The sequence below is a fragment of the Tolypothrix tenuis PCC 7101 genome, assembly GCF_963874875.1.
Classification (GTDB): Bacteria; Cyanobacteriota; Cyanobacteriia; order Cyanobacteriales; family Nostocaceae; genus Aulosira; species Aulosira tenue.
Window position 1 is genome coordinate 3,778,438 of record NZ_CAWNJS010000001.1, and the last position, 57,671, is coordinate 3,836,108.

Annotated in this window: 37 protein-coding genes and 1 pseudogene (1 of these 38 running past the window's edge); 26 read left to right on the forward strand and 12 right to left on the reverse strand. The window is 40.1% G+C overall.

Going from position 1 to position 57,671, the window contains the following annotated elements; all coding sequences use genetic code 11:
• Positions 1-92 precede the first annotated feature (92 nt).
• Positions 93-914 carry a prepilin peptidase gene (locus AACU25_RS15475; protein WP_096577025.1) on the forward strand — a complete coding sequence of 274 codons (822 nt, stop codon included), beginning with the start codon at positions 93-95 and terminating at the stop codon, positions 912-914.
• Between the two features lie 594 nt (positions 915-1,508).
• On the forward strand, positions 1,509-2,459 hold the full coding sequence (gene accD / locus AACU25_RS15480; protein ID WP_096577027.1) for an acetyl-CoA carboxylase, carboxyltransferase subunit beta: 951 nt from the start codon (positions 1,509-1,511) through the stop codon (positions 2,457-2,459).
• A 114-nt stretch (positions 2,460-2,573) separates the two neighbouring features.
• Here the strand turns inward: accD and AACU25_RS15485 are convergent, their stop codons facing one another.
• Positions 2,574-3,986 carry an MFS transporter gene (locus AACU25_RS15485; RefSeq protein WP_096577029.1) on the reverse strand — a complete coding sequence of 471 codons (1,413 nt, stop codon included), beginning with the start codon at positions 3,984-3,986 and terminating at the stop codon, positions 2,574-2,576.
• A gap of 315 nt (positions 3,987-4,301) precedes the next feature.
• Between AACU25_RS15485 and AACU25_RS15490 the strand changes: the two genes are divergently transcribed.
• Positions 4,302-5,549, forward strand: a complete 1,248-nt coding sequence (locus AACU25_RS15490; protein WP_096577031.1) for an ABC transporter substrate-binding protein — start codon at positions 4,302-4,304, stop codon at positions 5,547-5,549.
• 108 nt (positions 5,550-5,657) lie between these two features.
• On the opposite strand, the gene AACU25_RS15495 is transcribed toward AACU25_RS15490, so the two are convergent.
• On the reverse strand, positions 5,658-6,230 hold the full coding sequence (locus AACU25_RS15495) for a Uma2 family endonuclease (protein ID WP_096577033.1): 573 nt from the start codon (positions 6,228-6,230) through the stop codon (positions 5,658-5,660).
• A gap of 493 nt (positions 6,231-6,723) precedes the next feature.
• On the opposite strand from AACU25_RS15495, the gene AACU25_RS15500 reads away from it, so the two are divergent.
• The 14 genes and pseudogenes from AACU25_RS15500 to AACU25_RS15565 all read left to right on the forward strand — a co-directional run bounded on the left by AACU25_RS15500 (position 6,724) and on the right by AACU25_RS15565 (position 27,930).
• Entirely contained in the window at positions 6,724-11,025 is a 4,302-nt protein-coding gene (locus AACU25_RS15500; RefSeq protein ID WP_096577035.1) for a malectin domain-containing carbohydrate-binding protein, read from the forward strand.
• A gap of 1,036 nt (positions 11,026-12,061) precedes the next feature.
• Positions 12,062-15,550, forward strand: a complete 3,489-nt coding sequence (locus AACU25_RS15505; RefSeq protein WP_190445691.1) for a malectin domain-containing carbohydrate-binding protein — start codon at positions 12,062-12,064, stop codon at positions 15,548-15,550.
• A gap of 984 nt (positions 15,551-16,534) precedes the next feature.
• Positions 16,535-16,591, forward strand: a pseudogene (locus AACU25_RS36950) (hypothetical protein); the annotation flags it as partial.
• A gap of 587 nt (positions 16,592-17,178) precedes the next feature.
• A complete protein-coding gene (locus tag AACU25_RS15515) occupies positions 17,179-17,901 on the forward strand; it encodes a TIGR04283 family arsenosugar biosynthesis glycosyltransferase (protein ID WP_199347229.1) in 723 nt (240 codons plus the stop codon).
• Positions 17,902-17,984: 83 nt separating this feature from the next.
• Positions 17,985-18,731, forward strand: coding sequence for a TVP38/TMEM64 family protein (locus AACU25_RS15520; protein ID WP_096577040.1), 747 nt, complete (start codon positions 17,985-17,987; stop codon positions 18,729-18,731).
• A 61-nt stretch (positions 18,732-18,792) separates the two neighbouring features.
• On the forward strand, positions 18,793-20,016 hold the full coding sequence (locus tag AACU25_RS15525) for an ABC transporter substrate-binding protein (protein ID WP_096577042.1): 1,224 nt from the start codon (positions 18,793-18,795) through the stop codon (positions 20,014-20,016).
• Between the two features lie 298 nt (positions 20,017-20,314).
• Complete coding sequence (locus tag AACU25_RS15530; RefSeq protein WP_096577044.1) at positions 20,315-21,046, forward strand: TVP38/TMEM64 family protein; 732 nt, start codon at positions 20,315-20,317, stop codon at positions 21,044-21,046.
• Positions 21,047-21,067: 21 nt separating this feature from the next.
• On the forward strand, positions 21,068-22,615 hold the full coding sequence (locus AACU25_RS15535; RefSeq protein WP_096577046.1) for a mercuric reductase: 1,548 nt from the start codon (positions 21,068-21,070) through the stop codon (positions 22,613-22,615).
• A 255-nt stretch (positions 22,616-22,870) separates the two neighbouring features.
• Positions 22,871-23,158, forward strand: a complete 288-nt coding sequence (locus tag AACU25_RS15540; RefSeq protein ID WP_096577048.1) for a Mo-dependent nitrogenase C-terminal domain-containing protein — start codon at positions 22,871-22,873, stop codon at positions 23,156-23,158.
• A gap of 1,118 nt (positions 23,159-24,276) precedes the next feature.
• Positions 24,277-24,585 carry an ArsR/SmtB family transcription factor gene (locus tag AACU25_RS15545; protein WP_096577050.1) on the forward strand — a complete coding sequence of 103 codons (309 nt, stop codon included), beginning with the start codon at positions 24,277-24,279 and terminating at the stop codon, positions 24,583-24,585.
• Positions 24,586-24,605: 20 nt separating this feature from the next.
• Positions 24,606-25,460: a phosphate ABC transporter substrate-binding protein gene (locus tag AACU25_RS15550; protein WP_096577052.1), complete on the forward strand. Its 855-nt coding sequence runs from the start codon at positions 24,606-24,608 to the stop codon at positions 25,458-25,460.
• Positions 25,417-26,295 (forward strand): phosphate ABC transporter permease subunit PstC, encoded by an 879-nt coding sequence (gene pstC / locus AACU25_RS15555; protein WP_096577054.1) that lies wholly within the window; start codon positions 25,417-25,419, stop codon positions 26,293-26,295. Before AACU25_RS15550 ends, pstC begins: the two co-directional genes overlap by 44 nt.
• Positions 26,288-27,127 (forward strand): phosphate ABC transporter permease PstA, encoded by an 840-nt coding sequence (pstA, locus tag AACU25_RS15560; protein WP_096577056.1) that lies wholly within the window; start codon positions 26,288-26,290, stop codon positions 27,125-27,127. The genes pstC and pstA overlap by 8 nt, the downstream gene beginning before the upstream one ends.
• A 47-nt stretch (positions 27,128-27,174) precedes the next feature.
• The gene (locus tag AACU25_RS15565; protein ID WP_096583798.1) at positions 27,175-27,930 is read left to right on the forward strand and encodes an ATP-binding cassette domain-containing protein; all 756 of its coding nucleotides are present in this window, start codon (positions 27,175-27,177) and stop codon (positions 27,928-27,930) included.
• An 80-nt stretch (positions 27,931-28,010) separates the two neighbouring features.
• Here the strand turns inward: AACU25_RS15565 and AACU25_RS15570 are convergent, their stop codons facing one another.
• A complete protein-coding gene (locus tag AACU25_RS15570; protein WP_096577058.1) occupies positions 28,011-28,538 on the reverse strand; it encodes a hypothetical protein in 528 nt (175 codons plus the stop codon).
• Between the two features lie 325 nt (positions 28,539-28,863).
• On the opposite strand from AACU25_RS15570, the gene AACU25_RS15575 reads away from it, so the two are divergent.
• The 3 genes from AACU25_RS15575 to AACU25_RS15585 all read left to right on the forward strand — a co-directional run bounded on the left by AACU25_RS15575 (position 28,864) and on the right by AACU25_RS15585 (position 33,183).
• A complete protein-coding gene (locus AACU25_RS15575) occupies positions 28,864-31,008 on the forward strand; it encodes a peptidase domain-containing ABC transporter (protein ID WP_096577060.1) in 2,145 nt (714 codons plus the stop codon).
• A 628-nt stretch (positions 31,009-31,636) separates the two neighbouring features.
• A complete protein-coding gene (locus tag AACU25_RS15580; protein WP_096577062.1) occupies positions 31,637-32,719 on the forward strand; it encodes a M4 family metallopeptidase in 1,083 nt (360 codons plus the stop codon).
• Between the two features lie 164 nt (positions 32,720-32,883).
• Positions 32,884-33,183, forward strand: coding sequence for a protealysin inhibitor emfourin (locus AACU25_RS15585; protein WP_096577064.1), 300 nt, complete (start codon positions 32,884-32,886; stop codon positions 33,181-33,183).
• 181 nt (positions 33,184-33,364) lie between these two features.
• Here the strand turns inward: AACU25_RS15585 and AACU25_RS15590 are convergent, their stop codons facing one another.
• Entirely contained in the window at positions 33,365-34,324 is a 960-nt protein-coding gene (locus tag AACU25_RS15590; protein WP_096577066.1) for a cobalamin-binding protein, read from the reverse strand.
• 1,227 nt (positions 34,325-35,551) lie between these two features.
• On the opposite strand from AACU25_RS15590, the gene AACU25_RS15595 reads away from it, so the two are divergent.
• Positions 35,552-37,282, forward strand: a complete 1,731-nt coding sequence (locus AACU25_RS15595) for a GAF domain-containing protein (RefSeq protein ID WP_096577067.1) — start codon at positions 35,552-35,554, stop codon at positions 37,280-37,282.
• A 251-nt stretch (positions 37,283-37,533) separates the two neighbouring features.
• Here AACU25_RS15595 and glnA read toward each other — a convergent pair whose 3' ends face one another.
• Complete coding sequence (gene glnA / locus AACU25_RS15600) at positions 37,534-38,949, reverse strand: type I glutamate--ammonia ligase (protein WP_096577069.1); 1,416 nt, start codon at positions 38,947-38,949, stop codon at positions 37,534-37,536.
• 358 nt (positions 38,950-39,307) lie between these two features.
• On the opposite strand from glnA, the gene apcB reads away from it, so the two are divergent.
• Positions 39,308-39,817 carry an allophycocyanin subunit beta gene (apcB, locus tag AACU25_RS15605; protein ID WP_045874112.1) on the forward strand — a complete coding sequence of 170 codons (510 nt, stop codon included), beginning with the start codon at positions 39,308-39,310 and terminating at the stop codon, positions 39,815-39,817.
• Between the two features lie 491 nt (positions 39,818-40,308).
• Here the strand turns inward: apcB and AACU25_RS15610 are convergent, their stop codons facing one another.
• Positions 40,309-40,788, reverse strand: coding sequence for a hypothetical protein (locus AACU25_RS15610; protein WP_096577071.1), 480 nt, complete (start codon positions 40,786-40,788; stop codon positions 40,309-40,311).
• Positions 40,789-41,085: 297 nt separating this feature from the next.
• Here AACU25_RS15610 and AACU25_RS15615 point away from each other — a divergent pair, with 297 nt between their 5' ends.
• A complete protein-coding gene (locus AACU25_RS15615) occupies positions 41,086-41,901 on the forward strand; it encodes a TlyA family rRNA (cytidine-2'-O)-methyltransferase (protein WP_096583800.1) in 816 nt (271 codons plus the stop codon).
• 91 nt (positions 41,902-41,992) lie between these two features.
• Here AACU25_RS15615 and AACU25_RS15620 read toward each other — a convergent pair whose 3' ends face one another.
• A complete protein-coding gene (locus tag AACU25_RS15620) occupies positions 41,993-42,271 on the reverse strand; it encodes a Calvin cycle protein CP12 (protein WP_096577073.1) in 279 nt (92 codons plus the stop codon).
• Between the two features lie 477 nt (positions 42,272-42,748).
• Between AACU25_RS15620 and AACU25_RS15625 the strand changes: the two genes are divergently transcribed.
• Positions 42,749-43,537, forward strand: coding sequence for a hypothetical protein (locus AACU25_RS15625; RefSeq protein ID WP_096577075.1), 789 nt, complete (start codon positions 42,749-42,751; stop codon positions 43,535-43,537).
• Between the two features lie 156 nt (positions 43,538-43,693).
• Here the strand turns inward: AACU25_RS15625 and AACU25_RS15630 are convergent, their stop codons facing one another.
• The 3 genes from AACU25_RS15630 to AACU25_RS15640 form a co-directional block, all read right to left on the reverse strand.
• Positions 43,694-43,957, reverse strand: coding sequence for a nitroreductase family protein (locus AACU25_RS15630; RefSeq protein ID WP_190445692.1), 264 nt, complete (start codon positions 43,955-43,957; stop codon positions 43,694-43,696).
• 100 nt (positions 43,958-44,057) lie between these two features.
• Positions 44,058-49,466: a trifunctional serine/threonine-protein kinase/ATP-binding protein/sensor histidine kinase gene (locus tag AACU25_RS15635; RefSeq protein ID WP_096577079.1), complete on the reverse strand. Its 5,409-nt coding sequence runs from the start codon at positions 49,464-49,466 to the stop codon at positions 44,058-44,060.
• 463 nt (positions 49,467-49,929) lie between these two features.
• Positions 49,930-53,100, reverse strand: coding sequence for a non-ribosomal peptide synthetase family protein (locus tag AACU25_RS15640; RefSeq protein WP_096577081.1), 3,171 nt, complete (start codon positions 53,098-53,100; stop codon positions 49,930-49,932).
• A gap of 1,184 nt (positions 53,101-54,284) precedes the next feature.
• Here AACU25_RS15640 and AACU25_RS15645 point away from each other — a divergent pair.
• On the forward strand, positions 54,285-54,539 hold the full coding sequence (locus tag AACU25_RS15645) for a hypothetical protein (RefSeq protein WP_096577083.1): 255 nt from the start codon (positions 54,285-54,287) through the stop codon (positions 54,537-54,539).
• Positions 54,540-55,799: a murein transglycosylase A gene (gene mltA, locus AACU25_RS15650; protein ID WP_096577085.1), complete on the forward strand. Its 1,260-nt coding sequence runs from the start codon at positions 54,540-54,542 to the stop codon at positions 55,797-55,799.
• Between the two features lie 115 nt (positions 55,800-55,914).
• On the opposite strand, the gene AACU25_RS15655 is transcribed toward mltA, so the two are convergent.
• Positions 55,915-56,784, reverse strand: coding sequence for a DUF5895 domain-containing protein (locus AACU25_RS15655; RefSeq protein ID WP_096577087.1), 870 nt, complete (start codon positions 56,782-56,784; stop codon positions 55,915-55,917).
• 415 nt (positions 56,785-57,199) lie between these two features.
• Positions 57,200-57,671: the end of a DMT family transporter gene (locus tag AACU25_RS15660; RefSeq protein ID WP_096577089.1), read on the reverse strand. The gene runs 596 nt beyond the window's last position; 472 of the gene's 1,068 nt are visible here — the last part of the coding sequence; its start codon lies off the right edge, out of view; it ends in the stop codon at positions 57,200-57,202.

Here is a 57,671-nt window from a genome sequence, read left to right on the forward strand (position 1 = left end):
CGATTAATCGCGTCTGTACTCAAAAGTCAACAGTCATGACAAATGACCAATGACAAAGTACAAATGACACATGACTAATGACAAAGGACTATATGGACATTTTGATGATTGTCCCGGCGAGTTTGCTCGTCTTCATTTTGGGTGCTTCTATTGGTAGCTTTATTAATGTTGTGGTTTATCGGCTGCCGGCGGGGTTGTCGGTTCTTTGGCCTCCCTCCCGTTGTCCCCATTGCCTCAACCAGCTCAAAGCTTACGATAATGTACCCGTTTTGGGGTGGCTGTGGCTCAGAGGTCGGTGTCGTTATTGTAAAAATAAAATTGCTGCCCGTTATCCTGTGGTAGAAGCGGTAACGGGCATAATTTTTGTACTAGTTTTTTTACTATTTAAAGTTTCTATTTTGACAATTGGCTATTGGGCTTTTTGTAGCTGGTTATTAGCCCTATCACTCATAGATTTAGATACGATGACTCTACCCAATCAACTGACTCAGTCGGGTTTGGTTTTGGGGCTGATATTTCAAATAGTGATTGGTTTTTTCCCAGAAGGTAGCTCTGTGGGCGCAATCAAACACCTAATGATGGGGATTGTGGGGGCTGTACTGGGCTTATGGTTATTTGATGCGATCGCACTTTTGGGTTCAATAGCTCTGGGTAAAACTGCAATGGGAGCTGGAGATGCCAAATTAGCGGCGATGATGGGAGCCTGGCTAGGTTGGAAATATTTACTCTTAGCTGGTTTTATGGCTTGTGCTGTGGGAGCTTTAGTAGGTGGTGTGGCTATAGCCCTGTCACAGCGCCGCTTTGGACAGAAAATACCCTTTGGCCCGTTTCTGGCTTTAGGAGCTGCGATCGCTTTATTTGGCGGGGAAGCAATTTTATCTGTTTACCAGGGGTTATTTTTTCCAGTAACGTGAATAGAGGAGTCAAAAACCAATTTAGCATCCAAAGTTATCAAATTTCATTTTCTCCAGCTTCCCTTAACAACCCATTAAACCATCATAAGAAATTTCTACCCCCTATGACTGTAACCGCAATTACGCCACCGCCCCTTGAGATTTTGGTAATATCATCCTGTGACCTGTATTACCCTCTTAAAAAGCTGATTGCTCATCACCTTATAACACTAATTCTTGATTTGGGAGCAAGTATACCCTGGCGGGGTTGGGAAAGAGCATCCGGTTTAGGGGTAAATATGCAAACGCTTGTGCGGATACCTTCACAAGAACGAACCAACAACACACTTGTGTTGGCATAAGCATTTTCGTTAAGCTGGCAACCAAAGATGCTAAATAAGGTCTGAATTGCTTACAAGCGTAATTTGACGATGTAGTCAATAGTCAAGAGCCAAACGGGATGAACAAGTGTTTCTTTCCCCTAGCGGAGCCACCAAATCCTCCGCATCCCCTCTCTAGTCCCAAATCATAACTTTGAAATGAGGACTTTTACCCTGTAATCCCCATCGCTTCTTGGCCCGTTTTCGACCTCATTACCCACTTGATAAGATAAAAATGGCAAACAACGAAGAATCACGCGGTTTAAAGTCTCTATTGGATTGGTTTGCGAATCGACGGAAATCCGGAACCACCAGCATGGAACGTCAAGAACGCGAAATCGCTGATGGATTATGGCATAAATGCGCTAAGTGTGGTGTATTGGCATATACAAAAGACCTGAGAGCAAATCAAATGGTTTGTGCTGAGTGCGGTCATCATCATCGCGTGGATAGCGATGAACGCATTCGCCAATTGATTGACCAAAACACCTGGAGACCGATGGACGAGCATTTGCGTCCTACCGATCCTCTGGGATTCCGCGATCGCAAACCCTATAGCGATCGCCTGCGGGAAATGCAGGACAAAATTGGTTTAATTGATGCAGTCAAAACAGGTTTAGGCGAAATCAACGGTTTACCTGTGGCTTTGGGAGTCATGGACTTCCGTTTCATGGGCGGTAGTATGGGTTCCGTTGTCGGCGAAAAACTCACCCGCTTAATTGAGCAAGCCACCCAACGCCGCTATCCTGTAGTAATTGTCTGCACTTCTGGTGGTGCCAGAATGCAAGAAGGAATGCTCTCTTTGATGCAGATGGCGAAAATCTCCGCAGCGCTACAACGCCATCGCGATGCCAAACTTTTATATATTCCCGTTTTAACTCATCCCACCACTGGGGGTGTCACAGCAAGTTTCGCCATGTTGGGCGATATTATCCTCGCAGAACCAAAAGCCACAATTGGGTTTGCTGGTCGGCGAGTGATTGAGCAAACCATCCGAGAAAAACTCCCCGAAGATTTCCAAAGCGCTGAAGATTTGCTCAAGCATGGCTTTGTCGATGAAATCGTTCCCCGGACTCAGTTAAAGAATACTCTATCTCAGTTGATTGGCTTACATCAGCCCGTACCCACCGCCCCCCACATGGTTTTGTGGGAAACCATGAGTTTGAGTTCTAGCGCGGCTGAATAGGAGAAATGGGGTAAGGGGTAAGGGGAAAAGGGGTAAGGGGGAAAGGGGAGAAAATGCAGCGTTGCCATTCTTGTGCCTCCTCTGCCCCTCTGCTCCCTCTGCTCCCCCACCTCTTCACTGATGGGGTTCTTTGACAAACATGAGAGGTAAAATCGCTAGGAGGCGACAGGCGCTAGAGAGAGCGAATAAGCCTAGTAAGCCTCCTTGTTCGGCAAATTGGGCGATGAAGCCACCAATGGTTGTACCTAAAGCACCACTGACACCAGCAACAGCAGATGCGATCGCAAAATAGATAGACTGGTTTTTTACTGGTACTATCCCCAGTTGCATATTGTTATTGCACAGATCAATTGCTGCACATGTGCCACCTGTAAAAATATGCAATAGCGGTAACCATAGCCAAATATTCCAACTATTAGCACTGACACCCATCCACAACACAGGTGTAAGTGCAACCAAAATTCCAATTACAATCAAAATCCGGCGATTACCGATTTTATCTGCCAATTTACCCCACAGGATAATCAAAAGCATACTCGCTCCCGCTTGCAAGCTACCGTAGAGCGTCACGCAACTTACATCTAAATGCAGCCGATCTAGCATATAGAAGTTGAAAAAAGGTGCGCTGATATTCACAGCCAGCATCCAGAAGCCAAAATAAAGCAGAAACCTTAAAAAGTTAGTGTTACTCCAAATGCTAGCAACTTCGTTGTTTGGGGTTGCTAGCGCACAACTTACTTCTAGTTCTGGTGTAGTAGATTCACTGATATGCTGATACTTTACAAGACTAGTATTTTGCACAGCAGGATTCATATCTATTTGAAAGTACTGACAGCCCAAGCTGATAATCCCGAACACAATACCTACAAACAGAACTACCCCGTAACCTTGTAAAGTTCCACCATACCAATGAGATACAGCTAGCCCCGCCAACGGTACGCAGAGCAAATTAGTCAAGCTAGCTGCACTATTGCGAATGCCAAAATACCTACCGCGCAACCGCCGAGGCACAATCATCGCTAGCCAACTCAGCCATGATGCACTTCCTAGTCCGCCTAAAAGACTGCTGAACAAGACCACTAACAGCGTTAATCCTACTAACTGGGAAGCAGTCAAACCTATCCAGCTTGAGCCAATAATACCGATGCCGAGAATTAGCCACAGTAACCGAGCAATTCCATGAGTTCTCAAAGAATAGTAGAAACGGCTGCTGCTGCGTTCTGACAAGTACGCACCCAATGGCTGAACTAAGTTCACCAGCATAGGAATCGATGACAGCATTCCAAAAACTACTGGACTAGCACCCAATTCCAACAGGAAATTGCTCAGTAAAATACCACCTGTAGCCACACCAAAAACTGTGGCAAAAACAGCATCCAGCGTTGAAGCTTTCAAGCTAGTGCGAATCGCATCCTTATAAAGCTGCGAATTGCTTTTGGTGGTAGAAGTTAGTGTTAATTGCGGCGTAGTAATCTGGCTAATTTCCAGAGTTACAGGCGCAGCTGTTTCAATCGGAACAGAAGTCATAAATTAAAGTTTTACGGATGACATACCGTAGATGAGTTTTGTTGCCGATAATTTCTCGTCATTCTAGCTTGCATTTCTCAATAAAAATTCAGATTTAGAAATATTAGGCATCAATTAGAGACGATATAAGTAGAAATAGAGAGATTAGCAACTCAAGGCTGAAATATGAAGTATGAATTCAATTCAATAATCAACTTAAGCCATTCATAATAGGATACAGATTAAGCAATTTTTATCAACTGCTAAATCCGAGAGATAATCACGAATTTATTGTTTTTTTCATCCTTTATCCTTTATCATTCATCCTTTTTAGTGATGAGAAATAGTTGGTTCAAGTTTTGGGGACTAATAATTGCGATCGCGATCGCAATTATTAGTTGCCACAGTCTAACACTACCGAGCGCATCCACAAGAGTGACGGTCAAACTTAGTGGTTGGGGCGGTAATCCTGTGGAACAAAAACTTCTACAGCAGGTACTAAAAGACTTTGAAGCACAGCACCCCAAAATTAAAGTCAAATATGAGGTCATTTCAGACCAGTACATGGACGTAATCAAGACTCGCTTGGTGGGAGAAGCTGCACCCGATGTTTTCTATCTGGATGCGCTAGAGGCTCCTTTCTTTATGAGTCAAAATGTCCTCGAACCGTTAAATACTTATATCACTCCGGAATTTGATTTAGCAGACTTTGAACCTAACCTACTCAATAGCTTCAAGTACCAAAACCAAATTTACGGTTTCCCCAAAGATTATTCCACTTTATCGCTGTTTTACAACAAAAAAGCTTTTGCTGAGGCTGGTTTGAGTAATCCTCCCAGCACTTGGGAGGAATTACGCAACTATTCTGAGAAATTAACAGGCAAAATCAACAAATATGGCTTTGGAGAAATTCCTGAATTAGCGCGTCAAGCTTATAAAATTAAAGCCTTTGGTGGACAAATTATTAATCAAAATGATTATGCCACCTTTGCTAGTGAACCAGGCTTGCAAGGATTGCAGTTAGTTATAGATCAGTATCAAAAAGACCGTTCCTCTGCTCAAAAATCTGATGTGGGCACAAACTCAGGTAGTGAAATGTTTGGTCAGAGTAAGGTAGCAATGGTAATTGAAGGAAATTGGGCAATTCCTTATTTGCAAGAAACCTTTCCTAAACTAGAGTTCGCTACCGCAGAGATACCGACGATTAATGGTAAAAATAACACTATGGTGTTTACAGTTGCCTATGTAATGAATAAACAAGCCAAACATAAAGCAGAAGCTTGGGAATTAATTTCTTATCTCACAGGTAAACAAGGGATGCAAAAGTGGACAGGGAAAGGGTTTGCACTCCCTACGCGGAAATCTGTAGCTGAGAAATTAGGCTATGACAAAGACCCGTTGCGATCGCCTTTTGTTAGTGGTGTCTCCTACGCTACACCTTGGCAAGCTGGCAAATATCCCGCAGCAATTGTCAATAATTTTGATAACCAATTTATTAGCGCTTTATTAGGTCAGCAACCATTAAAGCAAGCAATGGTAAGAGCGCAAACAGCAGCGAATAAGCAGATTCAGGCGATGGAGTAGGAAATTAATAAAGATTAAACGCAGAGGAACGCGGAGGTTGGCGCAAAGTATCGCAGAGTATTTTCCCAGCTAATTTAGCCTGCTTCAACCAAATCAGGAAGGCGAACCTTAACCTTTTTCAAATACTACATCTTCGTAAAGGTCAGCCATTGTACCTTCAAATTTAATACTCTGTAATTCAAATGATTTATCTGCGGCTGTGTAAGATTGTAAAACCCATAAACCTTGCTCATTACGGCGGAAACACTCAACTCGCTGACGTTTGGTGTTAATTAAAACGTACTCTTGCAGACTTTCTAAAGTTTGGTAATCAGCGAATTTATCTCCTCGGTCAAAGGCTTCGGTAGAGTTAGATAAAACTTCGACAATTAAACAGGGAAATTTTTTATAAGCAGGAGTTTCGCGATCGCGTTCGTCGCCAGTCACCATTACATCAGGATAGTAATATCTATTCAGAGATTCGATGCGTGCTTTCATATCGGCGATGTAAATACGACAGCCTGAACCGCGTACATGATTACGGACAAGCGCAAACAGGTTTCCCGCAATCGTAACATGGGAGTCCAGCGCTCCAGCCCTTGCGTAAATATAGCCGTCGATGTATTCATGCTTGATGTCGCTGTTTTCCTCCATTTGCAGGTATTGTTCAGAGGTGAGGTAGATTTCAGGTGAAGCAACCATAGTTAAGACCTCAGAATTTAGCAAAGGAATTTCTTGATTTTATTTCTATATAGAACTGATATTTGATTGTGGCAAAGCTTAGGTATACCTTTCTCCTTCTTTACCCTGAGGGAAGGGTGAATTGTTCCTTGGCTAATAGTACCTTGAGCCAAAAAAGAGCGATCACTCTCAATGTTGGTTGCAAATAGTCATTTTTTAGAAATTTTATACTATTTACCTTAGTATTATTACTGTGGTTGCTTATTAACATTATTAATCCGCTCAACCAGAGATAGTCATCATAAAATCAACAAATTTTCATCAGAAATTCATAATTAAATCATCAAAAATTTATCTATTTTTAGATAATCCTCATGAAGATATACTTTCGATGAAGTTAGCAATTATTATTTTTAAGATTTCAAGAACGATCAACGAATCTTAACCTGATATATACGTAGAAAGCTTATATTTTACGCAAAGCAATTTAGCAATTATTTGTAGATAAAAAATTATGGCTGCCATCAGGATTAATGTAGGGGGACAAGCATATACAGATGGACAAGGTAATCAGTGGCTTGCAGATCAATATTTTTCAGGTGGTAACACCTATGGGACAACAGCTGCGATCGCCAATACAGTTGAAGACCCTCTTTATCAAAACGAACGGTGGCTGAATGACTTTTCCTATGCAATTCCAGTAGCTAACGGAGACTATACAGTTAAGCTGAAGTTTGCGGAATTGTTCTTTAATGCTGCTGGTCAACGCGTCTTTGATGTGAAAGCAGAAAATAATTCAGTAATTACTAACTTGGATATTTTCAAAGAAGCTGGTGCTAACACAGCTTTAGATAAGTCTTTCACAGTTAAAGTTGCTGATGGCACATTAAATTTAAATTTCCTCTCCAGTATCAACAATGCCAAAGTTGATGCGATTGAAATCATTCCCGTTACGACAACTCCAACTGCACAGGTAATTGTGCAACAGAGTGGTGGAAATACTGCAGTGACCGAAGGTGGCGCTACTGATAGTTACTCATTAGTCCTCAGCAGCAAACCTACCGCTAATGTCACTATTAACCTGGGGACAACTGGTAATCAAATTACTCTCGATAAAACTAGTCTGACTTTTACTCCGAGTAACTGGAATACAGCACAAACAGTTACCGTTAAAGCCGTTGATGATACTGCTGTGGAAGGAACTCACACAGCTAATATTACCCACACCGTCAGCAGTACAGATAGCAAATACAATAATCTCGCTGTAGGTAATGTTGTAGTCAATATTACTGATAACGATACTGCTCCCACCCCACAAGTAATTGTGCAACAAAGTGGCGGAAATACTGCGGTGACCGAAGGTGGCGCTACTGATAGTTACTCATTAGTCCTCAGCAGCAAACCCACCGCCAATGTCACTATCAACCTAGGGACAACTGGTAATCAAATTACTCTCGATAAAACTAGTCTGACTTTCACTCCAAGTAACTGGAATACAGCACAAACAGTTACCGTTAAAGCCATTGATGATACTGCTGTGGAAGGAAATCACACAGCTAATATTACCCACACCGTCAGCAGTACAGATAGCAAATACAATAATCTCGCTGTAGGTAATGTTGTAGTCAATATTACTGATAACGATACTGCTCCCACAGGTAAAGCCATACGTATTAATGCAGGTGGCGCTGCTTTTACAGATGGACAAGGTAATCAGTGGCTTGCAGATCAATATTTTTCAGGTGGGAATACCTATGGGACAACAGCTGCGATCGCCAATACAGTTGAAGACCCTCTTTATCAAAACGAACGGTGGCTGAATGACTTTTCTTATGCAATTCCAGTAACTAACGGAGACTATACAGTTAAGCTGAAGTTTGCAGAACTGTTTTTTAATGCTGCTGGTCAACGCGTCTTTGATGTGAAAGCAGAAAATAATTCAGTAATTACTAACTTGGATATTTTCAAAGAAGCTGGTGCTAACACAGCTTTAGATAAGTCTTTCACAGTTAAAGTTGCTGATGGCACATTAAATTTAAATTTCCTCTCGAGTGTCAACAATGCCAAAGTTGACGCGATTGAAATCATTCCCGTTACGACAACTCCAACTGCACAGGTAATTGTGCAACAGAGTGGTGGAAATACTGCGGTGACTGAAGGCGGTGCTACTGATAGTTATTCATTAGTTCTTAGCAGCCAACCCACCGCCAATGTCACTATTAACCTGGGGACAACTGGTAATCAAATCACTTTAGATAAAACTAGTCTGACTTTTACTCCGAGTAACTGGAATACAGCACAAACAGTTACCGTTAAAGCTGTTGATGATACTGCTGTGGAAGGAACTCACACAGCTAATATTACCCACACCGTCAGCAGTACAGATAGTAAATATAATAATTTTGCTGTGGGTAATGTTACAGTCACTATTACCGATAACGATACTAATACTAATCCCACTCCTACGCCTGGAGCGATTCGGATTGATGTAGGTGCAACTCAAAGTTTTACTGATACTCAGGGTCAAATATGGCAAGCCGACCAGTATTTTGTTGGAACTAGTAATATCTATACTGTCACAGCACCTATCGGCAAAACAGAAGATGACCTTTTATATCAAACAGACCGTTATGCCCAAAACTTGGCTTACGAAATTCCCGTAGCAAACGGTAACTATACAGTCAATCTTCACTTCGCAGAAAATTACTGGACTGACTTCGATCAACGGGTATTTGATATTTCTTTAGAAGGTCAGAAAGTTTTCTCCAATGTAGACATTTTTAAACAATCTAAAAATGCTTTCTTCCCAGGAAATAACTCTGCTTTAGTGTTATCTGTTCCTACCCAAAATGTTAGTGATGGCAAACTTAACCTGAATTTAGATGCGACTGTTGACAACGCCACAATCTCAGCGATTGAAATCATTCCCGTAACTGGGTCACAAGTTATTTTGCAACAAACGGGGGGTAGTACTGCAGTTGCGGAAGGTGGTGCTGGTGATAATTACTCATTAGTTTTAAATAGCAAACCCACCGCCAATGTCACAATTAACTTGGCAACAGACAAAGCTAACCAAATCACCCTCAACAAGAGTAGTTTCACATTTACTCCTGATAACTGGAATATTGCACAAACTGTTACTGTCAATGCCGTTGACGATAAGTTAGTAGAAGGTAATCACACAGTCAATATTAGTCATACCGTTACTAGTGCCGATAGCACATATAACAATCTCAGCATTCCCAAGGTTGCTGTTAGTATCGCAGATAACGAAACAGTTGCCATCAGCTTTACGCAAAAAGTAGTAGCGACAATTAATGAGTCCACACCTGCTGGCCCTACTACAGGCGCTTGGGGCCCAGATGGCAGACTTTACGTAGGCGATTACGATGGCACTATTAGAGCATACACTTTCGATCAGAATTACAACGTTACCAATACCCAAGAGATTACTACTCTTAAGGGCTTATATAACAGTGACATTTTAGGTATTGCCTTTAACCCGTATGATACCTCTGATGCACCTAGTATTTACGTAGCTCATAGTAAGCTCTATGCCAATCGTGGCGGAGCTTTTCCTCAGACAGAACTTTCGCCTTATAGCGGTCAAGTCTCGATTCTGCAAGGAACTAATTTTTCTCAGTTGATACCTTTAGTAACAGGTCTACCAACTTCCAACCATGACCACGGCATTAATGGTTTAACTTTTGATAATAAAGGTGATTTATACATCAATGTTGGTGGTAACACTAATGCCGGGGTTACCAATGACAATATAGGTGGTATTCCAGAATCTCCTTTCTCTGCTGCTATCCTCAAGGCAGAAATTTCCAAATCTACCTTTAATGGTAAGGTTCAGTATTCTTTACCATCGAATTTCCAACCGCCAGCCGGATTGACTTTTGACCCAGCTATTAGTCAGGTGTTTGGAGATAAAGCCACTGTGAAACCGGGTGTTGACGTGTCGGTTTACGCTAGTGGACTGCGGAATCCTTATGATGCAGTGTTTACCACCAAAGGATTACTTTATTCCACAGACAACGGTCATAACCCAGGCTTTGGAGATATTTCTACCTCAGCTACAACTCAGAAACCTGCAACTGGTGCTCCCGATGAGCTAAACCTGATTGAACAGGGCAATTATTATGGTAGCCCTAACCGCAATCGCGGCATTTCAGATCCTCGTCAGAATGTTTATTACGATCCATCGCAAGCGAGTATTCCAGGAGTATATACTGCTCCCATCGCTACCAATATGGCTTCCACTAATGGTATAGATGAATATCGAGCTACAGCATTCAATAATCAATTACGGGGGAATTTAATTACCCAGCGCTGGAATGCGGAAGTTTCTACTTACCAACTATCAGCAGATGGTAAGACGGTACAAAAAATCGATACTATCAATAATGTTGGTGGTGGGTTAGATATCTTAACAGGCCCAGGTGGTGCGCTTGTGGGCATAAACTATAGTGATAAAAAAATCACAGTTGCGACTCCTAATGATGCTGCGGCAATAGGTGTCACCGCTTACGATATCTTTCCTTGGCGCGCACCTGCTAATAATGATGCGGGTAAAAATACATTTGTTATTGGTGGCAAAAACTTTGGTACTTTGGCGAATACTCAAGTAATTATTGGTGGTAAGACGGCAACGATTACAGAAGTTAACAGCGAAAGAATTAAGGGTATATTGCCATCATTTACTAATACCAATCCCATTGATTTGTTAGATGTAACTGTAAGCAGTAATGGTCAATTTTCAACGATTGCAGATGCATATTTACCACTATATGGCTCTGCTACATTTGTGTAATGAACCTAGAGGTTGTTTGAAAAACGATTGGCTGTATCTGTATACTTATTGATCCCCCGTAATCCAATACAGTTGAATTAAGCTTTTTAGCGATTGATTTGTCACTTATTAAACGAAGCCAGAAGAATTGGGGGATTCTCCCCCAAACCCCCGATTGGGTGACGGTTGCGTCCCCCAAACCCCCTCCAAAATGATTGTTCTGTTTTGTGTTGAGTAACTAGTTTTTTGGTTTTGTGATCAATTAACTTTCTTAACAGAATTGTATTTCCCCCTGCTCTTTGCGCTTGTCAGGTCAATAGGGGGATTTATTTTAGCATTTTAGTGAAAGGTTAGAAAACTGCAATAAAAATCATATAGGACTCATATTTGATTTATGAAATACACGTAGGGTGCGTTATCACGAAGTGTAACCACCCTACACATACTTAGATTTTTTCAATAATCAAATCGGATTCCTATATCAATGTCGGCTAATTACTTACGATATGGTTGGTCTTGTTGGTAATTGTTAAACTGTATTTTTATTTGCCATGACCCATGACCCATTACCCATGACCCATTACCCATTACCCATTACCCATTACCCATTACCGACTTTCACAGATATGATATCAGACATACTATATGGAAAATGGCGATTAAATTTATTTATGCAAACAGTCTTTTTATTTGTTTATACATATAGTGCAAGAAAGGTGTGACTTTATATATTTTCTAATAGAGTTTTGCCAGTTGTCTGTTCCCTCTTTAGATTAATCATTGCTGCACTACAAGCTTTTACTTTGTGGGAAAAATTAATAACTCTCTCTATTAGGTGACAGTTACACCTATCAGTAAAATATATATCTTTATTGAAAATTTATAAATTCCTACTCATGTATTTAGAGAAAATTTATAAATTTTGGAAAGTTATAAGCATTCAATTTAAGACTTGTTTTAATCTTTAAAAAAACCTCATAAAAAGTTTACATATCACCTTGTTTTAGGTTTAGCTTTTCCGAGAGATTAAGTAAGAAATTGTTTGGAAATGACAACAATGGTTACCAAGATCCTCCGGATCAATACAGGTGGTGCAGCCTACACTGATACTCAGGGTAATCTCTGGGAAGCTGATAATTATTTTTCTGACGGTAACACTTATACTACAAATGCGGCGATCGCCAATACTGTTGAAGACCCCCTTTATCAAGACGAACGCTGGCTAGATAAATTCTCTTATGCCATTGCTGTTGATAACGGCGACTACACAGTTAACCTCAAGTTTTCCGAACTGTTCTGGACTGAAGCTGGACAACGTGTCTTTGATGTAAATGCCGAAAATCAGTTAGTCTTTGATGACTTGGATATTTTTAAAGAAGCGGGTGGTAATAACATCGCTTTGGACAAGTCTTTTAAGGTTAAAGTCACTGATGGGATTTTAAATTTAGATTTCTTGGCGAGTGTCAACAATGCCAAAATCGACGCGATTGAAATCATTCCTGTAGATACAACACCCGCGCCAACACCGACACCAACGCCCACACCCACACCAACGCCAACGCCCACACCCACACCAACGCCCACACCAACGCCAACACCCACACCAACGCCAACACCAACGCCAACGCCGACACCCACAGCCACAGGCAAAACAATTCGTATTAATGCAGGTGGTGCAGATTACAAAGATAGCCTGGGTAATCTTTGGGAAGCAGATAATGATAAGTATTTTGATGGTGGTAACGTCTATAGTAAAACTGCTGCGATCGCCAATACTGTTGATGACGGCCTTTATCAAGACGAACATTGGTTAGATAAATTCTCTTATGCCATTCCTGTTGATAACGGCAAATATACAGTTAAGCTCAAGTTTTCCGAACTCTTCTGGACTGGAGCTGCACAACGTGTCTTTAGCGTAAGTGCTGAAGGTAATCCAGTAATTACTAACTTAGATATTTTCAAAGAAGCGGGTGGTAATAACATCGCTTTGGATAAGTCTTTTGATGTTACAGTTGCTGATGGCACACTGAATTTACAGTTTTTGGCGAGTGTCAACAACGCCAAAATTGATGCGATTGAAATTACTCCTGTAGATGCAACGCCAACACCCACACCAACACCCACGCCAACACCAACACCCACGCCAACACCCACACCCACACCAACACCTACACCCACACCAACACCTACACCAGAGGCTATTCGCATTAATGTAGGTGGTAAAGCTTATACTGATACCAAAGGTAATAAATGGGATGCAGATCAACCGCAATATGTGGTTGGTGACAGCAACGTCTATACCACCGCTGCGGAAATTGGCAAGACAGAAGATGATCCTATATATCAAGACGATCGATATGCCGCAAAGCTAGCTTACGAGATTCCCGTAGCAGCTGGTAACTATAGAGTAAATCTGCACTTTGCTGAGAATTTCTTCACTGACTTCAATGACCGCATCTTTGATGTTTCCATAGAAGGTCAGAAGGTGTTCTCTGATGTAGACATTTTCAAACAATCCAAAAATGCTTTCTTCACAGGTAATAACTCAGCGCTAGTACTATCTGTGCCTACTGTGACTGTTACCGATGGCAAGCTGAATCTTAATTTGGATGCCAGCGTTAACAATGCTCTGCTCTCAGGTCTAGAGATTATATCACTCACTGGCCCTCAGGTGATTTTGCAACAAACACAAGGCAGAACTGAGGTTACAGAAGGAAGTGCTGGTGATAGTTACTCGTTAGTTTTGAATACACAACCGACAGCAGATGTCACAATTAATGTAGTTAAAGGCGATCGCTTAGTTACAGACAAGACTAGCCTGACCTTTACTCCTGCTAACTGGAATGTTCCGCAAACGGTAACTGTCAATGTAGTTGATGACAAAATCGCCCAAGGTGCCGACAATCTCACCATTTCTCATACTATCTCTACTACAGATAGTAACTATCAAAATCTCACGATTCCAGAACTTCCTGTCAGCGTCAACGATAATGATATCGTTGCCATCAGCTTCACTAAGAAAACCGTAGCTTCAATAGCTGCACCCTCAACTGCAGCTTGGGGGCCAGATGGCAGATTATATGTAGGTACTTACAGTGGTGAAATCAGAGCTTATACCTTTGATGAAAAATACAATGTTATCGATACCCAAATCATCACCACAATTCAAGATAAAGCTGGCAACAAACCAAACATCTTGGGTATTGCTTTTAACCCTTACGATCAATCTGGTTCTCCTAGTATTTACGTTGCCCATACAAGGCTTTATGGTAACGGTGGTAGTGCGTTTCCTAAAACAGAACAGTCATTTTATAGCGGTCAAGTTTCCATACTAGATGGGGCAAATTTCTCCAACTTGACAGCTTTAGTCACAGGACTACCAACTTCCAATCAAGACCACGGGATCAATGCTTTAACATTCGATCAAAAAGGCGATTTATACATCAATGTTGGTAGTAATACTAATGCTGGTGTAATTAACAGCAACATTGGTGGTTTACCAGAATCGCCTTTGTCTGCGGCTATTTTAAAAGCGGAGATTTCCAAACCTGGCTTTAAGGGTGATATCAAGTATGTTCTGCAAAATCCCCTACCTCCTGGTTATGAAATCCCAGCAGGATTAACTTTTGATCCGGCTGATAGTCAAGCATTTGGTGATGTTGCCAATGTTGTACCGGGTACTGACGTTTCAGTCTATGCAAGTGGTCTGCGAAATCCCTTTGGGGCAGTTTTTACTACCAAAGGATTGCTTTATGCTACTGATAATGGTCATAACCAAGGCTTTGGAGAACTTTCTATCTCAGCTACAACTTCTATCCCTGCACCCGGTGCGCCAGATGAACTAAACCTGATCAAACAAGGTGAATACTACGGTTCTCCTAACCGCAATCGTGGACGCACTGATGATCGCCAAAATGTTTTTTATGGGCCAGATAAACCAAGCACTGATAAATATACAGCGCCACTCACAACTTTTGCTTCTTCAACTAATGGCATTGATGAATATCGGGCAACAACTTTCCAAAGCCAATTGCGCGGTAATTTAATTGCCCAGCAATGGAACCAAAAACTTTACAGCGTGGCTTTATCAGCCGATGGCACAAAAGTTATCAAAAATACAGTCCTCAATGCTGATTCTCCCGTTGCAGATGGTTTGAGTTTAGTAACTGGGCCTGGAGGTGCAATTCTCGGTATTGACTATGCTGACAATTCAATTACCGTTGCGACGGCAGATGATCTTTACATAGTAGATACTACTGCTTATGATATCTTCCCTTGGAGAGCACCAGCAGCAGGTGGTAATACATTTGTGATTGGCGGTAAAAACTTTGGTGGAGAAACTGAAGTTTCAATTGGCGGACAAGCTGCAACTATCACTTCAGTTTCATCCCAAAGAATTAAAGGAATTCTCCCCAACTTTACCACTAACCAATTCCTTGATCCCAATAAGGATGGATTGTTAGATGTAGTTGTGAAGAGTAATAATCAAACATCTGTAATTACAGATGCATTTGCACCATTAAATGACAGTGCAATCTTTGTTTAATGAAACATCTAATTATACTGGGCGCTGCTAGCAATCCTATCTGATTTGTGAAATATAAGGTATGAACATTTCATTAATGATTTAGGAGTACTATTTAGTGGTTCTAAATCGGTTTTCAGATATTACAGGGACACAAATAATTTGTGTCCCTATTTTCATTTATAAATTAGAACAATTAGCTGTTATTATCATGTCTGAACCCAAGAATACCATTTTGAATACATAACATGGCAGATAGGTAGGGCACGGCATCTACCATCTTTTGACATATCCAGGACTTACGCAACTGGTACACCAATCTTCTGGTTTAAGAGTCAAGAGTCAAGAGTCAAGGGTCAAAATTCAGGTTTTTTGGACTTTTGACGGTTGACCCTGGACAGCCTAAACGAAAAATAATGTGACACTTGCGTAAGTCCTAATATCAAATATCTTACTGGTGCCCAGTGGTGTCAACTTAACGTGAAATCCACTTGGTTGCAAGGTTTTGCCCTCACCCCCAGCCCCTCTCCCACCAGGAGAGGGGAGCAATAGATTCAATTCCCCTTCTCCCTGAGGGAGAAGGGGTTAGGGGATGAGGGCGCGAGGTATTTGTACAACGCCCGCCCTATATAGCTTTTAGCTTAAGTTGACACCAATGACTGGTGCCGTGCCCCTACAATCTGTCGCATTCTTTTTTCAAACTGGTGTAATTAATTTTATGTAACTACTTATTCATTTGCGTAGGCGTTCGCGTAGCGTCTCGTAGAGAAGCCCGCTGTAGGCATCGCAAACTCGCCCACCAACAACAGAAGCCACTATCGTTAAGTCAATAGTGGCTATTCTCAACTCAATAGTGGCTATTCTCAACTCAGTAGCGGCTTTGCTCAACTCAGTAGTGGCTATTCTCAACTCAATAGTGGCTTTGCTCAACTCAGTAGCGGCTATTCTTAACTCAATAGTGGCTATTCTTAACTCAGTAGCGGCTATTCTCAACTCAATAGTGGCTTTCCTCAACTCAATAGCGGCTATTCTCAACTCAATAGCGGCTATTCTCAACTCAATAGTGGCTTTCCTCAACTCAATAGTGGCTTTCCTAATATTTCCATACCTCTTGTTTTTGCCTCTTGCCTTCTTAGCTCGACTTTATCCATTTTTGATTCAATCAAGCAGCGTAAACAGCAATATCCCGCAAACGTTCAAATAAAGCTACAAAGAATTTATCTGCCGCAAACATTATTTGAATTGGTATAAGACTCATATTTGATTTCTGAAATACACGTAGGGGAGCCAGTCGCTTGGGCGGGTTTCCCGACTTGAGCGAACTGGCGTTGTGTTGTCGCGCAGCGCAACGCACCAAAGCCCAGAATAAGGTGCGTTACACTTCGTGATAACGCACCCTACTGGCGTGTCTAGACTAAAATAGTGTATTATTCAAACTCTTGTGGGATGGGCATCTTGCCCGTCCTGGGCGGACAAGATGTCCACCCCACGAGAAAATTATATTGCCACATTTTAGCCTTGTCGCGCCACTACACATACTTAGATTTTTTCAATAATCAAATCGGATTCCTATATAAATTTTATATTTTAGTGAAACGTGGTATTACTCTAAGAAAAAAGAAAGCGCTCAGGAAGGAGCAAGACTAAAATTGTCAAATCATGAAACTGTCTCTATAAACATTCCCAAGCTTTCGATTATTATTCCTACGTTAAATGAAGCAGCAAATATTGCAGAGGCAATTATCACAACTCAGGGCAGTATAAATACAGAAGTAATTGTGGTTGATGGTGGCTCTCAGGATGACACTGTAGCTATAGCCAAGTCATTGGGTGTGAAAGTTATCTTCTCATCTCCTGGGCGGGGAGTGCAAATGAATGCTGGTGCTGTAGCTGCTGGTGGTGAGATTCTGCTGTTTCTCCACGCAGATACTCGCTTACCTGCTGGCTTTGATGGTATGGTGCGGACTGCACTCCCACAACCAAAAACAGTGGCGGGTGCGTTTAAGTTGGGGATTGATGCATCGCCTTGGGGTATCAGGTTGGTGGAATGGGGAGTAAATTTGCGATCGCATTTTCTCCAAATGCCCTATGGCGATCAAGCTATTTTTATCACTAAATCAATGTTTCAGCAAATAGGCGGTTTCCCTGAATTGCCGATTATGGAAGACTTTGAACTCATTCGCCGTTTAAAACGCATTGGTAAAATTATCATTATTCCCGTACCAGTTCTCACATCTGCGCGGCGATGGTTAAAAAAGGGAATTTTTCAAACTACCCTGATAAATCAAATTGTAATTATCGCTTATTTACTGGGGGTATCACCTGAGCAAATTCGTAGCTGGTATCGCCAGGGAAAATTTAGAAAGATTTAAGCTGATTCTCAGGGAAGTAGAATATTTTGGTTGTAGATAGCAAGACGCTCAACAGTAAACAGGCTCATAACTGATAACTGAAAATGCCAAAGCGCCAATTGTATCCTAAACCGAAATTTTTACTATTAGGTTGTCTAGTTGCCACAGTCATCATTGCTAGCCAACGTCTCAACATCCAAGAAATATTACATACATTAATCGCGTCAGTTAACAATCTAGGCTATTTTGGCCCAATTGCTTTTATCGCCATTTACAACTTAGCCACTTTACTATTTATACCAGGTTCTATTTTAACTTTAAAAGGTGGTTGTTTATTTGGTGTTTTTTGGGGTTCTATTTATGTCCTAATTGCTGCCACCATTGGAGCTACTTTAGCTTTTTTAATTGGTCGCTATCTTTCACGAGATTGGGTAGTACAACAACTAGAAAAACATCCTAAATTTAAAGCGATTGATTTAGCTGTGGCTCAAGCAGGATGGAAAATTGTGCTACTAACTCGCCTTTCTCCTATCTTTCCTTTTAATTTATTAAATTATGCATTTGGAGTCACGCAAGTTTCCCTCAAAGATTATATATTAGGTTCTCTTGGGATTATTCCGGGAACTGTGATGTATGTTTACATCGGCTCTTTAGCGACAAATCTGACGATGCTGAATACAAACAATCATCCTCAAAATTCCCAAGCTCAAATTGGGGAATGGGTGATACAAATCCTGGGATTAATTGCTACAGTGGCGGTGACTGTATATATAACCAAAGTTGCTCAAAAAGCTCTCAAACAAACTGTAGCAACAGTTGAAATTACTGATGAGAGAAGTAACGAAAATTAACAAATAGTTCGATTTTTTTACGGTATTAATTTTATTTAAATTCTTATAATTATATATCACGATGAAAAATGCGATTGCACGTCAAACTGTCTTATTATTTACCTGCTCTGTATTGTTGATAGGCTGTGGTAAAAGTAGCAGTACGCATAAAACTTCCACAACTAATTCTACATCAGAAGCTACTAATGCAATACCAATAGGAATTGCATTTGCTCAAACAAGTAATGTAGCATTACTCGGTCAAGAAGGCACTGATGGCGTAAAAATTGCTGAGAAATATTTTAATGCTAAAGGAGGTATCAATGGTAAACCAATTAAATTAATCTTTCAAGATACTGGCGGCGATGAAGTGGGAACTGTTAATGCTTTTCAAACTTTAATTAATCAAAATAAAGTTGTAGGAATTATTGGCCCTACTTTATCACAGCAAGCTTTTAGTGCTAATCCCATTGCCGAACGCAATCAAGTTCCAGTTATTGGTGCATCAAATACAGCTAAAGGGATTCCCGAAATTGGTGATTATGTGGCGCGGGTTTCTTCCTCGGTGGCTGTTGTCGCACCTTATGCAGTGAAAGCAGCGCTTAAACAAAATCCGAATATCAAAAGAGTGGCGGTATTCTACGCTCAAAATGATGCTTTCAATAAATCAGAAACAGAAATATTTCAGAAAACAGTTAAAGATTTAGGATTAGATTTAGTTACAGTTCAAAAATTCCAAACTACAGATACCGACTTTCAAACACAAGCCAGTAGTGCCATTAATTTAAAACCAGATTTAGCAATTATCTCTGGTTTAGCTGTTGATGGCGGTAATTTAGTTAAACAATTACGAGAACTGGGATATAAAGGAATTATTATTGGTGGTAATGGGTTTAATACATCTCATATATTTTCAGTCTGCAAAGCTCTTTGTGATGGCGTGATTATTGCCCAAGCTTATAGTCCAGAATATCAGAGTGAAATTAACACAGCATTTCGCAAAGCTTATTTTGAGCAATATCGTAGAGAACCACCCCAAGTCAGCGCCCAAGCCTTTACTGCGTTACAGGTATATGTAGAAGCGCTGCAATCTTTAGATAAAAAAGGTAACATTACTCAACTTTCATTACCACAACTGCGTAAAGCATTAAATCAAGAACTACTCAAAGGAACTTATCAAACTCCTTTGGGTGAAATTGCTTTTACATCAGTCGGTGATGTCATTCAGAAAGACTTTTACGTTGCTCAATTGAAGATGGAAGCTAACGGGGTGAAAGGAAAATTTGCGTTTTTAAACATTAAATAAAACAAGTATCTCACTCAAATGAAATACACTGTTTGATAAATTTATTTGCTAAGAGGTTATTTATAAAGTAAAAATAAAATTATTGTAGGATGCGTTAGGCGCTGGTTTCCAATATGATTTGTCATGAAAGAACTATCCTAGCGCCTAACGCATCATCCACGCGGTGGTGCGTTACGGCTAAATTCCATTGTCTCTGTGTCCCAAATCCTTTCATAGCCGTAACACACCCTACTTAAGATTTACTGTTTGACAAATTTATTTGCTCAGGCATCTACCTATACAATCAGGCTATTTAAAAATGATATATTCTCATTACTTTAAAAAAATCCTTTTATTCACATTTATAGCAATCAATATTGCCTTTATTTTCAACAATGATACAGCATTAGCACAAGAAGCAAATACCTTTAATCCCCAAGTAATTTTACGCGATGCTTTGCAATGGATTGATAGCCTTGGTTCTGTAGGAGCGATCGCTTTTATTGGACTATATATTATTGCTACCGTTGCTTTTTTACCAGGTTCGATTCTTACCTTAGGTGCTGGTGTTGTCTTTGGTGTAGTTTGGGGTTCGCTTTACGTATTTATTGGTGCAACTTTAGGAGCAACTGCAGCTTTTCTTGTAGGACGTTATTTAGCGAGAGGGTGGGTTGCAAATAAAATTGCAGGTAATCAAAAATTTGTCGCTATTGATCATGCTGTTGGCAAAGCAGGATTAAAAATAGTCCTGTTAACGCGACTTTCTCCGATATTTCCGTTTAATTTATTAAATTACGCCTTTGGGATTACAGGAGTTTCTCTTCAGGACTACTGTATTGGTTCTGTAGGGATGATTCCTGGAACCATTATGTACGTTTATATTGGTTCTTTAGCTGGTAATCTTGCCAGAATTGGCAGTGAAACTCAACCTACCAATTTAACAATACAATGGGCAATTCGCATAATTGGTTTTATTGCTACAGTTGCAGTCACAATTTATGTAACGAAGATAGCAAGGAAAGCTTTAGAAGAAGAAGTCAACAATAATTAAAAACTTAGCAACAATCAACAAATGTCTAATTTAGAATTTGAAAGAGTGACAGTCCGCCCAATGGATGAATATAACCAAACTTTGGTATCCCACGTTCATCCACCGGATTGGGTAAATCCCAAGCCTGCTGATATTTATGACTTAGTAGTAATCGGTGCGGGAACAGCAGGATTAGTTGTGGCTGCGGGTGCTGCGGGTTTAGATTTGGGTTTAAAAGTAGCATTAATTGAAAAGCATCTCATGGGTGGAGATTGCTTAAATGTAGGTTGCGTTCCTTCAAAAACTATTATTCGCTCGGCTCGTGTGGTGGGGGAATTGTGGGATGGGAAGGAATTAGGAATTAATATTCCTCAAAATATTGATATTGATTTTCCCGCAGTTATGGAGAGAATGCGCCGCATTCGTGCTGGTATTAGTCCCCATGATTCTGCTGCACGCTTTCAAAAGTTAGGCGTTGATGTATTTTTAGGTAGCGGTCGATTTGCGAGTAAAAATACTGTGGAAGTTGAAGGACAAACTCTGCGGTTTAAAAAAGCAGTAATTGCGACGGGAGCAAGAGCCGCACAACCAGGAATTACAGGAATTGAAAAAGCTGGTTATTTAACTAATGAATCGGTTTTTTCCTTGATTCAAAAACCAGAACGGTTAGCAGTAATTGGGGGTGGGCCGATTGGTTGCGAATTAGCGCAAGCTTTCCGACGCTTGGGTTCTGAGGTGGTGCTTTTACATCGCAGTTCTCATGTTCTTAATAAAGAAGATGCGGAAGCTGCGGAAATTCTGCAAAAGGTTTTAATTAAAGAAGGAATTCGCCTAGTACTGAATTGCAAATTAGAAGAAGTCGTCACTGTCACCGAAGGTAAGCGCCTGTATTTTTCTACCAACGGACATCGGGATTCTGTAACTGTAGATGAAATTTTAGTGGGTGCGGGACGCGCTCCCAATGTCGAAGGGTTAAATTTAGAAGCCGTTGGGGTAGAGTACGACAAGCAGCATGGTGTAAAGGTCAATGATTACCTGCAAACGACTAATCCCAAAATTTATGCAGCCGGGGATATCTGCATGAATTGGAAATTTACCCATGCAGCCGATGCAGCCGCACGCATTGTCATTAAAAATACCTTATTTTCGCCCTTTGGTTTAAGTCGTAGCAAACTCAGCAGTTTAGTTATGCCTTGGGTAACCTATACTGACCCAGAAATTGCCCATGTAGGATTGTCAGAACAAGAAGCCAAAGATAAAGGCTGGAATATCGAGACAATCAAAATTCCTTTTAGTAGTGTAGACCGTGCGATCGCAGATGGTGAAGAGTCAGGATTCCTGAAAATTCTCCACAAAAAAGGCTCCGATGAAATTCTCGGTGCAACTATTGTCGCTCGTCATGCAGGGGAAATGATTTCGGAAGTAACTACAGCAATTGTCGGTAAGTTAGGTTTGAACAAGTTAAGCGGTGTCATTCATCCCTATCCCACCCAAGCAGAAGCGATTAAGAAAGCTGCTGATGCTTATCGGCGCACATTGTTAACAGAAAATACCAAACGCCTTTTAGGTTTTCTCACCAAATTGTCTTAATCTGCGTACTCTTTGAGATTAGGCCTGGATTTCAGAGTTTGAATTTGTTGCCGAAACATTAGGATGCGTTAATAACGCATCCTACTGGACTAACACACTGATAATTTACCGTTGCTGCTGTTCTTCCAGTAAAATTACTGAAACAAAAATTGATTTTCAAAAAATTAAAAAATAGTTTAGTAATTATACGATGTTTTTCTCTGAAGATAGTTGTACTTTTAGAAGGGCAACAAATTAATCAGAGGAATTGCAGCAATGGAAGTACTAAATAAATCTCAATTGCATCACAGTTTATTTAATCAAATACGATATCAAATTGATGGTATCGAAATCCATAATTCTCATCTGGCTAAACTATTATGTACAATTATTCCCTCTAATTGCCCTTTTGAAAAAACTGTCAAAGTTTTAGGTCATACGATTTTTCAAATCCCACCTTTGTGTAAACTCAACCCTTTCTATGAAGAAGTAGTTGGTCTGCGTTTTAAGTGTTTGTCATACTTAGTAGATGAATGTGGAGAAGATGTCACAAAATACTGCTAAGTAGGTTTGCGAAATTAAAGATAATGGTCATTTACCTAATTACCGAGTTTTCTAATTATTATAGGCAGTAATAGTATTTGAACATTCCGCTAATCTCCTTTCCTTGTATCCAAATGTAAAATAAGGATGAAAAACATATTAGTATATGAATATATTGAAAGCAATCGCCTAATATTTTTATTGATAAATAGACCTAGACATAAAACCTTTCGGCTTTGAGAATGTAGCTGAGATTTAATCTATTGGTGAATTATGGCTAATTGGTATTAGCGGAAAAATTATAGCCCTTTGCAACAAGAATACGACAGATTGTAGGGGCACGGCATTGCCCATACGTGTCAACTTAAGCTAAAAGCTATATATGGCGAGCATTGTGCAAAAACTTTCGCCCTCATCCCCTAACCCCTTCTCCCTCAGGGAGAAGGGGAATTAAATCTCTTGCTCCCCTCTCCTAGTGGGAGAGGGGCACAGGGTGAGGGCAAAAACCTTGCTACAAAGCGGGTTTCACGTTAAGTTGACACCAATGGGCATTGCCCATACGTGTCAACTTAAGCTAAAAGCTATATACGGCGCGTGTTGTACAAAAACCCTCGCCCTCATCCCCTCACCCCTTCTCCCTGAGGGAGAAGGGGAATTAAATCTCTTGCTCCCCTCTCCCTGAGGGAGAGGGGTTGGGGGTGAGGGCAAAACTTTTGCACAAAGCGGGTTTCAAGTTAAGTTGACACCAATGGGCATTGCCTTACCCTCTAGAATATATTGATGTGTCGCAAACATTATTTGAATTGGTATTGCTATAGAAAGCCGATTTGATTTCTGAAAAAATATCAGCTTTGGGGCTGATGCCGTACTCTCGCTGCTAACGCATCCTACTGGACTGACACAGCTAAAATGTTGCATTAGAACTAACGGATTCCTCCTCCTCAAAAACTGGATAAAGATGTTGCAGTTTCACCCTGGCATCAAGAGTAGAAAACTGCCATATTTTGGAAAATCAAATCGTCTTTCTCTAGCCCCCGCTCCACAATTTATTTGATTTTGGTGTGAATAAGTATGATAAACTTTGAATTAATTGAAAAATTTTTCATATCAATAATTATTCAAACTATATCTCAGGGTGAATGACAGACTCTAAAAATTTATCATCTCCAGACTTTTGTGCGCGTCAACTAAAAGTTTTAGCAGATGCTACACGTCTATCTGTGCTGAAAATTCTCATGGAAGGCCCCAAACACGTAGGGGAGCTAAATTCTGTCTTGAAGTTAGAGCAGAGTTTACTATCTCACCATTTAAAAATATTGCGGGATGCAGGTTTTGTGGAGGCACAACGAGATGGGAAGGCGGTACTTTACCATTTTGTTTCTACTCATCGTCAAGACAACACTGGTAAGGCAATTGATTTAGGTTGTTGTCTCCTTTCTTTTGAATAAAATTTAGCAGCAATTTGGCGATGACAAAATTTAAACCCCTAGCGTTAATTACTGTCGGTTTAACAATTGGTTTAGGACTACAATCTTGTACGCAATCTGCTAAAACAACAACTCAAGCAACCAATAAATTACAAGGAAAGTTAGTTTTAACCGGTTCGAGTACGGTAGCACCTTTGGCAGCCGAAATTGGGAAGAAATTTGAATCAGAACATCCGGATGTGCGAGTCGATGTGCAAACAGGTGGTTCTTCTCGCGGGATTGCTGATGCACGCACAGGTGTTGCCAATATTGGTATGGCATCTCGGAGTTTGAAAACAGAGGAAAAAGACTTAAAAGCTTTTGCGATCGCACAAGATGGTATTGGTATTATTTTGCACAAAGAAAATCCGATAAAATCCCTGTCAAACCAACAAGTTATCGATATTTATACGGGTAAGGTTAACAACTGGCAACAATTTAGTGGTAAGAATGCACCCATCACAGTTGTAAATAAAGCCGAGGGACGTTCTACCCTGGAATTGTTTCTCAGCTATTTCAAACTCAAGAATAGCGATATCAAATCATCGGTTGTGATTGGGGACAATCAGCAGGGGATTAAAACAGTCGCAGGTAATCCCAACGCTATTGGCTATGTATCTATTGGTACTGCTGAATTTAGTATCAACAACGGCGTACCAATTAAGTTATTACCCCTGAATGGAGTCGCGGCTAGCACAGAGAATATCAAAAATGGCACATTTCCCCTGGCGCGCCCGCTGAATTTGGTTACCAAAACCCAGCCGCAAGGGTTAGAAAAAGCATTTATCGATTTTGCCCAGTCGCCACAAGTCCATGACATTGTTAAAAAACAGGATTTTGTCCCCATCTCAAAGTGATAACCTTCTCCTGTGGATATTACGGCTATTAGCTTTAATTACAGGTATTATTGTTATCTTAATTACTGCATTCTTATTACTTGAAGCCTTACCCATCTTGCAACAGCTAGGATGGCGGCGTTTTGTCAGCGATCCATCTTGGCATCCAGTGCAAGGATTTTATAATCTGCTGCCGATGCTATGGGGAAGTTTGTTAGTCACACTCGGTTCCGTTCTGTTGGCGACACCTTTAGGCATTGGTTCAGCAATATTTTGTCAATATTATGCCCCACCTGTGATTGCCAGATTGTATCGCACCTTAATTGAGTTACTGGCTGGCATTCCTTCTGTAGTTTATGGTTTTTGGGGTTTAGTTGTGCTTGTGCCACTAATTGGGAAACTGCAATCACCAGGAACTAGCTTGCTAGCAGGAATCGCCATTTTGACATTGATGATTCTGCCCACAATCGCCTTAACCGCAGAAGCCAGTTTCGCGGAAGTGCCGGCTGAGTATCTCCAGGGTGCAGCCGCCTTGGGAATTTCTCGCTGGGCAACAATTAGCAGCGTAGTTGTACCAGCAGCTAAATCTGGCTTATTTACGGGTTTGATTTTGGGAACGGGAAGGGCGATTGGAGAAACAATGGCGGTGTTGATGGTTTGTGGCAATGTAGTGCAAACACCTAAGAGTTTATTTGACCCCATTCGCACCCTAACTGCCAATATAGCTTTAGAAATGGCTTATGCCACAGGCAATCACCGTTCCGCCTTATTTGTCAGTGGCTTGTTGCTGATGGTAGCGATCGCTATTTTAGTAGCAGTGGCGGAAACTATTAGCCAGAGAAACATCTATGGCTAAAAAATCCCTGCCATTACCTACCTTATTACTGTGGGCGATCGCATTCTTGATTACCGCAGTTTTCTGCTGGATTTTCAGCGATATCTTAGGGCATGGTTTAGGGCAAATTTCCTGGGAATTTCTGACAACAGCACCGGAAAATGCTGGGCGCGAGGGGGGAATTGCGCCGATTTTGATTTCTACTTGTTTGATTTTAGGTGTTTGTATGGCAGTTTCTCTCCCCCTCGGTATTGGTACTGCTGTGCTACTAGCCGAATTTACCACCAGCGAAAGTGTCTTTGGGCGTTTAGTGCGTCGTAGTTTAGATGTGTTGGCGGGAGTGCCATCTATAGTTTTTGGCTTGTTTGGCAACGCTTTTTTCTCCATCAAGTTGGGATTGGGCTTTTCGATATTGTCTGGTGGGTTGACATTAGCTTGTATGGTTTTGCCTATCTTGATTCGTTCCACAGAAGCAGGGCTGCGGGCTGTTCCCCTGGATTATCGTTTAGGGGCTGCAGCTTTGGGATTATCTCGTACCACCACATTAGGGAAACTTTTATTACCAGCAGCTACACCAGGGTTAGTTGTCGGTTTAGTGCTGGGAATTGGCAGGGCGATCGCAGAAACAGCTGCATTAATTTTTACTAGTGGCTATGTGGATCGAATGCCAGAGTCGTTACTCGATTCTGGGCGATCGCTATCGGTTCACATTTTCGATTTATCAATGAATGTCGCAGGTGGAGATGCTAACGCCTATGCCTCGGCTTTGGTGTTGTTGATTTTATTGTTGCTGATCAATGGCATCGCAATTTGGACAGCTCAATTTTGGTTAGCGAGGAGGATCGCATCTTGATCGAGAAATCTCAATTTCTGCAAAATGCTCCGTTATCTTTGCCTGCAATGCACACCGAGCAGCTGAGTTTATATTACGGTAAAAAAGCCGCGTTTACAGATATTACTATGCCAATTCAGGCAGGTAAAATTACTGCCTTAGTGGGGCCTTCTGGCTGTGGCAAAACCAGTTTTTTAAGTTGTCTAAATCGCTTAACGGATTTAATACCCCATACCAAAGTTAGCGGCAGCATTCGCCTAGATGATTTAGATATCCTCAACAGTCGGATAGATGCGATCGCCCTCCGTCGGCGTGTGGGAACAATCTTCCAAAAACCAAATCCTTTTCCCTTTTCTATTTGGAAAAATCTCGCATTTCCCCTACAAGAACATGGTGTCAAAAACCGCGAAAAAATCAAGTGGCTAATTGAAACTACCCTAGAAGATGTCGGACTGTGGAAAGAAGTTAAAGATAGGTTGCATAGTTCTGCCTTATCTTTATCTGGTGGACAAAAGCAGCGTTTATGTATTGCCCGTGCTTTAGTTTTGCAACCGGAAGTATTACTATTTGATGAACCTTGTAGCGCCCTCGATCCCATTTCTAGCGGCGTAGTTGAAGATTTAATTGCCAGTCTGCGAGGACGTTACACCGTGGTAATTGTCACTCATAACCTCGCCCAAGCCAGACGTATTGGCGATTACGCTGCCCTATTTTGGGTACAAGGAGAAGTAGGAAGATTAATTGAATATGGTACAGTCGAGCAGATTTTTACAAATCCACAACATGATTTAACATCTGCTTATGTCAATGGTATTCGTGGGTAATTTATTATCAAGCAAAACTCAAAATAGATACAATATTTAGAATTTTCCAAAAATTTCTTAATCACCAATTATCAATCATCCTAATGTTTATCATTCCTAGAAACCCGGCAATGTTTAGGATATTCAATATAAGGAGTTAAAATAGAAGATTTATCTAAAAATTCTTCAGCATATTGATTTTTATAGAAATCTGCTTCTAAAGGATTCCATTCAATAGTTGAGCCGTTTTGAAAGTTAAAAAACCCTTTATTGAGAAGTACTTCTCGCGCTTCAATGAATTCAGGTAAATTTTGTATTGCCTGTGTAGTTAATTCCGAAATGATTCTATCAGCTATACCAGCCAGCTTAGTTGTATCTCCATCGAAATTATTTTCGGCAGCATTATCAATCAAATGAGATAGAATATCCTCTCGCTGCATTCTAATGTGCGCCACTGAATCTTCATCCCAAAAGCAGAAATGCAAGATTCTATCTAACGTATCAATACATAAAATTTTACCTTCTGAGTATCTTTCAATCAGAAAGCCTACCCAGTTAGCTTCATCAGCATTGATAGTCTGTTTTTCATAATTTGCATCTAACGGTGTTCTGTCCTTAGCTTCGCCCATTATGTAATACTCCCTAAACCTAAAATTATTTCTCGCTTTTTCGCTTCAGATGAGGCTTAATAACTTAACACTCCCAAGAAATTTTTAACTGTTATTTCTCAATATGCCCAAAACCAGTTGATTTATCTCGGTTTTTGGTGTTTGTACCAATTATCCATTACCCATTACCCAAAATTGCTATGACTGGCTTTTTGGGTTGGCATCTGGGAATTATCAATATAAGCAATCATCGTTACCTGTGCCACAGGCTGATTTTTTTATGTCATTAATGCTCAGGATGGTTAATTTGACGGCAATAATTGCCAGATTGTGTGATTGATATTTTATGCGTTATCAACTAATTCGTCAGCACAGTGAAGAAGATTGTGGCGCAGCTTGTTTAAGTACAATCGCCAAACACTACGGTCGGATTTTTAGCCTTAACCGTGTCCGTGAAGCTGTAGGAACGGGACAACTTGGTACTTCTTTGTTGGGGTTAAAACGTGGGGCACAAACTTTAGGGTTTAATGCTAGAGGAGTCAAAGCTGCACCAGAAATTCTCGATAAATTACAGGAACTACCGCTACCAGCGATTATTCACTGGCAAGGTTACCACTGGGTAGTGTTGTATGGGCGACGGGGTAAAAAATATGTAATTGCCGATCCGGCTGTGGGGCTGCGTTACCTAGCAAAGCATGAACTCATGGCGGGGTGGGGAAATTGGCTGATGCTGTTAGTCGAACCAGATAGCGATCGCTTTTTTGAGCAAGAGAGCGATCGCATTGGTAATTTTCGGCGGTTTCTGCAGCCAGTCTGGAATTATCGCGCTATCCTCGGCGAAGCATTTCTGATCAATATTTTTGTGGGACTGCTTTCCCTGATTTCTCCGTTTCTGCTGCAAATTCTCACCGATGATGTGCTGGTGCGTGGTGATACCAAACTGCTAGTAAATGTTGTCTTAGCAGCGATTGTGATGAATCTGCTCAGTAGCAGTCTCAGATTAGTGCAGTCTAATCTAATTACCCATTTTGCCGGGCGGCTGCAGTTAGGATTGGTATTAGAATTTTGTCGGCAAATTCTGCGCTTACCTCTGACATACTACGAATCTCATCGCAGTGGAGAAATTATGAGTCGGCTGCGAGATATTCAAGAAATTAATCAGCTAGTTTCTCAATCTGTCATTGGATTACCCAGTCAGTTTTTTATCGCGCTGATTTCCTTGGGTTTTATGTTGTTCTACAGCATGAAACTGACTTTTTTAGCTTTAGCATTTTCAGCGTTGATGACATTATCTACATTGCTATTTTTACCTATATTGCAACGTAAATTTCAAAACTTATTAATCTTAGAAGCAGAAAACCAAGGGATTTTAGTTGAAACTTTTAAAGGCGCAATCACCTTTAAAAGTTTATCTGCTGCGCCACAATTATGGGAAGAATTACAGACTAAATATGGCAGAGTTGCCAATTTAGGCTTTAGAACTATGCAGATTTCTGCAATTAATAATATTTTTTCGAGCTTGGTATTTACAGTTAGTAGCGTTATCCTATTGTGGTTTGGCAGCAGTCTGGCGATCGCTAAAGAATTAAGCATAGGACAATTACTCGCTTTCAATAGCATGAACGCCAATTTTCTGGGGTTTCTCAGCACAGTCATTGGCTTTGCTAATGGGTTGGTGCGCGCTAGAACTTCCATTGAGCGATTAGCAGAAGTTATTGATGCCACTCCTGAAAATCAAGGATATGAGCAAAAACCTTGGGTAAAAATTCCGGCTAACTCCGATATTATTTGCCTTGATATTAATTTTCACCACGCTGGCAGAGTTGACTTATTAAAAGATTTTTCCTTAACCATTCCCGGAGGGAAAATAGTAGCGTTAGTTGGTCAATCCGGCTGTGGTAAAAGTACATTAACCAAACTAATTTCTGGATTGTATCCGTTGCAATCTGGCAATATTCGGATTGGTGATTACAATTTGCCCGATATATCTTTAGATTCGCTACGTCAACAAGTAGTGCTAATTCCCCAAGAAGCGCATTTTTGGAGTCGTTCAATTATTGAAAATTTTCGTTTAAATGCTCCATACACTAGCTTTGAAGCGATTGTTAATGCTTGTAAAATCACTGGCGCTGATGAATTTATCAGCCGCCTACCCGATAAATATCAAACTGTCTTAGGTGAGTTTGGCGCAAACCTCTCCGGCGGACAGCGTCAGCGTTTAGCCATAGCTAGGGCCATTGTCTCTGACCCATCGATTTTAATTATGGATGAATCGACAGGGGCTTTAGATCCCGCCAGCGAATCTTATCTCCTAGAGAAATTATTGAGCGATCGCTATGGTAAAACTACAATTCTCATTAGCCACCGCCCTCATGTCATCCAACACGCAGATTGGATAATTGTCCTGAACGAAGGCCAATTAACCGCCCAAGGATGTTTTACAGATTTGCAAGCTCAACCTAACAACCCCTTGTTCTTCTTAAATTTTTAGGCAACCTGGATTGAGGATTGGGGATTGGGGACTGGGGATTGGGGACTTCCAACTAAAAAAATATCCCGTCGCTGAGTAGGCAGGGGGGCAGGGAGCAGGGAGCAGGGGGAGAAAGAAAAATATTATCTAAGTAAATTGGATAATTTATTTTCTGGAAGTCCCTTGGGGACTGGGGACTGGGGATTAGGGAGATGAGGGGAAAAAGTAATCACCAATTACCCATTACCAATTACCAATTACCAATTACCAATGCCCAATGCCCAATGCCCCATGCCCAATACCCATAACTTTAGTAACAAATCAGTAATAATTTACACATTTACATTGAGCAAGACCTATTATATAAAGCCGTTGGGTCTTTCAAGGAGGTTGTGCATCACGAGGCTAGGATTTTGTTGTAATTTACGGAATCTGATTTTGTCTTGTGTTTCTATGTCATGTCCCAACATAAAAATGCCCTAGAGAGGAACTCTGCACTCTGAAAAGACCTGTTCTAAAACATAAAGTAGAAAGTTTTCTAGATTAAACAAAATAGGGACACACCACCTGCATTAGTTTTTACTCCTTTGAACGGTGGATGATTACCACTGTTTGCCATCACTTAGTTTAAAAGGGAGAATACCTGAATATGGCTCGAAATAAGAAGAAATCAACAGGTTTTAACTGTGAACATCCAGGGTATTCCAGATGCCCTATCTGTTGTATTATTCCGCCACACATACTAGAAAATGTTGCTGTTAATGGTAACCCTGAGCAACGTAATTGGGCTTTTCAAACATTAAACGTTTCCGCACAGTTGCGCGGTAGAAGAAATGTCATTGGTTCTGTCTCGTTTGCGCCATCCCCAGGTGTGAAGCGCCGGACTATTTATGATGCTAAAAATTCGGAAAATTTACCGGGGACATTGGTACGCGGTGAAGGAGATCCACCCAGCAGCGATCCTGCAGTTAATGAAGCCTATGATTCTGCTGGTGCTACTTATGACTTATTCCATGAAATATTTGACCGCAATTCTATTGATGATAAAGGATTACGTTTAGACTCTACCGTACATTACGGTGTCAAATATGACAATGCTTTCTGGAATGGCGACCAGATGGTCTATGGTGATGGTGATGGGGAATTATTCCAACGCTTTACTAAGTCAATTGATGTCATTGCCCATGAACTAACTCATGGTGTGACTCAGTACGAGGCTGGTCTACAGTATTACGGCGAACCAGGGGCGCTTAATGAGTCATTTTCTGATGTTTTCGGCGCTTTAGTCAAACAAAAAAGCAAAAATCAAACCGTAGACCAAGCAGACTGGATTATTGGGGAAGGTCTTTTAGCACCAACTGTTAAAGGTATTGGCATTCGTTCCCTAAAAGCACCAGGAACAGCCTACGACGATCCAGTCATGGGTAAAGATCCGCAACCTGCTTTGATGAAAGACAAGTATACAGGTACGGAAGATAACGCTGGCGTGCATATCAACTCAGGTATCGCCAACTATGCTTTTTATCTAGCTGCAATGGAGATTGGCGGCTATGCTTGGGAAAAATCTGGCAAAATTTGGTACATAACTTTGCGCGATCGCCTGCGTGCTAATGCTAACTTTAAAGCAGCAGCTACTGCAACTATCAAAGTTGCTAGCGAACTTTACGGTAACGATAGTAAAGAACAAAAAGCTGTACAGAATGCTTGGCAAAAGGTAGGTGTGATCAAATAGTGAATGGTGAATGATGAATCATCAACAAGTAAAATTTTCATAATTCATCATTCGTGATTCAAAATTTACACTGTTTTGTCCTTTGTTGTTACACTGGAAGATAACCATCGAAATCTTCCAGTTTTTTTATTCCTTCCCCTAGAAAGCACAACGGAGAGCAAAAAATGAGAATCTCCTTTGAACGCACAGGCGGCTTTGCTGGAATTAGCAAGAAAACAACTGTTGATACCGCTAATCTCCCGCCTCATGAAGCAAACGAACTCCCCCGACTAGTGGAAGCTGCTGGTTTATTTAACTTACCTGAAAAAATTACTTCACCTAATCCCCAAGCGGATCGCTTTCAGTATAAGTTGAAAGTAGAAGACCAAGGTAAGCAACATACTGTTACTGTCAGTGAGGCAGCATTACCCGGAACTTTAAGACCCCTGATTGAATGGCTGAATCAAGTAGCCAAGCGTTCTTAGGGACTTTTCAATTAAAAACTTTGTAGGCAGGGAGCAGGGAGCAGGGAGCAGGGGAGAGAAATAGCCAGTAAGGTGGAATAGCACCTAATTTAAATAAACATTGCTGCTCAGACCCCCGACTTTTTGAAAAAGTCGGGGGTCTAAATGCCGCTAAAGTAAGTGCCATTCAACCCTTGTATGCTTAACTTCTGGATAAAGCCATCACTTCATCAGTTGTTAAAGCTTCCCAGGCTGTACCTTTGTAGCCATAATCAAAAATTTCGGGATGCAACATTTCTGCCAAAATTTCTAGAGAATCTACTAGCCTTGGCCCTGGACGGTTAAAATAGGCATTGCCATCGGTAATGTAGACTCTACCAGTTTGGGCAGCATGAAGTTTTTGCCAGTCCGAACTTTGAGTTAATAACTGCGCTTCTTGGCGAGTGCGTTCTAAATCCCAACCGCAAGGCATAAAGATAATGATATCGGGATTGCTAGCTATGAGTGTTTCCCAAGGTAAAACAGCCGATGGTTGACCTGGGGAACTAAACAGCGTTTGCCCACCTGCCAAGTTAACTAATTCCGGAATCCAATTAGCAGCTGTCATCAACGGATCGATCCATTCAATGCAAGCAACTGTAGGTACTTCTGTTAAAGAGAGTCCTTGGATTTTCTGTTGACAAATTTTGACACGAGCTTCTAGGTTTTCTATTAACTTCACTGAGTCTACCTGGAAGATATTACCGATGTGCTCAATATCGTTCCAAATATCTTGCAGCACGTTGGGTTGCAGAGAAATAATTTGGGGTGAACTGTCGATGAGACTGGCAACTGCTGTTTCTACATCTTCGAGGCTGACTGCACAGACATCACACTGGTCTTGAGTCACAATATGGGTGGGACGTAATTGCTCTAAAACCTCCGTATTAACTTCATAGATGCTGAGAGCTGATTGTAATAAATCATTCACTTCATCGTGAATTTTCCGGCTGGAGGCATTAGTATTGATCCGGGCTGCGGTACAAATGGGGCGATCCTGAATCTCTGGGGGATAATCACATTCGTGCGATCGCCCCACAATTGCGTTACTCAAACCCAGTGCTGCTAAAATCTCTGTTCCACTTGGAATGAGAGAGACAATTCTGACGCTGCTATCTTTCATTGCTCCACCTCTGTAACAGCTGCTCTATTCATAATTGTCGCAAAATTTGTGACCTAGCGTATCTCTCTAAAAGAATACACTGGCTTTTCAAAGATTTTTTTAGCAAAAATTAGCAATAACTTGAATAGCAAGGATCAGGAGAATTTAGGTAATAAATTTGCAACATTTTGTCAAGCTCACATTTCAAAAAACCTAGACTCTTCTCGCTTCACTCTTAATTTCCATAGCACGACAAAATCAGCAAGTTAGCGCGATTCAATCCCACAATGTAAAGTTTTATAACAGCGCCCAAAAACGAAACTATAACAAAGTTGATTCTTGTTTTATTTCACTTTCTTAATATATTTATAGACAATTGTTAACTTCCTTATAAGTATATGTACTAGTTGGATGAAATTTCCTGAGTTTAATGCATATATAAAGTGTGGTTTTCATTGTCTTAGGCTGAAAAATTTATCAATAGATGTAATGTTCTTGAATTTATTCTTAAATAATGCTAATTGTGTAAAAACCGTATTTCATCTCCTGAGATGCGTAATAGCGGGTCATTAATAGACATCGCTTCCAAAGTGGCAATCATTGCGATCGCTAAGATGGGAGATGAAGTTTGCAGCTTAGTAGCTCTGAGTTGATTAGCACAGAACTATTGAATAAAAAGTGAATTACGCCTCAACTTTTGCGGTGGCGGTTGCCTAAACAAGCGACAACCAACAGCATAAATGAATACTGAACACCAAAAGTAACTGTATGCTACACCCAAAGCCAGTTATGAGGTACAGTTATCGTCTTTATTTAATTTGACTGAGCGCCAAAACAAAGCATTGTTCGGCTTAAACAACGTTTTAATGAGTCATCTTACATCATAGAGGAATGATTGTCTATGCAAACCATAAATTCTGGCAGAAATGACAGGTGATGAAATTACTTCTAATGGGAACTGATTACCACAAACTTTGTAATTTTGTCGATAATTTTCAAACCACGATTTTTAACAATTATTGAAGCCCTGAAGGGGAAATAGGCATTTTTAATTCATATCAGATCTAAATTGCAAACCTGAGTAACAATACTACCCTCCAGATCGTCACGCTAGAATCACAGGAGTTAATAGTAAAAAATATACTTTCCGGGTCTGAAAAAACCTGTGAAGTAATTGTATTTATTAAAGATGACTCTACTTTCCCCGTAGAACTCCAAAGCAAAATTATTTCTTACGCAGGTTAAAAAATGCATGTGGTGGCAGCTAGAGATATTACAGAAGCCAAGCAGTCCCCGGGAGCTTTGCAAACTCGAGAACATGCTCGCCGAAAACAAAGTCAAACACTGGTGCAGCTAGCAAGAAGTAAAACATTCCAACAAGGTAATCTCAATGCAGCATTCCAAGAGATTACAGAAGCTGCTGCTCGCACGCTCAATGTGCAGCGAGTTGGTGTATGGTTATACAACCAAGACCACTCGACATTAGAATGTATTGATTTATACGACTTTAAAACAAAAGAACATACCTGCGGCTTGTCGCTTTTGAAGGCCAATTACCCTGATTATTTCCAAGCTTTATCAGAGGAACGCAGTATTGCTGCCGATGATGCCATCAACGATATGAGAACTCAAGAATTATCCCAGTCTTATTTGTCTGTGTTGGGTATTGCGTCTTTGTTAAATGCACCAATTTGGCTAGGGGGTCGGTTAGTAGGAGTAGTTTCTCACGAACATTTAGGCGAGATTCGCCAATGGACTTTAGAAGAAGAGAATTTTGCTGGTTCAATGGCAGATTTTGTCAGCCTAGCGATAGAAGCCAGCGAGCGTAACGCTGCAGAGTCCGCACTGCGCCAGAGTGAGGCCCAATTCCGAGCAATTTTTGAGTGTTCCTCAATCGGTATCGGACTCATAGATATGAAAGTAGAAATAGTGGATGCTAATCCAGCATTATGCCAGATGCTAGGTTACAGCCGTGAAGAACTATTTGGGCAGAGGTTTACCAATTATATTTCCCAGCAGAAGGGAGATTTAGAGCTTTTTGGACAACTTGTTTCTGGCATTAATCAAGATCCAGAAAAACTTGTACAAAGAAATCGCATTGAGATGGAAAGACTTTTCCTTCATAAACAAGGAGGGTTAGTTTGGACTCATCTGTCAGTTTCAGTTATTCGTGACAGCTACGGTAACCCTGCGTTTTTCTTAGCTATTGTTGAAGATATTACCGAACGCAAGCAAACTGAGTTAAAACTGCGCGCCTCCCAAGCAGCTGCAGAAGCAGGGAGTCGTGCCAAAAGTGAATTTTTAGCGACCATGAGCCATGAACTGCGAACACCCCTGAACGCGATTATGGGTTTATCGCAATTGTTGCAACAAGAAATGGTCGGCCCTCTCAATGAAAAGCAGCAAGAATATATAAGTTGTGTATATAGCAGTGGTCAACATCTCTTAGCCCTAATCAACGATATTTTGGATCTATCTAAGGTAGAAGCCGGGAAAGAAGAACTGTTGCAGTTACCTTTACTAGTTAGAGATGTGTGTAATTATGTGATATCTACAGTATCAGACCAAGCTTTAGATAAGGAATTGGAACTGAGCAACGAAATTGACTCAGAAGCCGAGATTTTTATTGGAGATGAGCGGCGAGTCAAGCAAATGCTACTCAATCTACTGACAAATGCAATTAAATTTACACCAGCAGGTAAGGTATCCTTAGAAGTTAAAAAAGTCAGTAATGGTATTACTTTTACAGTTGCTGATACTGGTATAGGCATTGATCCTAATAATTTTCAATTTCTCTTTGAACCATTTAAACAGCTTGATAGCCGCTTAAATCGTCAGTATGAAGGTACGGGTTTGGGTCTAGCCTTAACACGCAAATTAGCACGTTTGCATGGTGGCGATGTTACAGTGGAATCGGCTTTGGGTCAAGGAAGTCGGTTTACATTGTTTCTGCCAGATCAACCTTATAGTGGTTCGTAATGGGTAATGGGTAATGGGTAATGGGTAATTGGTAATTGGTAATTGGTAATTGGTAATTAATGATTACGAAAGTAAGCTATAGATTGAGCAAGAGCGAACTGCAGGCATAAAGCTCAAGATTTCGTAGTGCTTAAGCTAATTTTTGTCAAAAAAAGCCGCCCTAGTGGGTGGCAAAAAATTATCAGTACAGCTTGAAGTTGTGTAGTAAGCAGCAAAGTGCTTACTACCTAGAAGACTACTAGCGATCGCAATTAGCAATCGTAGTACAGGTAAAATTCGTAGGGATGAGGACGTAGTTGTAGCTGCTTAACTTCGTTAACTAGTTTGTACTCGATCCAGTTTTGGATAAAGTCTTCTGTGAATACACCGCTTTCAGTCAAGAAGGCGTGATCATTTTCCAGAGCTTCTAATGCCAGTTCCAAAGAACCAGGAGTAGAAGGAACTTTTGCTAGTTCCTCTGGAGAGAGTTCATAGATATTTCTGTCTAAGGGTTCACCAGGATGGATTTTATTTTTGATACCATCAATACCAGCACAAAGCATAGCAGCAAATGCTAAGTAAGGGTTAGAGGTAGCATCTGGGCAACGGAACTCTAAACGTTTAGCTTTGGGGTTAGAACCAGACAGAGGAATCCGCACAGAAGCAGAACGGTTACCTTGGGAGTAAGCCAAGTTAACAGGTGCTTCATAACCAGGTACTAAGCGCTTGTAAGAGTTGGTGGTGGGGTTTGTGATGCCCAACAATGCTGGTGCGTGTTTGAGGATACCACCGATGTAATACAGTGCCATGTCACTCAAACCAGCATACTTATCACCACCAAATAGAGGTTTGCCATCCTTCCAAATAGACTGGTGACAGTGCATCCCCGAACCATTATCACCAAAAATTGGTTTTGGCATAAAGGTCACGGTTCTACCATATTTCTTGGCAACGTTTTTGATGACGTACTTATAAGTCATCAACCAGTCAGCAGCTTCGATGAGCTTACCAAAGCGGAAACCCAATTCGCACTGACCACCAGTAGCAACTTCATGGTGTTGTTTTTCAATGGGTACGCCGCAAGCTGCCATCGTCAGCAGCATTTCTGTACGCATATCCTGGAAAGTATCGGTAGGCGCAACTGGGAAGTAACCTTCTTTGAAGCGTGGTTTGTAAGCGAGGTTAGGGCCTTCATCCTTACCAGAATTCCAACGACCTTCTACAGAGTCTACGTAGTAATAACCTGAGTTGGCAGTTTGGTCAAAACGGGCATCATCAAAGATAAAGAACTCAGCTTCTGGGCCAAAGAAAGCTGTGTCACCAAGGCCAGTAGAAACTAAATAGTCTATGGCTTTTTGGGCAATCACGCGGGGACAACGGTTATACCATTCGCCTGTGCGAGGTTCTTTAATGCTACAAATTATACTTAGAGTTGGCTCTTTCATGAATGGGTCGATCCAGGCAGTGTTTGGATCTAAAACCATTGTCATGTCTGATTCTTCGATGCCTTTCCAACCCCTAATACTGGAACCGTCGAAAGGTACGCCATCAGTGAATGAACTTTCATCGATTTGGTTGTAGTACACGGTGAGGTGCTGCCATGTCCCTGGTGTATCGATGAATTTCAGATCAATCATCTGAATTTTTTGGTCTTGAATCAATTTCAAGACTTCTTGTGGGGTTGTCATTGTTACTCCTTCTCTGCCAATTAAATAAACTCAAACTAGAATCTTTAAACCACGCTGACCCTGCTGAGATGAACCCAATTGTGACACACCTGGAATATCCTAAGGATATGACATTAGGAATTTTTGTAGTCTTTGTTACAGATTCTCCAGTTTATAGCTTCTATTAACCTTTGCCTTATACCTGTACAAAAATCGAACATACCATCTCAGAGGGGTCAACTTTGGCATAGAATCCTTAAATAGCGGGTAGATTGTTTTGTGCCGATTCTATATTCTAATTGGCACAAAAAATGACTGGTGCATGAAGCAGCCAAATTAATATCAAACCATAGATAGTTAATGATTGGGAGAAATCGGAATGCGCGATGCAGTAACAAGTTTAATTAAGAATTATGACGTAGTTGGTCGGTATTTTGACCGGGATGCACTCGACAGCCTTAAATCCTATTTTGCAAGTGGTACCGCACGTATCCAAGCTGCGGCAACAATCAATTCTAATGCGGCTGCAATTGTCAAGCAGTCTGGTTCTCAATTATTTGATGAACTACCAGAATTGATTCGTCCTAGCGGCAATGCTTATACAACTCGTCGTTATGCTGCTTGTTTGCGGGATTTAGATTACTACTTGCGCTACGCTACTTATGCTTTGGTTGCTGGTAACACCAATGTCTTAGATGAGCGGGTTCTGCAAGGGCTAAGAGAAACTTACAATTCTTTGGGAGTCCCCATTGGCCCCACAGTACGTGGTGTGCAGATTATGAAGGAAATTGTTAAGGCACAAGTAGCAGCAGCAGGTGTCACTAATACCGCTTTTGTAGATGAACCTTTTGACCATATCAGTCGTGAATTGAGCGAAAATAATATCTAGATATTTGGGGCAGGACAAATGTCCAACCCCTCAAAATATCGACAGCAAACCTCCTTTGGAGGCAGCTAGATTCAGGAATGTGGGTTAAATAACCTGCAATATTTGTAGGGTACGTTAGGTGGCTGATTAATCAAAAATCTGGGGTCATGAGGTGACGATTTCGCACTTGGCACTTTACATCAAAAGTTTTGCATTTTATTTGATCTACATTCCTTTAGCAATTCGCTTTTTACTACTGCATAAAATACAATAAATTATCAATTTAAAAATAAAATTTAATATTTCCCAGGTTGGATTTACATACCTTCAGTGAATCCATAATCTTGGTAAAAAATTAAAATAATTCTTTATTTGTCAATGAGCAATTGTGCTAAAAATTTTGAGGGATATGCCCTCAACTGTGAATATGACTTTATCTGTTCAGAGGCGATCGCTTCATATTAATTAACAAACCCTCCTCAGCAGTTCACAGTCATATTCAGTAACAAAAATTAGTAATATTCGATTAGCATTGGCTCCTCAGGGACAAAACGCGAAACAAGGTTAGTTTTTTTACCTAAAGGCTTAAAAGAGGCGATCGCAATTGGAGTCTTAAGCTTTGTTAACTCTTGAATTTCCCAAAAAACTGCCCACCGGGGTTTATCGGCTGTAGTCGATGGCGGCAGAAACTTTGATTTACCTGAATATCTGCCATTGCGAGAATTTGCATGACCAATATATAAACCTCCCCAAGAGACTTCCGAGTTTAGAGGTTGATCCGCACGGTCAGAAGCATAAATTAATACTTCTACCGTCTTTTCTCCACGTAATTCATCTGCTTTGCGGAAAACTTCAAAAGCCATGCTACCGAAAGCGACTTTGATAATTTCATCGCTGAGTTCATTTTCTAGCTTTTCCATTGTGTCTAATGCAGACAGCAAATGCATCTCCGGAACAGATGCCAGAATCGCGAAAGAAGTTGTTTTAGCCATGTTCTGTTCCTATTTGTGTAACCTTGTAATTATAATTACGTTTTATGCTCACCTTGGTAATTTTGGCAGAATTATAGGTTCCTAAGTTAGAAGCCAATACGGTTCAGTTAAGAAGATTTTCTGTTGAGGCCAGAGGAGGCAGGGGGGCAGGGAGAAGGGGAGAAAAGCAATTACCAATTACCCAATGCCCCATGCCCATTTTCAAAACAATAATCGATGCCGCAATTGAGTAAGTTATTCCTTGGAAGTCCCAAATCCGGCACAATAGAAAATGCTCATGCTCATCTAGTTGATTTTTTGGCTAAACAACGACTCGACACACTCTTAGTAGAATTAGGTTTATGTACTTCTCGCGCCTTAGCACAGCGACTCATCCAGGCGGGAGAAGTCAGCGTGAATCAGCAGGTTGTTGACAAGCCTGGTACAGAAATAGATATTACATCTCACATTCAGATTAAAGAGCGATCACGGTTTGTTTCCAGAGGCGGTGAGAAACTAGTTAAAGCCTTAGAAAGCTTTGCCATTCCTGTAGAAGGGCGCATTTGTATAGATGGGGGAATTTCCACAGGTGGCTTTACCGATTGCCTGCTACAAGGTGGAGCCAAATTAGTTTACGGCATTGATGTTGGTTATGGACAAGTTGATTGGCGCTTGCGAAATGACTCTCGGGTGATTTTGCGAGAACGCACCAACTTACGCCAACTACAACCACAGCAATTGTACGCTGAAGCTGACCCCATACCTGATTTAGCAGTCGTAGATGTATCGTTTATTTCCTTAGCTAAAATTTTGCCTGCCTTGTGGCAACTCACTCAAGCGCCTCGCGAAGCAGTATTATTAGTCAAGCCTCAATTTGAAGTTGGCAAATCCCGTGTAGGCAAAAAAGGCGTGGTGCGCGATCCAAACGACCAAGCAGACGCGATTTTCCAAGTGTTGCAAGTGGCGCAAGCATTAGGTTGGAAATACCAAGGCTTAACTTGGTCACCCATTACCGGGCCAGCAGGAAATATCGAATATCTTTTATGGTTGAGAATGGACAGCGAAACACCATCGCCTGATTTAGAAGCAATTCAGCAAATCACTAAATCAGCTGTGGCTGATTTGAGGGAATAGGGGGACTGGGGACTGGGTATAGGGAATTGCTTATTTCTCCTTGTCTCCCTGCCCCCTGCCCCTTTTCCTCTTATTTGACCCTTCACCCTTCCTAAACGTCGTATATCAAGCACTCGATTGCTTCTGGATGTTGTTCGCAGTAACTTTCTAAAAAGGTTTTGCGTTTTTTAGCTTGTTGTTGATGAGCTTTTTCAGCTTGCAATTCTTCGACAATTTCCCATGCTACAGCGCAATTAGTAGAATCACTGCCGTTGCGATCACAGGTAGAACGGGCTTCATTAATAGCTTCTAAAATCGCTTGTTGCAAAGTTTTAGTGCCATTTTGATCGGCAGTCACAGCAGCTTGAACTACTTCTAAATTTGTCTGCATGATACTTTTACCTTTATGTATTGCGATAGAGATGAGACTGCTTGTAAAAGATTCTTTCGCAGTACGTTCTATTTTGACAAATATTATTAGAAATAGCTTCAATATAAGGGCTTATTTCAATATTTCTTGAAAATAGCTGGATGTAAAAAAATAATCAGTAAATATAAAAAATGCAACAATCAATAGATATAAATTTGCTGATATCTTTCGGAATACGAGAAATTATTGATAACCAAAGTAACTATTTTCTCTATTTTTACTGACTTAGTTATAGCGTGAAAATGCCTACTATGCCTCAGTAGAGGCTGAAAGCGATTTATAATTTTTACTTTTTGGTGTGTTTTGCCACTGTTGTTTAAATAGATTTTTTTGTTTATAAGTAATGTGATATTTGCCATTTACTTTTCTTTACAAATGGAGGTAAGCACTCAAAACTTAATCTTTTCTTTGTTGTTAAGATAGGTAATTAATGTCAGAATGAACCGTCCGTTATTAGGGATTGTTTGGGATTTACTCAGCACCCTATTGTTAACCATTGTTGGTACTTTTATTGCCAGCGCACCTAGTATTAACTTACTTTCTAGTGGTGTCGGGTTTATTTCAGGAATTAGCGCCTCATATTCTGGAAGACTCGACTCCCTATTTGCTAATAATTCTTCTGTTGGAGTACTGGCTATTTGTGTAGCCGAGGGCAATTGTCAGATTGATGGCAGCAAAACCAAGAACTATTTTCAAAATATTGATCCAGGTAACGGCTTGATAAATAGAGGTTGGTGTTCGGATCAAGGAAGAGGTGGTTCTAATCTGGCAAATGCAGATGCTGGATGTCTCAGTCGCACAAAAAGCCGTATTCCCCGCCTCTTCGAGAGAATGAAGCGCGTAGGACTCAATCCTGAACAGTACGAAGAAGCATTTGTGAATGCAGCTGACTTATGGAATCAAGCTTCTCCCAGAGTCAGCGATGCTTTTCCCACAACCTTTCGTGCAGCACTTAATCGAGGATTGCAGGGAAAAGAAGCGATTTTGTGGGCACGTGTGGAGGCTTTTCGCGATGATTCTGGAGAACTATCAGCTGGCAACATAAATCTCCAAAGAGGTGTTTATATAGGTTTGTTTGGTATATGTGCAAACCCTCAAAACACCTATTATCAAACCCGCTTGCAGACTTATCCTTTAATGTCAGAACGCTGGCGTTGGTCTTGTATTGCGCTTGATCAAAATAGGAGAGTCGAAGCTATTCAACGTGTTTTTGTAAGTATTCAGTAAAGGATAAAGGGTGAAGGATATGCCCCTGCGGGGAAGCAAGCTACGCGTAGCGTCTCCGTTCGTGTTAGCCTCCCGCAGGGAAGGACAAGGGTGAAAGGCATTTCCAAAAGGGAACAAATAATTACAAATTTAGTTTCCTCATATCCCTCATCCCCCTTATCTTCTCAACCTCCAACCACCAATTAACACAAAGCTTTGTTGGGGTTTGCGATCGCCTGGATAGTCAAGTGCGATCGCAGCTACTGGTTCATACCCTCGGGGAATCTTGCATAATCCCTTTGCTTTGCCTGCATCAAAGCCTGCAATTTGGTGAATAAACCAAGGGCTGTGGTTTGCACTGAAAGACTGGAAACTGCTGTGCTGAGGACAGGGGAGAAAACCTTTAACATGAATGTAGGGTCTGAAAACCCAGATGCTCAATTTGTGCAAGTTGAAAACAGCTAGGATTTAATTTCAAGCTGTTTCCTGTGTCTTGCTTCCTTAATTCCTTTTGGTATTAAAACTATGTATCCAGCTGATTTTATGCTTGCTTTAAAACCTTGATGGGAATCTGAATGATAAATTCAGCACCTTCTCCAGGGGAAGAAATGCACTCTATTCTTCCACCATGTTTTTCAACCACAATCTGATAACAAATTGCTAATCCTAACCCCGTTCCTTTACCTACGGGTTTAGTAGTAAATAAATGGTCAAAAATTTTCTGTTTGACTTCTGCTGTCATTCCGAGACCATTATCTTTAATTTGAATCACAATGTTATCCTGGTCTTCACTGAGCTTGGTAATTATGGTAATACAATTGGGATTGGCTTTCATTTCATCCATACTCCATCCCATATTGGAATCTTCCAAAGCATCAATAGCATTGGCTATCAAATTCATAAACACCTGACTAAGTTGACCAGGGAAACATTGAACTGCAGGGAGTTCGCCATATTTTTTTACTATGTCAATAGCAGGACGACTGTCTGAAGCTTTTAAACGGTGCTTGAGAATTAAAATCGTACTGTCGATGACTTCATGGATATTACAGGTAATTGCTTTTTGAGTGTCTGCTCGAGAAAAAGTACGCAAGCTGACACTCACGTCATAAATGCGATTTATACCTTCTTGCATTGAAGCAATTAGTTTAGGCAAGTCTTCACGCACATAATCTAAATCTATAGCTTTAATTTTTTTGGTAATTTCTGCAATAGGTTCGGGATACTGCTGTTGATACAAGCTAATTAACCCTAGCAAATCTTGGACGTACTCTCTGGCTGGTTCTAAGTTACCAGCAATAAAACCTATTGGGTTGTTGATTTCATGTGCTATTCCTGAGACTAAACCACCTAAAGTAGACATTTTTTCACTCTGTACCAATTGCAATTGCATATGCTTGAGATCAGAGAGAGATATTTCTAACTGCTTGCCATAGTCTTGTGCTTGCTGATAAAGTCGCGAATTTTCTAAAGAGATAGCAGCTTGGGATGTGATTAAATTCAAAATAGTAATGCGATCCCTAGTAAATGCATCTGTCGCCAGTTTATTCTCTAAATACAATATCCCAATGAATTTACCATGATAAAAAATAGGAGTGCACAGAATCGATTTTGGTTGAGATTCTTGGATGTAAGGGTCTGATTGGGAAATCGCCTCAGCAATAGCATCATTGAACACTAGAGGTTCCTGGGTTCTGGCAACATAGTTAACGATAGAAATAGGAATATCTTGACTATCACTAACTGAGATAGATTGCCGAACCACGGAAGAATTATTTGCAGTTTTTATCGCTTCTATAAACAATTCATTCCCTCTCATTAATATGAGGCAACATTTTTGAGCTGCAGCATTTTCTAGAATTATTTCTAAAAGAGTATTTAGTAATTTATCTATAACTATTTCACTGCTAATTGCTTGCAAAGACTTAACTACAGTCGCTAAATCCAAAACACCATTGCTGTGGCTTTTACTGTCTAAGTGATTAATCTTTGTTGTAGCAATAGTTCTAGTTGCATCCATTTCTATATCTTTGATAACTTCATTCCGAATTATCAAATTAGAGTAGCGTTCATCCAAATCTTGCACCTTTGCTATAGCTCCCCAACGTATATAGCTATAGTAGGCATCAGTCATATATATTTTGGCAATCTTCTCTTTACCCAAATTTAGATAAAATTTTGCTGCTAGTTCATTTGCTAAGGCTTCTTCTTGGATATAACCATTCTCTTTAGCTCCTGCAATAGCAATATCATATAAATCTATTGCTACCTGGATTTTACCTAATATTCGTGCTTTCTCTGCCTCAACTAAATCATATTTATTTTTAAAATTACTCAATGATTGCTTCATCCATTTATTCATTTGAGCTTGATTCAACTCTACCTGTTTTAAATATTGCCTTTGTTTTTCTACTGAGGCATTATTGTAGAGAGCTAAAAGAGCTAGAGAATGATAAAAGTTATTGGCAACATAAATTAATAATCCTGCATTATTCGCATGGGTTTCTTCTGCTATTAATGCATTTTCTATCGCTAAATCATATTCATTAAATAAATAACATATAATTGTTTTGCATCCATGATAAAATCCTTTAAAAGAATAATTTTTTGTTACTTCTTGTGCCATTGTTCTTTCATCAAATGCTTCGCCAATTAAGGCAGCTTTATTCAATGATATAGCCTGTAAATTTAAAGCGGCTTGTCTAAAAATACTTGTAGCGGCTGCTAGTGTTTCAAGTTTTAACTTTTGCATTAACTTGATGTAGCCCAAAATCTTCTTATCTACAATTTCTAAGTTTTCTCCAGACAGCAATGAATGGTAACCTGCAATTACCGCACAATAGCCAGCATTTTCTATATTTCCCATTTCCAGTCCACTATGCATCCCCTCTACAAGAGAAGCTATTGTGTCTTTAACAGGCTCTTTAAAAAATCTAATAGTGGCATTAAATACAAAGTAAACTGTTGCTTTCAGGGAGTTAGCATTCTTATTTGCCAAGGACTCTACTGCTAACTTTCCTAATTTATATCCTGCATCAAAATCACTGAACTTATCAGATAAAATTGAACCGTAAGCTACATAACCATAAGCTGAAACAGGCGATTTGCCATATTTAACAGATAACCTTACCATTGCCAATACAGAAAGTACAAAAATTAGAGACCCAGCTTGACTAGCAGCAGGTACAATTTGTAACAAAATTTGCATAGCTGCTAATTTATGTGGGTCAGACATTTCCGGCAAGAAAGCTAAGTCTTCTATTGGTTTACCTAATAATGTTAATTTAGTCTGAATTATTGCTAAAATAACATCTAATTTAGTTGGTTGTTTTGGTAATTTTACTCCTAATTCTTTGAGGACTTCTACACCAATTTCTAAAACTTTTGGCATTTGATTTTCTGCCATATAGCTTAACATTTTTATCTCATATATCTTTACCTTATCTAATATATTTTTGGCTTGTTTAATTGTTAAATCGCCTAATAATTTCGATTGATTAAAATTACCAATTAAATATTCTGCTTCTGTCGTTTCAACATATAAATTTAGTGTTAATGTATAGTCTTTATGCCAACTATCTATTGTTAAAAGTTCTAAACCTGTATTTAAATACTTGACCGCAGTTTCATAAGCTGTAGCTTGTTTAGCTTTTTTACCAGCCATAAGATTCAGTTTGGCTAGTTCATCTTTTTCAGATTGTTGAGTAAGTAAATCTAAACCAAAATTAAGCTGGTTGACAATATCTAAAATATTTTCTACTAGAGATTCAGATGGTGTCTGCTGTAATAGTAGCCGACCTATTTTTAAATGAGTTGCCTGTTTTTTATCCTCTGGAATTAGAGAATAAGCAGCTTGCTGAACTCTATCATGTAAGAATTTATAACCAACTTTTTTACTATCAAAAGTCCAATTACCTGAATCTTCTTGTTCAAAAACTAAAGGTATACGATAAGCATCATTTAAAGGTAAAATTAACCCAGAGTGCAAGGCATAATCAAGCTCATTAGCACTATTGATAGGAGATTGTTCACTTACTATTGACAGAACATCTAGAGAAAATCTACTGCCTATACATGCTGCTAACTTTAATATGTTTTGTGTAGTTGCTGGTAAGCTTTGAATTCTGCTAGCTACCAGTTCTACTACACTCTTATTAATAATACCTATTGCTTGGATTTCATCGATATTCCAATGCCATGAAGCAGTTAAAAAATTAAATACTAATAATTTTTCTTGGTAAAGTACTAACAGTAACTGTGTTAAGAAAAAAGGATTACCGCCCGTTTTATTATAAAGTAAATCGGATAAATTTTCTATTTTAGCCGAGTATTCATTTAATGCCTCTGCAACTAAATCATTTACATCATTGACCAAAAGCGGTTGTAAAACAACATTATTAACAACAATATTGTTTTTTTGAATTTCTTCTAATGTTTGAATTAATGGATGTACAGAGCTAACTTCATTATCTCTATAAGCTCCTATTAAAAGTAAATATTCGCTGTTAATGTCAGTAATCAGCACTTCCATTAGCTTCAAAGTTGCTGAGTCTGCCCATTGTAAATCATCTAAAAATATGACTAGAGGATGCTCTTTTTTAGCGAAAACACGAACAAATTCGCTAAAGACCTGATTGAAGCGGTTTTGTGACTCTGATGCTGCTAATTGAGCTACGTTTGGTTGTTTACCTACAATCAATTCTAATTCAGGAATTACATCAATAATAACTTGCCCATTAAAGCCTACAGCCGCTAAAATCTTACTACGCCATTCTTCAAGTTTAGTGATATTTTCAGTCAAGAGTTGCCTGATTAATCCACTAAAAGCTTGAATCAGGGATGCATAGGGCATATTACGTTGAAATTGGTCAAACTTCCCACTAATAAAGAAACCTTGAGCGCGAGTAATAGGTTTATTGACTTCGTTAACAACAGAAGATTTCCCAATTCCTGAATAACCGGAAACCAATATAAGTTCGCAACTTCCCTGACTAACTCGTTCAAAAGACTCCAAAAGAGAATTGATTTGAGAATCTCTTCCATAAAGTTTTTGAGGAATCAGCAACTGACTCAAAACATCTAAACGACCAGGGGTAAATTCAATGATTTTGCCTGTTGTTTTTAAATCTTTCCAACAAATTTCTAAGTCCGCTAAAAGTCCTTTTGCTGTTTGATAACGATCTTCAGCATTTTTTGCAATTAGTTTCCCAACAATCGCCGCAATGGTATTCGGAACTTCTGGATTTAATTCCTTAATCTCTACAGGCTCTTTGGCAATATGGCAGTAGATTAATTCTAAGGGGTCATCACTTTCAAAAGGTAGTTTTCCCGTCAGCATTTCATAAAAGGTAATACCCAGAGAATAAAAGTCACTTCGGTAGTCGAGAGTACGATTCATTCTCCCAGTTTGTTCTGGAGACATATAAGCCAAAGTACCTTCTAATTGCTTGGGATTAGCTAATTGTGGTGTTTCTTTATTGAGTTGTGAGGCTATACTGAAATCTGTAAGTTTGACAACACCTGTTTCCGGATTAATAATAATATTGCCTGGTTTAATGTCTTTGTGAATGATATGATAACTATGTACTGACACTAGAGCTTGTGTCATTTGAAATGCAATATTCATAAAACTATCTAGCTCTAATTTCCTAGTGCTAAGTAGTTGTTTAAGTGATTGTCCCCCAAAATCTTCAAATACCAGTGCTAATCGATTTTCGTGGTTTTCTAGCCTCAAAACTTTGACAACATTTTCTAAATTAAGATTCTCTGTAATTTTGTATTCATGTTTTAAATTGATAATTGCATCTAAGGATGGATACTGTGCTTTGAGAATTTTTAAGATAACAGATTGTTTGTCGATTTCTGATTTTGCACGATAAATAACTGTGTCATCTCCTTCATAGAGAGTTTCGTTGATTTCGTAATTTTGCATAAAAGAAAATGTCAGCATTACAATACCCTTCTTAGTAAGTTTTTATCAGACCAATTTTGTATGAAGGCTGGCCTACAAAAAAACCAGCCACCAACAGCACCAATTACACCAGAAAATAAGAGATTAAGACAATTTAGCGCAGTTTCACACAGAAACGGTATAAGTTTAGAATTCCCATTTGGACGCTAAAATCACCTCTTTGCCACTTTCCGTTTCTGCAACTTGCCCATAAGCAATCATTTTTGGGAATGTTTTAGTCTGAAGACATACTGAAGTTGGATGTTGAAATCTCGAATAATCAAAGGTTTTGAGATTCTACATTACAGAACTTTACAACGTGGGTAATTTTGAACGTATTTTGTCCTACCCCCAATTAGCTATAACCTAGTAAAAAAATTTATGAACTATATACTGCAATATCGAGCCTTCTTAAAACCTCATATTAGTCTTGAGAAGGCTATAACACACCAATACAATGAAGCTAAGGAACTTCTATAAATGGTGTATGAACCTTGATGGCTTCTGTAGAGGTGTCGGCCACAAAGCTAGGCATGTATTTATAAATCAAAGCTCTGTCTATTGTTGGGCACTGGATGCCATAATCCTTTATGGCATTCAACGTATCATCTACTTTTAATATCAGAGTTCGATGATGTACTTCCAGAATAGTGCTGCGGTTCTGGTACACTTTTTCTTGGAAGAAGGAAGTCAAAGGATACAAGGAATTAACAGGTGTTAAAGTGGAGAGCGCATTCAACCAGTTTTTGGGTGAAATTTTTTGTAAAGGATAGCCTAACTCGTGAATGAACTCAAATATCTCTACATTACTTATTTCATTTTCCCGAGGGACAACAATATTGTAATTACCACCTGTCCGCTTTGGATCTAGGGAAACAGAGGCTATCAAAGCAGCAACATAGTCAACAGGTACGGGAGTCCAGTATTTTTCGGGCCAATCTGGGTACATACCCATCTGAATGCAACCTCTAATAAAGCGGTAGAATGTATCATTGAGGTTAGCAAAGCCTGTTTGCCTATGTCCAGAAATAAAACCAGGACGGTAAATAGAGACGGCTAATCCTTGTTCTCTTGCGGTTTTTACCATACGTTCAGCAACCCATTTTGACCGTATATAGCCACATTCTACGGACATAATTGGTGCGCTGATATCAATATCAAAATCTTCAGTAACTTCATTAATACCTAGTAATGAAGTTAATGATCCATAGACAGCGAGAGTTGATAAGTAATGCAATGTTTTGTGGCGATGGTGGGCTGCTAAGGCAATTATGTTAGCAGTACCATTGACATTTGGCTTTTTAATTGCTGAATAAGGTTTGATGTAATTAGTGTCAGCAGCTACATGATAGATTTGATCAACTTCTTCGCCTAGTTTGTCAAATACCACTGATGGTAGTTGCAATTGTGGCTGCTCGATATCTCCAGCGATCGCATATACTTGTGACAACTCTGCTGTTGGCAACTGATACTTCACAAAGGTGGCAAGGAGCTTTGTCATTGCAACTGTATCGCTTTCAGCTCGCACTATACAGTAAATTTTTTGATATTTACCTTTTTGCAGCAGTTCATGTAACAGGTGTGCTCCTAGAAAACCTGTTGCACCTGTAATTAATGCACAATCATATTTATTTTGTGGTGTCTGTTGCCAAACAGATGTATTTAATTGTGGAGAAAGTTTAGCTTCTACTTGTAAGTCAATCTGTTGCTCATCAGCTATATTGTTAATTTTGAGTTTATATTTTTCTAACAGTTTTGCTAAATCAGATGGAGTAGGATATTCATAAATTAAGCGAGAAGGAAGAGATACACTAAAATCACGATCAATCGCATATAATACATGGGCTATACAGAGTGAGTTGCCACCTATATGAAAGAAATTAGTGTCAGGAGTACAACTACCAGTAGGTAGCTGTAAAGCTTGATCAAAAATCGCAGCAATTTTAACAGCGTTATCTATAGTATTAGCGATAAAATATGGTGTTTGTGGTAGTTCTGGTAAAGCATTACGGTCTACTTTACTGCGGTTAGGTAGCAAAGGCAATTCATCAATGAAAATAAACCGAGCAGGTACCATATAATCTGGTAGTTGTTCCGCAGCAAATCTTTGTAGATGCTTGTCAGTCAAAAACTCTCCAGTTTTAGGAACGATATAGGCAACAAGCATTGAAATCCCATAGTTTCCTGGTATATTGCTAGTTTCTATTTGTACAGTTTTAATTGCTTTCACTGTGTTTGCCTGTACACCAGGGTGTTGGGCAAGTACCATTTCAATAGCTTCTAATTCTATCCGCTTGCCTCTTATTTTGACTTGATTATCAGTTCTACCAGCATAATGTAGTAGCCCCAGATGATCAGGATCTTCATAAACGATATCACCAGTTTTATATATCTTGCCTAAACCAAAGGGGTTATCTATAAAAGAAACATTTGTGATATCTGGTTTGTGGAGGTAGCCTTTAGCTACTCCTACACCACCTACATATAACTCGCCTTTTTCACCTCTATTACAAAGTTTTAGTTCTTCATCAAGAATGTAGAGTTCTACATTCGGTAATGCGTAACCAATGGGTAAATTAATATCCTGGGGCTGAAACTCGTAAATTGTGCAACAAACTGTAATTTCTGTTGGCCCATAAGCATTGAAAAAGCGGGTATGAGGTGAAATCCATGATTGAGCAAGTGATGCTGGGCAAGTCTTGTTGAGTATTGTATTGATTTTGCCTAACAAAGGTGAAACCCATGCCTTAGCAAGTGATGTGGGACAAGCTTCACCACCTACTACCACTGTTTGTAAATAAGGCAACTGATCCCGAAACTGAGTGAGCGTTGATAGTACAGAAGGTGGTAGCATCGCCCAATTTATTTTTTGTCTAGCAATAAAATTTGCCAACGGTTTTCCAGGAAGCATTTGCTCTCTTGCACCCAGAACCAAAGTTGCTCCACCACATAAGGCTGTGACTACTTCCCAAATCGCAGCATCAAAGCTAATTGAGGCAAACTGAAGTAAACGTAACCCTGGTTTAATCTCAAAAGTACTACAGCTTGCCAATGCTAAATTTAGTAAACCCTGATGGGTCAACATTACTCCTTTAGGTACACCAGTAGATCCAGAAGTATAAATAATGTAAGCTAGTTGCTCTGCTTCTACTAATTGAGGTGTGACGAGAGGTAGAGTTGATTCCTGCCAGACAGAAGGTGTATCTAAAAAACATATATTCCCATCAATACCACTCTGGCGTAATGCGGGCTCAATATCAAAAGCAAACTTTTGTTGTGTCAAAACAGTATTTAGTTTTGCATCAACAATCATATAACTGAGCCTCTGACGAGGTAAATCTGGATCAAGGGGAACAAAAGCTGCACCTGCTTTTAAAACTGCATAGATAGCAATAACCATTTCAAAAGAAGGTTCTATACAGAGTCCAATCAAACTGTTAGATGTTAACCAATTTTTGGCTGTCAAATATTGATACAAGTGTTCTGCTCTCTGATATAACTCCCCATAAGTCAACTGTTGCTCTTCCAGCACTAATGCAACTTGGTCTGGATATTGTTGACAAATAAAATCCAGTAGGGACACTATCGATGAATGAGATTGTAAATATTTTAAATTGTTGTTTTGTACAGACATATTTCCTAGTTGAATTAATGATCCTTAATTAGTACTACATTCCCTTTGTATGAATGCTGTTTTTCTTAACATCTAATCATTTGATTGATGTCAAGCAGCTTTAGCTATTTATTGCTCGAAGATATAAATACTCTTAATTAAGAAATTATTTTTTTAGTTACTATTAAAATATTTTCATGTATATCTAATGTTGATGATTTTAATAACATTAATATAGTCTCTAAATAGATTATGGCATACACTTTATTAAAATAAATGGTGTTAATTCAATCTTCATTAAGAAACCAAAACCAGCTTTTTTAATTATTGATTTATAAGTAATTTCACTACTTATTCTGTTTTTTTAAGAGTAACTACTGAGATAATTTATATATTTTTTAATTTTTTGTAGAAATGAATATGTATCTGCTCAATAATTTCATTGAATCGAGATGAGCGGATGAAAAAATATCTGGGCTTTTGTCCTAGGATTCATGGTTATCGGTGGGATCAGTGTAATCTGCGATCGCTTTAGACACAGAAAATCCCCAGAGACAAGAACGACAAATTACATGGTTGCACCAAATTCAGCCTGTTGAGGTCAAGGTATTGTAGATGCTTGCGCTCACACTGTCTTAATAGATAACAAAGTAATACCACCAGCAGCCGATTTGCTGAGAGCGATCGCCATGACCTTAGACTGTCCCATACCACCATTTTTAAATTCGCGGTGTTTCCACAGCTAAACCATCTAATGTCAAGCCGTGATTGGGAGTTGGAAGGGAGACAAAGTCAGACCAGCACTGCGGGAGACTTGCTTTCCCTGAAGGGAAAATTTTTGACTTTTGAGTACAGACGCGATTAATCGCGTCTCTTTGACCCTTGAGCAAATATTAACCGCACAACTCAAAATATCAATCCCATCACCAGATTTTTTCCTGAAGAATTTGTTGGGAACTGGATTCAGGTAAACTAGCGTCATGGGCGGAAGAACAAGTTAATAGTGAAGACTGTTCAGGAGTGCAATTAATTTTAGTTTTTTACTCAGCACTCATGACTCAACACTCAAAACTGTTTCGCTGAGAGGTGAGTTATTAACTTAAAACTCTTCCAGACAGCTTTGCTTGCTACCGTATAGTTCCCCTTTTCATTCTGGGGTGAGGTAGTTAACAATGGGTTGAATGTGTTTCAAATGATTCAACTTTATGCCTAGAACACCGAATGAATACGCAGTACATCTTCTATTAGAAAGTGGTCACCGCGAAGAAGTACGTTTCCCTACGATTCAAGAGTTCCAGAAGTGGTATAGTGGCGAACTTGTTCCCAAGGCAGCCTCTAATGACTTTATTAGCGTGCCGATCAAGAATATTCAAGGGGAGTATATGGTAGTACGCCCATCTCGGGTTGTCGCAATTCGAGTAGAACCAATTTTTAGTTCTAGTGTTGAAAGATTTAGCTAAATGAACAGAAAAACCCTTGCTTTGCTTTCTTTAAGTCTAGGAATTACATTTTTAAATACATTTTGGTCAGCTGTGGCTCAGATTCCTATTTACCCACCGCCAGAACAGACTCCGCCAGCGATACCCATCCCAGTACCGCCAATCACTCCCGAAATTGAACCACCACTTAAACCGATAGACTTAGAAAGCAATTGTACCCCTAGCTCTGCTTGTTTGGGTTGGGATGAGCAAATTTGGGGTAGCAGGGTGAAACGCGGCGATCGCAAAGCGCTGTTAGCAGCCATTGATAACAGCTTAAGTTATTTAGAAAAAGATAAGGCGATCGCTGCTTATCAACAATATCCAATTAAAGAAATTACCTTAGATCGGGTACGTCGGAGTTTAATTCGCTTCCGTCAGTTGGTGGTTAAATCTAAGTCACCAGCGCAACTGCAAGCTGCTGTGCAGCGAGAGTTTACCTTGTACCAATCTATAGGGAATGACGGCAAGGGTACTGTTAAATTTACTGCTTACTACGAGCCTGTTTATCAAGCTAGCCGCGTCAAAACTGCTGAATACAAGTATCCCCTTTATCGTCTACCACCTGATTTTGATAAATGGGCTAAACCCCACCCAAAAAGAATTGATTTAGAAGGAAAAGACGGATTACTTGGCGATAAAAGCCAGTTAAAAGGTTTAGAACTTTTGTGGTTCCGCGATCGCCTCGATGCATACATGGTTCATATCCAAGGTTCTGCCCAAATTCAATTAGCTGATGGTAAAAAAACCTCTATTGGTTATGCAGGTGGCACAGATTACCCTTGGACAAGTATTGGTAGAGAACTGGCAAAAGATGGCAAATTGCCCCTTGATGGATTAACTATGCCGCGTTTAATCCAGTTTTTTAATCAAAATCCCCAAGAATTGAGTAATTATCTGCCTCGCTGGGAGCGATTTGTCTTCTTTAAAGAAACTAGTGGTGGTGCAGCCACAGGTAGTATTAATGTCCCCGTGACAGCAGAACGTTCCATTGCTACCGATAAATCCCTGATGCCTCCAGGCGCGCTAGCCTTGATTACTGCTTCTATTCCTTATCCTAATAACTCAGGTAGCTTAGAATATCGTAGAGTTAACCGCTTTGTCCTAGATCAAGACACAGGTAGCGCCATCAAAGGCCCAGGAAGGGTAGATTATTTCATGGGAACTGGCAAATTAGCAGGCGATCGCGCCGGTATCACAGGCGGTAACGGCTCATTATATTATTTACTTTTAAAAGAATAGATATTGGGCATGGGGCATTGGGCATGGGGCATTGGGCATGGGTAATAGAAATTTGTCTCCCAGCCCCCAATCCCCAGTCCCCAGTCCCCAATCCCCAATCCCCAGTCCCCAATCCCTAATACGGCGGATAACCAAAATCATCCTCATCCGCGTAAATATAAGAACTAGAAACACCTGCCATCTCTACCTTAGGTGTTTCTATTTTCACAGCTTCCTTACCAAACTCTTTGTGGTCTTCAAAAGACTTGCAAATTATTGCAGACTCAGGCGAATCGGAAGCTATTAAATATTGTGTTAATGTCCCAATTGTTGGATGTTTAAAATCTACAGTAGAAGCCACCAGGACTGTATTTGGTTCAATGCCTCTTTCTTCACATTCAATTATCGGCGAAAAAATACCGTGAGCGTGGAATAACGGGCCTTTTGGCGTTAGGGGTTGCTTTCTGTAACCAGCATAAGCCTTTTCTAATTCAGCCACAAAACCACTTACAACTTTACCTTGTTGATATTCACAGTAAGTTTTAGCAAAACTTGCCCCAGCTGCACCATTAAGAGTTAATTGTAATGGTGTGTCATGTAGGAATTTTTTATCCTCACCTACTATAAAAATTAGGTAGCGAGTAAAAGTTTTAAATTTAAGTTTATCTGCTAAAAAAGCATCATAATTCTCTTTAAGTGTACCCAACTTCAGACCTGTTTCCCGGTCTTTGACAGACAATGGCCCCCGTCGCACAATTACTAAATTGGGGGTAGGAGTGATAAATATAGTTTCCACTCCAGAGCTAAATTCATGCTCTACCTGTTGCCAATTATCGTCTGGCTGAAAGCCTACAGCTTGGGCATTATCGAGCTTAATCGCCAAACCGTAAGATTGAATACCATCTGTGCCATACCGAGGATTAATCATCTGACACCAGGGGATGACTTGAGAAGGCGGTGCATTAAATTTCTCGTCCTCAAAGTCGAACTTAGCAGATGCTTTCATCGTTTTAGGCTATCGAAGTGTTTTGCTAAATAAGTGTATCAGCAGTCAACAGGAAAGAGTCAAGAGTTAAAGCCCAAGGGTCAAATCTTTAACTACTTTTATACTTTGGCTACTAATAATACTTTTGTACCACCTATCTAGTATATCGAGTCAATTCTCAAGTTTAATTCTTGCAGCAGTTCTTGAGGATGTGTGGCTACAAATTACTGCGTATTTACGAATTAAAATACAAAATTCGCTAAAATCTGCTGATTATTAACCATAAAAACTCCATCCCCTTGAGGTTGGAGTTTCTGGACATAGGGAATGGGGCATCATGGGCAAGAAGTTCCCAATGCCCAATGCCCTAAGTGGCGGAGCAGCTATTCCTCTCTACTCACAAGGGGATGAAGTTTCCCGCCGCTTTCTATGAACTTTAGGGTAAAACTTCTGGCTCAGATTCTCTCACGGCTAAAGTAACAGGGCTAAGTTTCTGAGCATTAGATGCTTCTAAAATAGGTTGCTGATTTGCTGTTGCTTCAGCCAGAGTAACTTTTTTGCTGACTGCTAAATTATCGCGCTGGTTGATGAGATAAATACTAATTAAAGTTAAGAAAACTCCCATCCACTGTAAGGGACTGAGGACTTCTGAGAGGAAGAGATTACCAAAAAGTAGCGCAAAAATTGGTGTTAGGAAGGTAAGAGAACTGAGACTGGTGAGATTACCACTAGAAGCGAAGTAGAAAAATAATCCGTAAGCGATCGCACTACCAAATATTGTGGCATAACCCAATGCCAGCCAATCGGATGTAGCAAGATTTTGCCATTGCTGGGATTCTACAACTGATGACACCCCCCATAATGGCAATCCACCGATAATCATGTGCCATCCTGTAGCTACTACGGGA

Excerpts from the sequence above, each read along its gene's own strand:
- AACU25_RS15475 (WP_096577025.1), top strand. The coding sequence starts at position 93 with ATGGACATTTTGATGATTGTCCCGGCGAGTTTGCTCGTCTTCATTTTG.
- accD (WP_096577027.1), top strand. The coding sequence starts at position 1,509 with ATGGCAAACAACGAAGAATCACGCGGTTTAAAGTCTCTATTGGATTGG.
- AACU25_RS15485 (WP_096577029.1), bottom strand. The coding sequence starts at position 3,986 with ATGACTTCTGTTCCGATTGAAACAGCTGCGCCTGTAACTCTGGAAATT.
- AACU25_RS15490 (WP_096577031.1), top strand. The coding sequence starts at position 4,302 with ATGAGAAATAGTTGGTTCAAGTTTTGGGGACTAATAATTGCGATCGCG.
- AACU25_RS15495 (WP_096577033.1), bottom strand. The coding sequence starts at position 6,230 with ATGGTTGCTTCACCTGAAATCTACCTCACCTCTGAACAATACCTGCAA.
- AACU25_RS15500 (WP_096577035.1), top strand. The coding sequence starts at position 6,724 with ATGGCTGCCATCAGGATTAATGTAGGGGGACAAGCATATACAGATGGA.
- AACU25_RS15505 (WP_190445691.1), top strand. The coding sequence starts at position 12,062 with ATGGTTACCAAGATCCTCCGGATCAATACAGGTGGTGCAGCCTACACT.
- AACU25_RS15520 (WP_096577040.1), top strand. The coding sequence starts at position 17,985 with ATGCCAAAGCGCCAATTGTATCCTAAACCGAAATTTTTACTATTAGGT.
- AACU25_RS15525 (WP_096577042.1), top strand. The coding sequence starts at position 18,793 with ATGAAAAATGCGATTGCACGTCAAACTGTCTTATTATTTACCTGCTCT.
- AACU25_RS15530 (WP_096577044.1), top strand. The coding sequence starts at position 20,315 with ATGATATATTCTCATTACTTTAAAAAAATCCTTTTATTCACATTTATA.
- AACU25_RS15535 (WP_096577046.1), top strand. The coding sequence starts at position 21,068 with ATGTCTAATTTAGAATTTGAAAGAGTGACAGTCCGCCCAATGGATGAA.
- AACU25_RS15540 (WP_096577048.1), top strand. The coding sequence starts at position 22,871 with ATGGAAGTACTAAATAAATCTCAATTGCATCACAGTTTATTTAATCAA.
- AACU25_RS15545 (WP_096577050.1), top strand. The coding sequence starts at position 24,277 with ATGACAGACTCTAAAAATTTATCATCTCCAGACTTTTGTGCGCGTCAA.
- AACU25_RS15550 (WP_096577052.1), top strand. The coding sequence starts at position 24,606 with ATGACAAAATTTAAACCCCTAGCGTTAATTACTGTCGGTTTAACAATT.
- pstC (WP_096577054.1), top strand. The coding sequence starts at position 25,417 with ATGACATTGTTAAAAAACAGGATTTTGTCCCCATCTCAAAGTGATAAC.
- pstA (WP_096577056.1), top strand. The coding sequence starts at position 26,288 with ATGGCTAAAAAATCCCTGCCATTACCTACCTTATTACTGTGGGCGATC.
- AACU25_RS15565 (WP_096583798.1), top strand. The coding sequence starts at position 27,175 with ATGCACACCGAGCAGCTGAGTTTATATTACGGTAAAAAAGCCGCGTTT.
- AACU25_RS15570 (WP_096577058.1), bottom strand. The coding sequence starts at position 28,538 with ATGGGCGAAGCTAAGGACAGAACACCGTTAGATGCAAATTATGAAAAA.
- AACU25_RS15575 (WP_096577060.1), top strand. The coding sequence starts at position 28,864 with ATGCGTTATCAACTAATTCGTCAGCACAGTGAAGAAGATTGTGGCGCA.
- AACU25_RS15580 (WP_096577062.1), top strand. The coding sequence starts at position 31,637 with ATGGCTCGAAATAAGAAGAAATCAACAGGTTTTAACTGTGAACATCCA.
- AACU25_RS15585 (WP_096577064.1), top strand. The coding sequence starts at position 32,884 with ATGAGAATCTCCTTTGAACGCACAGGCGGCTTTGCTGGAATTAGCAAG.
- AACU25_RS15590 (WP_096577066.1), bottom strand. The coding sequence starts at position 34,324 with ATGAAAGATAGCAGCGTCAGAATTGTCTCTCTCATTCCAAGTGGAACA.
- AACU25_RS15595 (WP_096577067.1), top strand. The coding sequence starts at position 35,552 with ATGCATGTGGTGGCAGCTAGAGATATTACAGAAGCCAAGCAGTCCCCG.
- glnA (WP_096577069.1), bottom strand. The coding sequence starts at position 38,949 with ATGACAACCCCACAAGAAGTCTTGAAATTGATTCAAGACCAAAAAATT.
- apcB (WP_045874112.1), top strand. The coding sequence starts at position 39,308 with ATGCGCGATGCAGTAACAAGTTTAATTAAGAATTATGACGTAGTTGGT.
- AACU25_RS15610 (WP_096577071.1), bottom strand. The coding sequence starts at position 40,788 with ATGGCTAAAACAACTTCTTTCGCGATTCTGGCATCTGTTCCGGAGATG.
- AACU25_RS15620 (WP_096577073.1), bottom strand. The coding sequence starts at position 42,271 with ATGCAGACAAATTTAGAAGTAGTTCAAGCTGCTGTGACTGCCGATCAA.
- AACU25_RS15625 (WP_096577075.1), top strand. The coding sequence starts at position 42,749 with ATGAACCGTCCGTTATTAGGGATTGTTTGGGATTTACTCAGCACCCTA.
- AACU25_RS15635 (WP_096577079.1), bottom strand. The coding sequence starts at position 49,466 with ATGCTGACATTTTCTTTTATGCAAAATTACGAAATCAACGAAACTCTC.
- AACU25_RS15640 (WP_096577081.1), bottom strand. The coding sequence starts at position 53,100 with ATGTCTGTACAAAACAACAATTTAAAATATTTACAATCTCATTCATCG.
- AACU25_RS15645 (WP_096577083.1), top strand. The coding sequence starts at position 54,285 with ATGCCTAGAACACCGAATGAATACGCAGTACATCTTCTATTAGAAAGT.
- mltA (WP_096577085.1), top strand. The coding sequence starts at position 54,540 with ATGAACAGAAAAACCCTTGCTTTGCTTTCTTTAAGTCTAGGAATTACA.
- AACU25_RS15655 (WP_096577087.1), bottom strand. The coding sequence starts at position 56,784 with ATGAAAGCATCTGCTAAGTTCGACTTTGAGGACGAGAAATTTAATGCA.